39 protein-coding genes and 1 rRNA gene (1 of these 40 running past the window's edge) are annotated in these 57671 nt (G+C 34.3%); 14 read left to right on the top strand and 26 right to left on the bottom strand.

Translation table 11 applies throughout. The features are described from left to right. From rpoC to B0A64_RS21420, 3 genes are all read left to right on the top strand, one after another. Positions 1 to 3376, top strand: the 3' portion of a protein-coding gene (rpoC, locus tag B0A64_RS21430; protein WP_089481521.1) for a DNA-directed RNA polymerase subunit beta'. Its footprint begins 935 nt before the window's first position; the window shows 3376 of its 4311 coding nt (coding positions 936–4311); its start codon lies off the left edge, out of view; it ends in the stop codon at positions 3374 to 3376. 10 nt (positions 3377 to 3386) lie between these two features. After that, positions 3387 to 3698 carry a DUF3467 domain-containing protein gene (locus tag B0A64_RS21425; protein ID WP_017496730.1) on the top strand — a complete coding sequence of 104 codons (312 nt, stop codon included), beginning with the start codon at positions 3387 to 3389 and terminating at the stop codon, positions 3696 to 3698. A 379-nt stretch (positions 3699 to 4077) separates the two neighbouring features. Continuing rightward, positions 4078 to 4818 (top strand): hypothetical protein, encoded by a 741-nt coding sequence (locus tag B0A64_RS21420; protein WP_089481520.1) that lies wholly within the window; start codon positions 4078 to 4080, stop codon positions 4816 to 4818. A 79-nt stretch (positions 4819 to 4897) separates the two neighbouring features. Here B0A64_RS21420 and B0A64_RS21415 read toward each other — a convergent pair whose 3' ends face one another. Both B0A64_RS21415 and B0A64_RS21410 read right to left on the bottom strand, forming a co-directional pair. After that, on the bottom strand, positions 4898 to 6487 hold the full coding sequence (locus tag B0A64_RS21415) for a peptide chain release factor 3 (RefSeq protein ID WP_089481519.1): 1590 nt from the start codon (positions 6485 to 6487) through the stop codon (positions 4898 to 4900). Positions 6488 to 6827: 340 nt separating this feature from the next. Further along, positions 6828 to 8270 (bottom strand): alpha-amylase, encoded by a 1443-nt coding sequence (locus tag B0A64_RS21410; RefSeq protein WP_089481518.1) that lies wholly within the window; start codon positions 8268 to 8270, stop codon positions 6828 to 6830. 550 nt (positions 8271 to 8820) lie between these two features. On the opposite strand from B0A64_RS21410, the gene B0A64_RS21405 reads away from it, so the two are divergent. The 5 genes from B0A64_RS21405 (at position 8821) to B0A64_RS21385 (ending at position 18382) form a co-directional block, all read left to right on the top strand. Beyond that, positions 8821 to 10254: a peptidylprolyl isomerase gene (locus B0A64_RS21405; protein ID WP_089481517.1), complete on the top strand. Its 1434-nt coding sequence runs from the start codon at positions 8821 to 8823 to the stop codon at positions 10252 to 10254. Between the two features lie 78 nt (positions 10255 to 10332). Continuing rightward, positions 10333 to 11286: an AAA family ATPase gene (locus tag B0A64_RS21400; protein ID WP_089481516.1), complete on the top strand. Its 954-nt coding sequence runs from the start codon at positions 10333 to 10335 to the stop codon at positions 11284 to 11286. Positions 11287 to 11685: 399 nt separating this feature from the next. Further along, positions 11686 to 14457, top strand: coding sequence for a bifunctional aconitate hydratase 2/2-methylisocitrate dehydratase (locus B0A64_RS21395; protein ID WP_089481515.1), 2772 nt, complete (start codon positions 11686 to 11688; stop codon positions 14455 to 14457). Between the two features lie 132 nt (positions 14458 to 14589). Next, complete coding sequence (locus B0A64_RS21390) at positions 14590 to 16854, top strand: aconitate hydratase (RefSeq protein WP_089481514.1); 2265 nt, start codon at positions 14590 to 14592, stop codon at positions 16852 to 16854. A 364-nt stretch (positions 16855 to 17218) separates the two neighbouring features. Beyond that, the gene (locus B0A64_RS21385) at positions 17219 to 18382 is read left to right on the top strand and encodes a C40 family peptidase (protein WP_089481513.1); all 1164 of its coding nucleotides are present in this window, start codon (positions 17219 to 17221) and stop codon (positions 18380 to 18382) included. A 2-nt stretch (positions 18383 to 18384) separates the two neighbouring features. Here the strand turns inward: B0A64_RS21385 and B0A64_RS21380 are convergent, their stop codons facing one another. From B0A64_RS21380 to B0A64_RS21370, 3 genes are all read right to left on the bottom strand, one after another. Beyond that, positions 18385 to 18777, bottom strand: coding sequence for a response regulator (locus B0A64_RS21380; protein WP_089481512.1), 393 nt, complete (start codon positions 18775 to 18777; stop codon positions 18385 to 18387). Between the two features lies 1 nt (position 18778). Next, the gene (locus B0A64_RS21375) at positions 18779 to 20191 is read right to left on the bottom strand and encodes a sensor histidine kinase (RefSeq protein ID WP_089481511.1); all 1413 of its coding nucleotides are present in this window, start codon (positions 20189 to 20191) and stop codon (positions 18779 to 18781) included. Positions 20192 to 20699: 508 nt separating this feature from the next. Then, positions 20700 to 21101, bottom strand: a complete 402-nt coding sequence (locus B0A64_RS21370; protein WP_089481510.1) for a DUF5958 family protein — start codon at positions 21099 to 21101, stop codon at positions 20700 to 20702. Positions 21102 to 22077: 976 nt separating this feature from the next. Here B0A64_RS21370 and B0A64_RS21360 point away from each other — a divergent pair. After that, a complete protein-coding gene (locus B0A64_RS21360; protein ID WP_089481508.1) occupies positions 22078 to 23490 on the top strand; it encodes an APC family permease in 1413 nt (470 codons plus the stop codon). Between the two features lie 317 nt (positions 23491 to 23807). Here the strand turns inward: B0A64_RS21360 and B0A64_RS21355 are convergent, their stop codons facing one another. The 5 genes from B0A64_RS21355 to B0A64_RS21335 form a co-directional block, all read right to left on the bottom strand. Next, on the bottom strand, positions 23808 to 24269 hold the full coding sequence (locus tag B0A64_RS21355) for a DUF1810 domain-containing protein (protein WP_089481507.1): 462 nt from the start codon (positions 24267 to 24269) through the stop codon (positions 23808 to 23810). Between the two features lie 156 nt (positions 24270 to 24425). Then, on the bottom strand, positions 24426 to 25052 hold the full coding sequence (locus tag B0A64_RS21350; RefSeq protein WP_089481506.1) for an alpha-ketoglutarate-dependent dioxygenase AlkB family protein: 627 nt from the start codon (positions 25050 to 25052) through the stop codon (positions 24426 to 24428). A gap of 57 nt (positions 25053 to 25109) precedes the next feature. After that, positions 25110 to 26489, bottom strand: coding sequence for an exonuclease domain-containing protein (locus B0A64_RS21345; RefSeq protein WP_089481505.1), 1380 nt, complete (start codon positions 26487 to 26489; stop codon positions 25110 to 25112). Positions 26490 to 26573: 84 nt separating this feature from the next. Next, the gene (locus B0A64_RS21340; RefSeq protein ID WP_089481504.1) at positions 26574 to 27833 is read right to left on the bottom strand and encodes a Y-family DNA polymerase; all 1260 of its coding nucleotides are present in this window, start codon (positions 27831 to 27833) and stop codon (positions 26574 to 26576) included. Positions 27834 to 27854: 21 nt separating this feature from the next. Beyond that, complete coding sequence (locus B0A64_RS21335) at positions 27855 to 28304, bottom strand: LexA family protein (protein WP_089481503.1); 450 nt, start codon at positions 28302 to 28304, stop codon at positions 27855 to 27857. A gap of 98 nt (positions 28305 to 28402) precedes the next feature. On the opposite strand from B0A64_RS21335, the gene B0A64_RS21330 reads away from it, so the two are divergent. After that, positions 28403 to 29176 (top strand): XRE family transcriptional regulator, encoded by a 774-nt coding sequence (locus B0A64_RS21330; protein WP_089481502.1) that lies wholly within the window; start codon positions 28403 to 28405, stop codon positions 29174 to 29176. A gap of 209 nt (positions 29177 to 29385) precedes the next feature. Here B0A64_RS21330 and B0A64_RS21325 read toward each other — a convergent pair whose 3' ends face one another. The 11 genes from B0A64_RS21325 to B0A64_RS21275 all read right to left on the bottom strand — a co-directional run bounded on the left by B0A64_RS21325 (position 29386) and on the right by B0A64_RS21275 (position 45103). Beyond that, entirely contained in the window at positions 29386 to 30147 is a 762-nt protein-coding gene (locus tag B0A64_RS21325) for a phosphatase PAP2 family protein (protein WP_089481501.1), read from the bottom strand. Between the two features lie 759 nt (positions 30148 to 30906). Continuing rightward, a complete protein-coding gene (locus B0A64_RS21320; protein ID WP_089481500.1) occupies positions 30907 to 32628 on the bottom strand; it encodes a HAMP domain-containing sensor histidine kinase in 1722 nt (573 codons plus the stop codon). Positions 32629 to 32832: 204 nt separating this feature from the next. Beyond that, positions 32833 to 33960 (bottom strand): sensor protein KdpD, encoded by a 1128-nt coding sequence (locus tag B0A64_RS21315; protein WP_089481499.1) that lies wholly within the window; start codon positions 33958 to 33960, stop codon positions 32833 to 32835. 232 nt (positions 33961 to 34192) lie between these two features. Further along, positions 34193 to 35281, bottom strand: a complete 1089-nt coding sequence (locus B0A64_RS21310; protein ID WP_089481529.1) for a porin — start codon at positions 35279 to 35281, stop codon at positions 34193 to 34195. Positions 35282 to 35583: 302 nt separating this feature from the next. Beyond that, on the bottom strand, positions 35584 to 36150 hold the full coding sequence (locus B0A64_RS21305) for a K(+)-transporting ATPase subunit C (RefSeq protein ID WP_089481498.1): 567 nt from the start codon (positions 36148 to 36150) through the stop codon (positions 35584 to 35586). 164 nt (positions 36151 to 36314) lie between these two features. Next, entirely contained in the window at positions 36315 to 38348 is a 2034-nt protein-coding gene (kdpB, locus tag B0A64_RS21300; RefSeq protein WP_089481497.1) for a potassium-transporting ATPase subunit KdpB, read from the bottom strand. Between the two features lie 236 nt (positions 38349 to 38584). Beyond that, entirely contained in the window at positions 38585 to 40306 is a 1722-nt protein-coding gene (gene kdpA, locus B0A64_RS21295; protein ID WP_089481496.1) for a potassium-transporting ATPase subunit KdpA, read from the bottom strand. Positions 40307 to 40406: 100 nt separating this feature from the next. Further along, complete coding sequence (gene kdpF / locus B0A64_RS21290; RefSeq protein WP_073075461.1) at positions 40407 to 40484, bottom strand: K(+)-transporting ATPase subunit F; 78 nt, start codon at positions 40482 to 40484, stop codon at positions 40407 to 40409. 164 nt (positions 40485 to 40648) lie between these two features. Further along, entirely contained in the window at positions 40649 to 40930 is a 282-nt protein-coding gene (locus B0A64_RS21285) for a DUF7674 family protein (protein WP_089481495.1), read from the bottom strand. Between the two features lie 333 nt (positions 40931 to 41263). Further along, positions 41264 to 42607 (bottom strand): sigma-54-dependent transcriptional regulator, encoded by a 1344-nt coding sequence (locus tag B0A64_RS21280; protein WP_089481494.1) that lies wholly within the window; start codon positions 42605 to 42607, stop codon positions 41264 to 41266. Between the two features lie 51 nt (positions 42608 to 42658). Beyond that, positions 42659 to 45103 carry a sensor histidine kinase gene (locus B0A64_RS21275; protein WP_089481493.1) on the bottom strand — a complete coding sequence of 815 codons (2445 nt, stop codon included), beginning with the start codon at positions 45101 to 45103 and terminating at the stop codon, positions 42659 to 42661. 210 nt (positions 45104 to 45313) lie between these two features. Between B0A64_RS21275 and B0A64_RS21270 the strand changes: the two genes are divergently transcribed. Next, positions 45314 to 47296, top strand: a complete 1983-nt coding sequence (locus B0A64_RS21270) for a sigma 54-interacting response regulator (protein WP_089481492.1) — start codon at positions 45314 to 45316, stop codon at positions 47294 to 47296. A gap of 202 nt (positions 47297 to 47498) precedes the next feature. Here the strand turns inward: B0A64_RS21270 and B0A64_RS21265 are convergent, their stop codons facing one another. The 5 genes from B0A64_RS21265 to B0A64_RS21245 form a co-directional block, all read right to left on the bottom strand. Beyond that, positions 47499 to 48284, bottom strand: a complete 786-nt coding sequence (locus B0A64_RS21265) for an alpha/beta hydrolase (RefSeq protein WP_089481491.1) — start codon at positions 48282 to 48284, stop codon at positions 47499 to 47501. Positions 48285 to 48334: 50 nt separating this feature from the next. Then, a complete protein-coding gene (locus B0A64_RS21260; RefSeq protein ID WP_089481490.1) occupies positions 48335 to 49708 on the bottom strand; it encodes an alginate export family protein in 1374 nt (457 codons plus the stop codon). 185 nt (positions 49709 to 49893) lie between these two features. Continuing rightward, a complete protein-coding gene (locus B0A64_RS21255; RefSeq protein WP_089481489.1) occupies positions 49894 to 50913 on the bottom strand; it encodes an MBL fold metallo-hydrolase in 1020 nt (339 codons plus the stop codon). A gap of 232 nt (positions 50914 to 51145) precedes the next feature. After that, positions 51146 to 52915: an amidohydrolase gene (locus B0A64_RS21250; protein WP_089481488.1), complete on the bottom strand. Its 1770-nt coding sequence runs from the start codon at positions 52913 to 52915 to the stop codon at positions 51146 to 51148. A gap of 40 nt (positions 52916 to 52955) precedes the next feature. Next, positions 52956 to 53969, bottom strand: a complete 1014-nt coding sequence (locus tag B0A64_RS21245; RefSeq protein ID WP_089481487.1) for an alpha/beta fold hydrolase — start codon at positions 53967 to 53969, stop codon at positions 52956 to 52958. Between the two features lie 224 nt (positions 53970 to 54193). Here B0A64_RS21245 and B0A64_RS21240 point away from each other — a divergent pair, with 224 nt between their 5' ends. The 3 genes from B0A64_RS21240 to B0A64_RS21230 form a co-directional block, all read left to right on the top strand. After that, positions 54194 to 55429 carry a polysaccharide deacetylase family protein gene (locus B0A64_RS21240; RefSeq protein ID WP_089481486.1) on the top strand — a complete coding sequence of 412 codons (1236 nt, stop codon included), beginning with the start codon at positions 54194 to 54196 and terminating at the stop codon, positions 55427 to 55429. 93 nt (positions 55430 to 55522) lie between these two features. Then, positions 55523 to 56530: an LLM class flavin-dependent oxidoreductase gene (locus tag B0A64_RS21235; protein WP_089481485.1), complete on the top strand. Its 1008-nt coding sequence runs from the start codon at positions 55523 to 55525 to the stop codon at positions 56528 to 56530. Positions 56531 to 57568: 1038 nt separating this feature from the next. Continuing rightward, positions 57569 to 57671 (top strand): 16S ribosomal RNA (locus B0A64_RS21230); the annotation flags it as partial.

The following is a 57671-nucleotide window of genomic DNA, read 5'->3' as shown; positions in this document are numbered from 1 at the left end:
CTTAAGAAACGAGAAACGTATGTTGCAGGAATCTGTAGATTCATTATTTGACAACACGCGTAAAGCTTCTGCTGTTAAAACAGAATCTAACAGACCATTAAAATCATTATCAGATTCCTTAAAAGGTAAGCAAGGACGTTTCCGTCAAAACTTACTTGGAAAACGTGTGGATTATTCTGCTCGTTCGGTAATTGTTGTTGGTCCTGAATTAAAATTATTCGAATGTGGATTGCCAAAAGATATGGCATCTGAATTATACAAACCTTTTGTTATCCGTAAATTGATCGAAAGAGGTATTGTTAAAACAGTAAAATCTGCAAAGAAAATTATAGACAAAAAAGAGCCTGTAGTTTGGGATATCCTTGAAAATGTAATTAAAGGACACCCAGTATTACTTAACCGTGCTCCTACGTTACACAGACTTGGTATTCAGGCTTTCCAGCCAAAATTAATTGAAGGAAAAGCGATCCAATTGCACCCATTAGTATGTACGGCTTTCAACGCCGATTTTGATGGGGATCAGATGGCAGTTCACTTGCCATTAGGACCAGAAGCTATTTTAGAGGCACAATTATTAATGTTGGCTTCTCACAATATTCTGAATCCTGCAAATGGTGCTCCAATTACTGTACCTTCTCAGGATATGGTCTTGGGTCTATATTATATGACCAAAGAACGTATCTCTACACCAGAACACATAATTTTAGGTCAAGACTTAACATTTTATTCTGCTGAAGAAGTAAATATTGCATTAAACGAAGGAAGATTAGAATTGAATGCTCGTGTAAGAATCAGAGCAAAAGATTTTAACGAAGCTGGAGAGTTAGTGTATAAAATCATTCAAACAACTGCAGGACGTGTATTATTTAACGAAGTAGTACCTGAAGCAGCTGGATATATCAATGATGTATTGACTAAGAAAAACCTTAGAGATATTATTGGACACATTTTAAGTGTGACTAATGTACCTACTACTGCTGCTTTCTTGGACAATATGAAAGATATGGGGTATAAATTCGCATTTAGAGGAGGTTTATCATTCTCTCTTGGTGATATTAGAATTCCAGAGCAAAAAACAAAATTAATTGCAGATGCCAGAGAGCAAGTTGAAGGTATTTCTGTGAATTATAATATGGGTCTTATTACCAATAACGAACGTTACAACCAGGTTATTGACGTATGGACTTCAGCAAATGCGCAGTTGACAGAATTAGCAATGAAAAATATTAGAGAAGACCAACAAGGTTTCAACTCTGTATATATGATGCTTGACTCTGGGGCGAGGGGTTCTAAGGAACAGATTCGTCAGTTAACTGGTATGCGTGGTTTGATGGCTAAGCCTAAAAAATCTACTGCCGGTGGTGGTGAGATTATTGAAAACCCGATTCTTTCTAACTTTAAGGAAGGACTTTCGATCCTTGAGTACTTTATTTCTACTCACGGTGCTCGTAAAGGACTTGCGGATACGGCTCTTAAAACTGCCGATGCCGGATACTTAACAAGAAGGCTTCATGACGTATCGCAAGATGTTATTGTAAACATTGAAGATTGTGGTACTCTTAGAGGTGTTGAAGTTTCTGCTTTGAAGAAAAATGAGGAAATTGTTGAATCTTTAGGAGAAAGAATTTTAGGACGTGTTGCATTGCAAGATGTTATTAATCCTCTTACTAATGAAGTTTTAGTTCAGTCAGGTCACCAAATTACAGAAGCAATCATGAGAGTTATCGAAGCTTCTCCGATTGAAAGAGTAGAAGTTAGATCTCCATTAACTTGTGAAGCTTTAAAAGGTATTTGTGCTAAATGTTACGGTAGAAACTTAGCTACTGGTAAGATGACACAAAGAGGTGAAGCAGTAGGAGTTATTGCAGCTCAATCTATTGGAGAACCAGGTACACAGTTAACACTTCGTACGTTCCACGTTGGAGGGGTTGCCGGAGGTATTTCTGAAGAATCTAGTATTGTTACAAGATTCAACGGTAGACTTGAGATTGAAGATTTAAAAACTGTAAAAGGTGAAGATAGTGAAGGTAATGCGGTAGATATCGTAGTATCACGTTCAACTGAATTAAAATTAGTTGATGAGAAAACTGGAATCGTCTTAAATACACACAATATTCCTTACGGATCTAGTATTTTCGTTAAGGATGGTGAAGTAGTTACTAAAGGATCTGTGATCTGTAAGTGGGATCCATATAATGGTGTAATTGTTTCTGAATTTACTGGTAAGATTGCTTACGAGGATTTAGAGCAAGGACAATCGTTCATGGTTGAAATCGATGAGCAAACAGGATTCCAGGAAAAAGTAATTTCTGAAGCTAGAAATAAAAAATTAATTCCAACTTTATTGGTTTACGGTAAAGAAGGTGAATTGATTCGTTCGTATAACTTACCAGTAGGAGCCCACCTTATGGTTGAGAACGGTGAGAAAATTAAAGCAGGTAAAGTATTAGTAAAAATTCCACGTCGTTCTTCTAAAGCAGGAGATATTACAGGAGGTTTACCAAGAATTACTGAGTTGCTTGAGGCTCGTAACCCTTCTAACCCGGCGGTTGTTTCTGAAATTGACGGTGTTGTTTCTTTTGGAAAAATCAAAAGAGGTAACCGTGAAATTGTTATCGAATCTAAATTTGGTGAGATTAAAAAGTATTTAGTTAAACTTTCTAGCCAAATCTTAGTACAGGAAAATGACTTCGTAAGAGCAGGAGTACCATTGTCTGACGGTGCAATTACACCAGATGACATCTTAAGAATTCAAGGACCAGCAGCTGTTCAACAGTACTTGGTAAATGAAATTCAAGAGGTATACCGTTTACAAGGGGTAAAAATTAATGACAAGCACTTTGAGGTAGTTATTCGTCAAATGATGCGTAAAGTAAGAGTTCAGGATCCGGGAGATACATTATTCCTGGAAGATCAATTAATTCACACTAAAGACTTTATCGTTCAAAATGACAAATTATACGGTATGAAAGTAGTTGAAGACGCTGGAGATTCTGCCGTATTGAAACCAGGTCAGATTATTTCGCCTCGTGATTTACGTGATGAAAACTCATTGCTTAAACGAAATGATAAAAATCTAGTTGTAGCCAGAGAGGTAATTACTGCAACTGCAACGCCAGTTTTACAAGGTATTACAAGAGCTTCGCTACAAACTAAATCATTCATCTCTGCTGCTTCTTTCCAGGAAACAACAAAAGTACTTAACGAAGCTGCTGTAGCTGGTAAAGTAGATGATTTAGAAGGATTGAAAGAAAATGTAATTGTTGGACACAGAATTCCTGCGGGAACTGGTATGAGAGAATATGATAACACTATCGTAGGATCTAAAGACGATTACAATGAAATGATGGCTAATAAAGAAGAATATATCTATTAATTAGGGAACTATGAGTAATCCGAACCAACAACAAGAGCAAATTAATATTGAGTTAGACGAAACTATTGCAGAAGGAATTTATTCTAATCTTGCGATTATTAACCACTCATCATCAGAATTTGTTTTAGATTTTGTGAGTATTATGCCTGGTATTCCTAAAGCCAAAGTAAAGTCAAGAATTGTCTTGACACCACAACATGCTAAAAGATTATTGAAAGCAATTGGAGAAAATATTCATCGTTTTGAAGTCGCTCACGGCGAAATCAAAGAGACAGAACAAGCACCAATACCGCTTAATTTTGGTCCGGCAGGACAAGCATAAAGTATTAAAGCCCCATTTTTTTAAATGGGGCTTTTTTATTACCAACAGAAATGCATCTAAAATGTAGTTTAACCGATTTAGTTAACTTTCATCGACTAAATTTTTTGCTTTCAATCTGTTATTCTAATTTAGTTTCTCCTAATAAAAAGGGGTTAATTTTTGGAATATAATAACTGATTAAGGTTGGGTTAATTCAAATTAAAAAAAAGCGCTAATTATAAATTAGCGCTTTTTTTATGGTAATATGTGTGGTTTTAAAATGACAATTAAATCCTGAAATAAAAATTAATTTTAGGCTCGTCCCAACCTTTTTACAAAAAATGTACTCTATATAAGTAATACGTATCTGCAAAAGATTTTAACTTTAAAAAAGTACCAAATGAAAAAGAAATTCACCTTAGAAATAGCAAGTCCATGCTCTGAAAATTTTAATAAAATGATTCCTAATGCAAACGGTTCATTTTGTAATTCATGTGCAAAAAATGTCATTGATTTAAGTAAAAAATCGAATTCTGAAGTAGCTAAATTTATTGCAGAAACTAAGGATACAACTATTTGTGCGCGACTGAGAGTAACACAATTAGAGCAGGAATTTGAGTATAATGAAATTTCTAAAATCAATAGTCTGAAATACGCAGCGGTTGCGGCATCAATTCTATTGGCATCAAATGTTGTTGCACAAGAAAAAACAGTAGTTAAAACAGAAATAAGTTATCCAAAACCAAATGCGCATAAGATGGGTAAAGTTGCTTATAACCAAGTTGTTGAAGAAGAATTGTTGATAACAATAAAAGGAAAGCTATTAGACGCTAAAACAAATCAACCCATTACTCATAAAATGTATTCAAACCTGATGCTTTCAATTATGGGTTCTGAAAGCACGTTTAGAATAAATTCTAAAACAGGAGCATTTTCTATTCCTGTAAAAGTTTTAAAAAACAGTAAAAGTCTTTTAGTTACGATTACCGGAGATGACTATTACCTTTCAAAAGAAATACCTTTTAGTATAGAATCAGTTAAAAATAATATCCTGGTGCAAAATATAAGTATTGCCGAGGGAGAACTTACTAAAGTTATGATTGCCGGAGGATTAGGGATTAACTATATTAAAGACAAATAATATTTGGGAATTTCATAAAGAATAAAGGCTGTCTAAGTAAATTTAGACAGCCTTTTTATGTTTTTCTTTTCAGGAGAAATTAATCAAATTCTGAAGTAAAAAATAACTTCACACTTGGATATTTGTTTTGAGTCATCTGAATTGTAAAGTCAGAATCTGCTAAGAATACCAATTGACCATATTTATCATGCGCTAAGAATTTTTGCTTAATGCGTTTGAATTCTTTGAATTCGTTATTTTTTGCATCATCAGGTTTTACCCAACAAGCTTTATGAACCGGGAAATTCTCATAAGTACATTTAGCACCATATTCATGCTCTAAACGATACTGAATAACCTCATATTGAAGTGCTCCAACAGTCCCGATCACTTTTCGATTGTTCATTTCTAAAGTAAACAATTGAGCAACACCTTCATCCATTAACTGATCGATACCTTTATCCAATTGTTTGGCCTTCATAGGATCAGCATTATTGATGTATCTAAAGTGTTCCGGAGAAAAACTCGGAATTCCTTTGAAACTCATAATTTCACCTTCGGTTAAAGTATCACCAATTTTAAAGTTTCCGGTATCATGCAAACCTACAATATCACCGGGATACGAAATGTCGACAATTTCTTTTTTCTCAGCAAAAAAGGCATTTGGACTCGAGAATTTTAAATTTTTCTTTTGACGAACGTGATAATAAGGTTTATTTCTTTCAAAAGTACCTGAAACAATTTTAATAAAAGCTAGACGGTCTCGGTGTTTAGGATCCATATTAGCGTGGATTTTGAAAACAAAACCACTCATTTTTTCTTCAGTGGGATCTACTAAACGAGTTTCAGAATCTTTTGCTCTGGGAGACGGAGCGATCGTTACAAAACAATCTAATAATTCGCGTACTCCAAAATTATTTAAAGCCGAACCAAAGAATACAGGTTGTAATTTTCCGTCTAAATAATCCTGACGATCAAATTTTGGATAAACTTCGTCGATTAATTCTAATTCCTCACGCAATCTATCAGCAGGTTTTGGACCAATAATTTTTTCTAATTCAGGACTTTGAACATCAGAGAAAGCGATCGTTTCTTCAATATTTTTACGACTGTCGCCACTAAAAATATTGATGTTTTGTTCCCATAAATTATAAATTCCCTGAAAGTCATAACCCATACCAATCGGGAAACTTAGAGGAGTAACTTTTAATCCCAATTTTTGTTCCACTTCGTCCATTAAGTCAAAAGCATCTTTTCCTTCACGGTCCAATTTGTTGATAAAAACAATCATCGGAATGTTACGCATTCTACAAACGGCAACTAATTTTTCCGTTTGTTCCTCGACTCCTTTTGCAACGTCAATTACTACAATAACGCTATCAACAGCTGTTAAAGTTCTAAAAGTATCTTCGGCAAAATCCTTGTGTCCCGGAGTATCAAGAATATTGATTTTTTTTTCTTTATAATTAAAAGCAAGTACAGAGGTTGAAACCGAAATACCTCTTTGGCGTTCGATTTCCATGAAATCACTCGTTGCTCCTTTTTTTATTTTATTGTTTTTTACCGCACCTGCTTCCTGAATAGCACCACCAAACAACAATAACTTCTCTGTCAAAGTTGTTTTACCGGCATCAGGATGCGATATAATTCCAAAAGTTCTTCTGCGTTGTATTTCTTTTAAAAAGCTCATATTTCGTATAAATAGGTTGCAAAAGTACTATTAATTACCGCTTAATAAAAATATTCACTTCTTAAATTAGGAACTCTTTTATTTTATTAAAGTAACTCGTTGGGTGTAATTAATAAATTTCATTTAGCACATAGAAACATAGATTTTGGATCTGTAAAAGAGCGTAAAAAGAAACATGTTTCTTGCACATAACTGAACTCTGTGACTTTTAAAGAAGTGAAACGTCTTTTTTGAGCGTACAGAATCTATGTTTCTATGTGTTAAAATTGATTACACTCAAAATATCGGCAAAAAAATAAGGCTGTTTTATGAGAACAGCCTTAGAATTACTAATTTTAGATTATTGGTTAACGGACCAAACTGAATATCCTTTAGGCGGACATTGAATTTTTACCCATTTGTCTGCTTGTGTGGTAGGAAACCAGGTTGAATTTCCTGTAAAATCCTTAATTTGAGTACTTGCCCAATTCGTCTGAATCCATCTTTCTTGCCAGGAATCAGAGTTGTTAATGTAAACAACCAATCCTGGATTTCCATTATAGCCGTTTCTTCTTGCCACATATTCATCATTATCCGAATATAAAATTGATGTTGTACCCGTAGCTTTATTGTTATGAATCCAGATCAGATTGTTTAATTTGTTTTTATCCAGCCATTCTTCATAATCTCTGTAAAATATGGTTGGATATCCTTCATGAGTTAAAATATAAGAATAAGCTAATAATTTATTCGAAATTTCGTCCGTATCATGGTTCGTTACAAAAGTCACCGCTTTATACGGATTTCTCTTCCACATCATGTCGTCGTTTAGTAAGGCAAGGTTATTTCCGTCAAAGGCATCGTTCATTTTATAATAACACGCAAAATCAAAAACAGAGCTATTGGCATTATTAGCCCAGTCGTTTAATACGTTTACATTCGAGTCCCATAATTCACCAACCGAAAAGCCGCCTACATTTGCATTCCAGGAATTTACCACCCAGGCACCAAATCCTTTTACGTAATCAAATCTCCAACCATCGAATTTCATGGTATTTTTGTAATATTTACCAACTCCGTCTGCTCTTAGCCACAACCAATTTTGAACATTAGGAGCTGCATGGCATAAGTCCGGAAATCCTCCAAAAGCACCTTCGTCATTGTTGCCATAACTGTTTTTGTAAAAGTCATTGTAAGAACGCGGGAATTTTCCTGAAGCTACCCCGGTAAAGTTTGTCCAGGTATTGGTTCCGGTAAACGGATTTGCTTCAGATTGTCCGCCACTATTATGATTGATTACAATGTCGGCATATACTTTTACGTTCTCGGCATGTGCTTTTGTGATCAGGCTTACCAATTCGGTTTTAGAACCAAAACGAGTTTCTACAGAACCGTTCTGATTGTAATCTCCAAAATCGAAATAATCTGTAGGATCGTATCCCATTGATAAAGCTCCGTTTTGAGCCTTAGAAGCAGGAGGTAACCATATAGATCCAATTCCGGCATTCGACCAATCCGTTACTTTCGTACTAATCGTATTCCACCAGTTTCCACCAGAGGGAACATCCCAATAAAAAGCCTGCATCATAACGCCACCACCGGGATTGTCAACATATTTTCCGGTTTGAGATGTATTAGGAATTCCTGTACTAAAAGGTTTTCCATCATGATGTGTTACATTAATGATCTCAAATTGCTGACTTTCAGCTTTTAAATCTGGTTCATTTGGTTCATTTTGCGAGCATGAATACAAGAAGGTTGTAATTGCTGCCAGTAAATAAATCTTTACAATAGGTTTTTTCATAATGTAGATTTGGTTAAGGTTAGAGTAATAAAGTTTTTAATTTGATATTAATTAAAGTTAAAAAAGAACTATTCGTAATTTTAGCACCTATTAATTATTAATTATCAATTATTCATCTAAAGTAGCGGTTTTTTGATTCGATCTAATTTTATAAGAAAATAGTTATACTACGAAAACGTTGTAGTATTGATAACTTTTTTTATTAGCTATAAATATGAGGTTTGATTTTTTCTAAAAGTATTTGCCTAAATGTCGCTTAATCACCAATTTTAAGACTGGTTTTTTAGGTTTGGATACAAGTTAATCCCTTAAGACCATACTGTTTTTACGAAATTTAAGGATCATCTCTATAATTTTTTGTTAATAGTATAGACGATAGTTGTATTATGTAATTGAATTGTTATTTTTGTTCGTTATAAGTTAAAAAGAACTAGATCTTAATTATTTAGTATTTTCAAGTTAATTCATTGGCAATACATTTTAAAATGATTTTAGTTTAAAACAAAATTTCTAAAAGCAAGATCTTTACATTCAAATTAAATTTAAAATAATGTTATTAAAAAAATTACTGCTAAAAACAATTGATTACAAATTAGTGTTGACAATGTGTTTTTTATTTTTTTTCAACTCAATCATTTCTGCTCAGGAAATTATTAAAGATACTGTGATTAAAAAGCCTGTTACAGTGGTTCCTTCCGGACAAAAGCAAAAAATTGATGGTATTATTGCTACAGTTGGAGATTATATTGTTTTAGATTCGGATATTGATAAAGGATATTTAGAAATTTCGGCTCAGGGAGGTTCTACCAAAGACATTACAAGATGCCAAATGCTTGGTAAACTTTTAGAAGATAAATTATATGCACATCAGGCGATTCAGGATAGTATTGTCGTTAGTGATGCCGAGGTAAGAAGTATGATGGACGAACGATTGAATTATATGGTTCAACAAGTTGGAGATATCAATAAAGTAGTCGCTTATTACAAAAAGAATTCAGTAGAAGAGTTTAAAACGTATTTTGCAGACATCTTAAAAGAGCAGAAATTAGCGTCAGAAATGACCAAGAAAATTGTAGACGCAGTAGAAATTACTCCGGAAGAAGTTCGTAATTTCTTCAAAAAAATACCAAAGGATGAATTGCCAACTTTTGGTGCAGAGATGGAAGTAGCGCAAATTGTTGTAGAACCTAAAGTTTCTAAAGACGATGAGCAAAGAGTAATTGACAGATTAAATTCGATTAGAAAAGACGTTCTCGAAGGTTCAAGTTTTGCTACAAAAGCAGTTTTGTACTCACAAGATCCGGGATCAGCACCCAACGGAGGTTTTTATAAAATGACAAGAAAAACACCATTTGTAAAAGAGTTCAAAGATGTGGCTTTTAGTTTGGGTGAAGGGGAAGTATCAGAACCTTTTAAAACTACTTTTGGTTATCATATTATTATGGTCGAAAAAATAAAAGGTCAGGAAGTAGAATTGCGTCATATTTTAATTGCGCCAACAGTTTCTGAAGATGCTTTGAAAGACGCTAAAGAAAGAATTACTAACGTTAGAAATAAAATAGTAAACAAAGAAATTACTTTTGCAGAAGCCGCCAGAACAGAATCTGACGAGAAAGAAACAAGAGCAAACGGAGGAACTTTAGTGAATCCTAATACACAAGATACCCGTTTTGAGTTGACCAAAATGGATCCGACTTTATACAGTCAGGTTTCTAATCTGAAAGATAATGAAGTTTCGCAACCTATCTTAAATACAGATGATAAAGGTAAAAAAACGTATAAGCTAATAACGATTACCAATAGAATTGATGCACATACGGCAGATTATGCTAAAGATTATACTAAGATTAAAGAATTAGCCTTGAAAGAAAAACAAATCACAACAATTTCGAAGTGGTTTGATACAAAAATAAAAGATACATACATTAAGATTATTGGAGAATACAGAGATTGTAATTTTGTATACAATTGGTTGAAAAAATAATTTTTATTAAATAAATAAAAAGGGTTAGTTTTATGAATTCATAATGCTAACTCTTTTCAATTTTAAAAACATATCTAAATGTCTGACGTAGCAGCAATTCACAATTTAGTTCAAAAAAGAAATGAACTAAAAAAAGAAATAGCAAAAATCATTGTAGGCCAGGATGCAGTTGTAGATCAAATTTTACTTTGTATATTTTCTGGAGGACATGCACTTTTAATAGGTGTTCCCGGTTTGGCAAAAACATTAATGATAAATACTTTGGCGCAGGCATTAGGCCTGGATTTTAAAAGAATTCAGTTTACGCCGGATTTAATGCCATCTGATATTTTAGGAAGTGAGATTTTGGATGAAAACAGGCAGTTTAAATTTATCAAAGGGCCTATTTTTTCGAATATCATTTTGGCTGATGAGATTAATAGAACGCCACCCAAAACACAGGCAGCTTTGCTGGAAGCGATGCAGGAACGTTCCGTTACAATTGCAGGGCAAAATTATAAATTAGATTTACCTTATTTTGTATTAGCCACTCAAAACCCAATTGAGCAGGAAGGGACTTATCCTTTGCCGGAAGCACAATTAGACCGTTTTATGTTTGCTGTAAAATTAGAATATCCAACTTTTGAAGAAGAAGTTCAGGTCGTTAAGCGTACAACTTCAGATGCCAAAACTACCATTAACCCGTTGTTTACAGCAGAGGAAATTATAGATTTTCAACATTTGATTCGCAGAATTCCTGTCGCTGATAATGTGATCGAATATGCAGTGACTCTGGTCAGTAAAACGCGTCCTGATAATGCTTTGTCAAATGATTTTGTAAAAAATTATCTGGATTGGGGAGCAGGACCAAGAGCTTCTCAAAATTTAATTTTGGCAGCAAAAGCACATGCAGCTTTCAATGGTAAATTTTCGCCGGATATTGAAGATGTAAAAGCAGTTGCAACCGGAATATTACGCCACAGAATTATTAAAAACTATAAAGCAGATGCAGAAGGTATAACCGAAGAGATTATTATCCAGAAGCTGATGTAAGAAATATAAATAATGTTTTAAAAGCCGGACAAATTTTGAATTTGTCCGGCTTTTTTATTTCTTCTTAAGAATATAATTTATAGAACTCGAAAAGTAGGGGAAATAGCGATTAAAAGGACAACTATAACGTTATAATTGCTTATTTAGAAAGATTCTTAGCTAAAAACGAGGTAAAATCTGACTTCGTTTACAATATCAAATTCCGACTTTGTTAAAGAAAAGATCTTAAAATATCAATAATTCATTTTTTTAATACAAAATTGATATTTTGACAAAAACGAGCAGTCAAAATCGTTTTTTAACAATAATAATTTTTGAAAAGCCGACTTCTATTATATTATTTTTAATTATCGGCATTAATGTTTAAATTTGCGTAAAAAAAATAAATCTGCCTTAATTATGAATATTTATAAGGATTATATCCAAGAGATTGAAGAAAGAAAAAATCTGGGACTTCACCCAAAACCAATTGATGGCGCTGAATTATTAAGCGAAATTATTGCACAAATTAAAGATTTAGATAACGAATATCGAGAAGATTCGATTAAGTACTTTATTTATAATACTATACCGGGAACTACAAGTGCTGCTGGAGAAAAAGCTAAGTTTCTTAAGGAGATCATTCTTGGAGAATCTGTGGTAAAAGAGATAACTCCTGCTTTTGCATTTGAGTTATTATCACACATGAAAGGTGGGCCTTCTATCGAAGTTTTGTTAGATTTAGCCTTAGGTGATGCTGCTGCTATCGCACAAGAAGCTGCAAATGTACTTAAAACACAAGTTTATCTTTACGAAGCAGATACAGATCGTTTAAAAGAAGCATTTAAAAATGGTAACCCATTCGCTATAGAAATTATTAAAAGTTATGCGCAGGCAGAATTTTTCACAAAACTACCAGAAGTAGTTGAAGAAATTAAAGTTGTTACTTATATTGCCGGAGAAGGAGATATCTCGACAGATTTATTGTCTCCGGGTAATCAGGCTCACTCCCGTTCTGATCGTGAACTTCATGGTCAATGTATGATTACGCCTCAGGCACAAGACGAAATCAAAATGCTGCAAGCACAACATCCTGACAAAAGCGTGATGTTGATCGCAGAAAAAGGTACAATGGGTGTAGGTTCTTCAAGAATGTCAGGTGTAAACAACGTGGCACTTTGGAGTGGTAAACAAGCAAGTCCATACATTCCGTTCGTTAATATTGCTCCAATTGTAGGAGGTACAAATGGTATTTCTCCAATCTTCCTGACAACTGTTGATGTTACAGGTGGTATTGGTTTAGACCTTAAAAACTGGGTTAAAAAACTGGATGCGGATGGTAACATTATTCGTAACGAAAGTGGTGATCCTGTTCTTGAGGAAACATATTCTGTTGCTACTGGTACTGTGCTTACTATAAATACAAAGACTAAGAAACTTTACAATGGCGACAAAGAATTAATTGACATTTCGAAGGCATTTACGCCTCAAAAAATGGAATTTATAAAAGCTGGAGGATCTTATGCAATTGTATTTGGTAAAAAGCTTCAAACATTAGCAGCAAAAATTCTTGATATCGAAGCTCCTCTTGTATTTGCTCCGTCAAAAGAAATTTCTCTTGAAGGACAAGGACTTACAGCAGTAGAAAAAATCTTCAACAAAAACGCTGTTGGAATCACTCCGGGTAAAGTTTTACACGCAGGTTCAGATGTTCGTGTAGAAGTAAACATTGTAGGTTCTCAGGATACGACTGGTCTTATGACTGCGCAGGAATTAGAATCTATGGCAGCTACAGTTATTTCGCCAATTGTTGATGGTGCTTACCAATCTGGTTGTCACACTGCTTCGGTATGGGATAAAAAAGCTCAGGCAAATATTCCAAAATTAATGAAATTTATGAACGATTTTGGTCTAATCACAGCTCGTGACCCGAAAGGAGTTTATCATGCAATGACAGATGTAATTCATAAAGTTCTTAACGATATTACTATTGACGAGTGGGCTATCATTATTGGTGGAGACTCTCATACAAGAATGTCTAAAGGGGTTGCTTTTGGTGCTGACTCAGGAACAGTTGCGCTTGCTCTTGCTACAGGAGAGGCTTCAATGCCAATTCCGGAATCTGTAAAAGTGACGTTTAAGGGAGAAATGAAAGATTACATGGACTTCCGTGATGTAGTTCACTCAACACAAGCTCAAATGCTTAAAAAGTTTGGTGGAGAAAACGTATTCCAAGGTAGAATTATTGAGGTTCATCTAGGGACTCTTACTGCTGATCAGGCATTTACATTTACAGACTGGACTGCAGAGATGAAAGCAAAAGCTTCTATCTGTATTTCTGAAGATGATACTTTAATTGAATCTCTTGAGATTGCAAAAGGTAGAATCCAGATCATGATCGACAAAGGAATGGATAATCATAAACAAGTTCTTCAGGGATTAATCAATAAAGCAGATAAGAGAATTACAGAGATTAAATCAGCTGAAAAACCAGCGTTGACACCAGATGCAAATGCGAAGTATTATGCTGAAGTTGTGGTAGATCTTGATCAAATTATCGAGCCTATGATCGCCGATCCGGATGTAAATAATGCTGATGTTTCTAAAAGATATACGCATGATACCATTAGACCTCTTTCTTTTTATGGAGGAGAGAAAAAAGTAGATCTTGGATTTATCGGTTCTTGTATGGTTCACAAAGGCGATATGAAGATTTTGGCTCAAATGCTTAAAAATATAGAAGAGCAGCACGGTAAAGTTGAGTTCAAAGCGCCGCTTGTAGTAGCGCCGCCTACTTACAATATCGTAGACGAACTTAAAGCTGAAGGAGATTGGGAAGTTTTGCAAAAATATTCTGGTTTCGAATTTAACGACAATGCACCAAAAGGAGCAGCACGTACAGAATACGAAAACATGTTGTACTTAGAGCGTCCTGGATGTAATCTTTGTATGGGTAACCAGGAAAAAGCTGCAAAAGGAGATACTGTAATGGCAACTTCTACCCGTCTTTTCCAGGGAAGAGTTGTAGAAGATACAGAAGGTAAAAAAGGAGAGTCATTACTTTCTTCTACACCGGTTGTAGTTTTGTCTACAATTTTGGGTAGAACTCCTACACTTGCTGAATATACAGCTGCAGTAGATGGTATTAGTTTGACCAGATTTGCGCCTTCACATAAACTGTTGGTGATGTAATCGTACTATTAGTTATAATCATTATATATAAAAAGCCTGAGTCGATAAACTCAGGCTTTTTCTTTTATAGCTTTTCTATTTTTTGTATCTTGTCGTGTTCAAAATAAAAAAAACAAAAACAATTATAAACTTATGGCTTTTGATATTGAAATGATTAAAAAAGTGTATGAGAACATGCCGGGTCGTGTTGATAAAGCACGCGAGATTGTTGGTCGTCCACTTACTTTAACGGAGAAAATTTTATACAATCACCTTTGGGATGGAAATCCAACTCAGGCGTTTGGAAGAGGTGTTGATTATGTTGATTTTGCACCCGATCGTGTAGCATGTCAGGATGCAACTGCTCAAATGGCGTTATTGCAATTTATGCACGCCGGAAAACCTAAAGTGGCTGTACCTACAACGGTTCACTGTGATCACCTGATTCAGGCAAAAGTAGATGCTGCAACCGATTTGGCAAGAGCAAAAACACAAAGTAACGAAGTTTTCGACTTCCTGTCGTCAGTTTCTAATAAATACGGAATTGGTTTCTGGAAACCGGGAGCGGGAATTATTCACCAGGTAGTACTTGAAAATTATGCTTTCCCGGGTGGAATGATGATTGGTACCGATTCTCACACTGTAAATGCAGGTGGTTTAGGGATGGTAGCTATTGGTGTTGGTGGAGCAGATGCTGTAGACGTTATGTCCGGTATGGCTTGGGAATTAAAATTTCCTAAATTAATTGGAGTTAAATTGACTGGTAAATTATCAGGTTGGACGGCTCCTAAAGATGTTATCCTTAAAGTTGCCGGTATTCTTACTGTAAAAGGTGGTACAGGTGCTATCGTTGAATATTTTGGAGAAGGCGCAACTTCTATGTCTTGTACAGGAAAAGGTACTATTTGTAACATGGGAGCAGAAATTGGAGCTACAACTTCAACTTTTGGATATGATGATTCTATGAGTCGTTACCTGCGTTCTACAAACAGAGCCGATGTTGCTGATGCAGCAGACAAAGTAGCTTCTTACTTAACCGGAGATCCGGAAGTTTACGCTAATCCTGAACAATATTTTGATCAGGTTATCGAAATTAACCTGACTGAATTAGAGCCACACTTAAACGGACCTTTTACGCCGGATTTAGCGACTCCAATTTCTAAAATGAAAGAAACAGCAATCAAAAACAACTGGCCATTACAAATTCAGGTTGGTTTAATTGGTTCCTGTACAAACTCATCTTACGAAGATATTTCGCGTGCAGCATCTTTGGCAAGACAAGTAAGTGCTAAAAATTTAAAAACGAAATCTCAGTTTACCATTACTCCAGGTTCTGAAGTTGTTCGTTATACTATTGAAAGAGACGGATTTATTGATACTTTCGAAAAAATTGGAGCAACTGTTTTTGCTAATGCCTGCGGACCATGTATTGGTATGTGGGACAGAGATGGAGCAGAAAAGGAAGAAAGAAATACTATCGTTCACTCTTTCAACCGTAACTTCTCTAAACGTGCAGATGGTAACCCAAATACTTTAGCTTTTGTAGGTTCGCCGGAATTGGTAACCGCAATGGCTATTGCAGGAGATCTTGGTTTTAATCCTTTAACAGATACGTTGATCAACGAAGATGGAGAAGAAGTAAGACTTGAAGCACCAACAGGAGACGAATTGCCTCCTAGAGGATTTGATGTAAAAGATCCGGGATTCCAGGTTCCCGCTTTAGACGGTTCAGGAGTTCAGGTTGTGGTAAGCCCAACATCAGAGCGTTTGCAATTATTAGCTCCGTTTGATGCCTGGGATGGTAAAAATATTACAGATGCTAAATTATTGATCAAAGCATTCGGAAAATGTACTACAGATCATATCTCTATGGCTGGACCATGGTTGCGTTTTCGTGGACACTTAGATAATATTTCGAACAATATGCTGATTGGTGCAGTAAATGCATTCAACCAAAAAACAAACTCAGTTAAAAATCAATTAACAGGAGATTACGATGCAGTTCCTGCTGTAGCTCGTGCTTATAAAGCTGCCGGAGTTCCATCTATCGTTGTGGGAGATCACAACTATGGTGAAGGTTCATCTCGTGAGCATGCTGCAATGGAGCCACGTTTCTTAGGTGTTAAAGCGGTATTGGTAAAATCTTTTGCCCGTATTCACGAAACAAACCTTAAAAAACAAGGTCTTTTAGGATTGACATTCGCTAACGAAGCTGATTATGATAAAATTCAGGAGAACGACACCATTAACTTTACTGATTTGACAGAGTTCGCTCCGGGTAAACCATTAACGTTAGAGTTCGTTCATGCAGATGGTACAAAAGATATTATCCTGGCAAATCATACTTACAACGCAGGTCAGATTGGTTGGTTCGTTGCAGGTTCAGCATTAAATTTAATCGCTGCCGGAAAAGCTTAATCTGGAAGATTTAATTATAACAAGAACGCTCTGTGAAAACAGGGCGTTTTTTATGTAGTAAATATAATTTTATGTCATTGAGAATAAAGGACAGAAAACTAAAATTAAGATTAATTTTTTCATACAGTTTCCTGTTTAAGGTTGGTTTTTGTTTAAAAAACGCCTTTTTTGTGTAAAAAGCATATTTTCAGAGTGTTGACTCAGTTTCGTCACCGAGGCTGTTAATTTGAAGTAAATTAGTTGTTAAAAAACGTGCATCTTTTAGTTTAAAAAGTTAAATTCGCTTTTTAGGTAATATATTTGCTTTTTTTGAGTTTAAAATATTGTCTTAACTTAAAAAAGTATTCATTAAACTTTAATAGGTATGGTTGTTAGATTAATTATAGTATTGTTTTTTTTTAGTGTTGGTGTATTTTCTCAGGAAAAATTTATCAAGCACAAAATCTCAAAAGGAGACAACCTTACTGTAATTGCTAAAAAATATGGAGTGAAGGCTAAAGATATTCAGGAAGCCAATCCTGATGCTCCAAAAATTTTAAAATTAAATTCGGTTTTGTTAATTCCGAATAAGAATAAAACGGTTGCAACAAAATCTACTGAAACCGTTGCAAATGTAACTCCCTCCCAAATTATTACTCCAGGTGCACATGAAGTTTTAGCTAAAGAAACGCTTTGGGGAATATCAAAAAAATACAATGTATCTGTTGACGATTTAAAAAAGGCTAATCCGCTTTTAGAAACCGAAGGGTTAAAAATAGGACAGCAAATTAATATTCCGTCAAATACAATTGCAAGTTCTGCAACAGTAACAGAAAAAGTTCCTGCACCAGTAATAGAAAATGAAGAAACTCCAACAGATGTTGAAGTTGTAGTTGAGGTTTTGCCAAAAGAAACAAAATACTCAATTGCTAAAAAATACGGAATAACGGTTAAAGAGCTTGAAAAACAAAATCCGTTTATAAAAGGTAAATTGCCGGTGGGTTATGTTTTAAAAATTCATACTACAAAAGAAAAAGCTGATGCAATAGCGGCTTTAAAAGTAACTCCTGAAACAAATGACATTTTAGCAACACCATCTCAGGTTGTAGAAAATTCAGAAATTAAAAAAGATTCAACCTCAGTATTCCGAGTAAGCAATCATTCAGATTTAGTCAATCAATTAATTATGAATGCAACTGATAATATTGGCACTCGCTATCGATCAGGCGGAACCACAAAAGCTGGTTTTGATTGCTCCGGATTAATGATTTGTACGTTTAATAATTTCGATATTAAATTACCAAGAAGCTCTATCGAGCAATCTCGTATTGGAACAAAAGTAGATACTGAGGAAGCTCAAAAAGGAGATTTGATTTTCTTTAAAACCAATGGGCGACGTCAGATCAATCACGTTGGGATGGTTGTTGAAGTGGTTGGCGGAGAAATTAAATTTGTTCATTCCTCAACTCACGGAGGTGTAATGATATCTTCGACCAAAGAACCATATTATCAAAGAACCTTTTCGCAGGTAAATCGTATTTTACAATAGTTCTAAACCATTAATTGTAATTTGTTTTTGAATTCTTCAATAGGAAAAGGTTTGTTTAGAAAACCGGTCACGTAGTCATTATTATTGATATGCTCAATTTCTTCCGAGTCCAGAGTTGATGAAAGCATATAAATCTGAATTTCTTTTTTGATTGCTTTATCCAGATTATGAAATTCGCCTAAAAATTGAAAACCATTCATTACAGGCATTTGAACATCTAATAAAATAATTACCGATTGAATATTTTTTTGGGTGCTAAGCCATTGTATTGCTTCTTTGCCATTGTTGGTAATAACAATTTGATCTGTATCAAGTATTTTCTTTAGTAGTTGTTTTGTAACAAGCTGGTCAATTAAATTGTCTTCAATGATCAGAAATACAGGTTTCGTTTCCATGTTAGTTAGGTATTGTTACAATAAATTTACTTCCGATATTAGTTTCAGAAAACACAGAAATGTTTCCCTGAATATTTTCAACTGCTTCTTTTACAATATAAAGTCCCAATCCGGATCCTTTGTTTTTGTTTGTTCCAAAATACATTTCAAAAATATTGTCTTTAAATTCCTCTTTAATTCCAATTCCGTTATCGCTTACCTCTATTTTATTATAGCCGTCATCAAAGTAGGTTTTAACAGTGATAAACATTTCTTGTTTCGTAACATCGGCATATTTAATAGCGTTAGAGAGTAAATTAGAAATAATAATTTTCAGTCGTAAGCTGTCACTCTGGATTTGGTCGACTAATAATTCTTGTTTAAAAATTATTCGGTTAGCATTTTCAATATGCATTAATTGAGAGATCGATTCATCTAGTAATTCCTGTAGGCTAACAGGTTCCATAATAACCTGTTTTCGCTTGTTTTTAGAGTAATCTATGATGTCTATGATAAATTGATCCTGTTTGATTAAACTTTGGTGCATCAGTTTTAAATAATCTTTTATCTGATCGATATCATCTTCCAGTTGCGTAATTTCAATTAAGCCTTTTAAGGATGTTATAGGCGACCTCAGATCATGTGATGCACTATAAACAAAACGATCTAATTCGCGATTAACAATCACCAGATTTTCATTTTTAACTTCAATTTCTTTCTTAGAAACCAGTAATCGTTTTACCATTATCGAATAGTAGGAGCAGACGCTTAGTACAATAATTAAGATAAAAACAATATTGGTAATAATTAATAGGTTTTTAATTTTTCGTGTCCCTTCGCCTAAAGTATTCGAAAAATTGCGTTCGTTAATAGTGAGTTTATCGCTGATTGTACTAATTTGTTTTAAAAAACTTTGCTGACTGGCGGGTGTTAGAACATTGTGTTTTATTTCGGCATTAATTTTTTCTCCAACAACAAATAATTTAAATATTAATTCGTCGCCTTGTCCCCATTCATGAATTGCTTTAGCTAAAAAAGATACTTGTTGAAAATTTACAAACAACCAGACAAGATCGTCTAAATCGTCTTTGTGATTTCGGCCAATTAAAAACCCCCTACGGGCAACCTCATTGTCGCCGGCTTTTAAAAGTGTTTTTCGGGCGATACCATCACCTTGAGGAACTTTTAGTTCTTCGAGATACAAGTTCCATTGGTTGGGGTCTTTTGTGTATAGATAGGTTATAAGGTGTCTCGAAGCATCTTTTTGTCCTTTAGAGTAATGAGATTCTCCATTGACATAAGCCCGGTTGGCAGATAAGATTTTAATCGTAAAAAAATTGATGCAAATTAATAAGGCACATGAAATAAATACAATTAACAAAAGAATGAAAACATTAGGTAGACGTATGTTTCTAAAAAACGGACTCTTAAACATAATTTTCAAATTTGTAGGTTAATAGTTTAGTGCTCTGCCTTATAAAGTCCTTTTTTAAGTTAATACGTGGTAGTGATAATCGTTTGGGATCGATTATTTTATTGATCTGAAAAAATAAACAGTTGTTAATGTATTTCTTGAGTTTTATGACTAATTATCAACTCTATCAAATTTAATAAAAAAACGACAGAGTTTTACAAATCATTTATTTTTTCTTGTTAAAATTGTTTTTAATTATAGTGTGTGCTTTAAATATATTGATTTTGTTGAGTTTTTTTATTTTCTTTTCAAATGCTGACTTTCGTTTGTTAAATTAATTCGAAACACAATTAATCAGGAGAATACAGATTTGAAGGATTCTGTTTTATTAAAAAAAATCTTAGGATTGTCTTTTTTTGTTTAACAATTTTTAATGTGTCTAAAAAGAAAAACATTATAATTGGACATAAAAAAACTACAACATTTTAGGGTTGTAGTTTTTACTATTTTCAAAAAAAAGCAGGTGATCTTATTTAAACTCATGCCAAAAATGTCCGCACCCATTTTTACATTCGGTATTTCTTCTTTCGGTATCCGTCACTTTAAAAATCCAAAGCAATGAGGATATTATTTTTGTCTGTTCATTTTCAGGAAGGTCAGCTAATTTATTAAATGCAATTTTTGCAGAAAATGTTTTAAGAAGCGTAACTGGAGTATATGACGGTTTTAAAGGAATTGTATTAATCGCATTTTGATAAGCAGCTGTATTATAATCAGTTTTTTCAGGAATAGAATTAAATATGTAATTCTGTAATGTCATAAAAAGTTCGTGAAAATTGTATTCAGCATGCTCTAATAAAATTTGTAAGCCAAGATTAAAGTCTATTTTATCTTGTGCAACTCGATTGATTATTTCTTCCTGTTGAGACATTTGGTAAATAAAGCTATTTTTGGTTGTTGCTCCATAATAGATGCCATAGTATATCTGGCAACATCTTCAAAAGTAAAGATTTTTAGAATACTCTCATCAACTTTATTTCTTTCTTGAATTTGGTTTAATGTTTGTTCTTCGTTTTGTCTACAACTTAGTGAGAGAAGTAGAAGGAAAAAAAGCATATTTGATTTTATTTCTTTTAGATTTAGAATATAAGATTTTTGAATTATTTTCTTCTCGGTGCACTTCGCGTATGTGGTTGGACGTATGTACCATTTTTTCTAGTATGGTTAAGAGAATATACTTACTAGAAATATGAACAAGAAAACAACTCCAATTGTGACCACAAAAAACATGCATCCAAAATTTAATGTTTGAAGAAAACAACCTTCATTATTTTTGGACGTAATTTCATTATTTGATTTAATGGGATAAGCACATTGTGGACATTTGTTAGCTTGATCTGATACTTTTGTATTACATTCAGGACAGTTAATAAGTGGCATAATAATGTTTGTTTTAAATTGTTTTTATTATTACTAGTAATGGTGTGTTTTATTTGGAACGAGCTTGATTAGTATTATATATAATGGGATAAACAGTAAAGAAAGTTTTTATTTACTTAGATAAATAGTCTTATTGTATGCAAATGTATATAGATGAAAAAGTATTATTCTATGGAAATCCGTAAATATAATTGTTAGCTGAAACTTCTTATGAAATTGTGATTTGCGTGAGAGATAGAGGCGGTATCCTTTTGTGAAGAGAAACGAAACAAAAGATATAGCCGAAAGCCCGACCCGAAGGGACACGCCATAGTACTTGAAATTTATATTCTGAATTGGAATTTTAGTTTAAAAAAGGCCTCATCTTGTCTGAATTTGAGGGATATAAATAAGAATCTAAAATCAACAATCTAAAATCTAAAATTTGAGAAAAAAGTATATCTTTAGCCAACCCAAAAAACAAAACCATGGAAGAAAACGACCAAGAACATTTTAAAAGAGAACTCGGATTATTAGACGGAACCATGCTTGTGGTTGGTTCTATGATTGGATCGGGAATATTTATCGTAAGCGCCGATATCGCCAGACAAGTAGGTTCAGCCGGATGGCTAACATTGATTTGGCTTATCTCAGGATTAATTACAATTATCGCTGCTGTAAGTTATGGCGAGTTGAGTGCAATGTTCCCAAAAGCAGGAGGACAATATGTATATCTAAAAGAGGCGTACAATAAATTAATTGCCTTTTTGTATGGCTGGAGTTTTTTTGCTGTAATTCAGACCGGAACGATTGCTGCCGTTGGTGTAGCTTTCTCAAAATTTGCAGCTTATTTGTATGAGCCTTTAAGCGACGAAAATATATTGTATGAGTTAGGTTCGTTTAAACTCAATGCAGCACAGATTGTTTCGATTCTAACAATTGTTTTGCTTACGTTCATTAACAGCCGGGGTGTCAAAAACGGAAAAATTTTGCAAACGGTTCTTACGATTATCAAAATTTTATCATTGTTGGGCTTAATTGTTTTTGGATTGACATTGGCTGCAAAAGCTTCTGTTTGGGATGCAAACTGGACAGATGCCTGGACAACGCGTTCTTTTAATAAAGATACAGGTTCATGGTTGCCTATTAGCGGGACGGCATTGATTACCGGAATTTCGGCCGCAATGGTTGGATCTTTATTTTCCAGTGATGCCTGGAACGGGGTTACTTTTATTGCAGGAGAAATTAAAAATCCAAAACGAAATGTAGGTTTCAGTTTGTTTTTAGGGACGTTTATTGTAACGATTATTTATGTCCTGACCAATTTGATGTATTTGGCGGTTATTCCGCTAGACGAAATTGCAACAGCAAAATCAGATAGGGTAGCGGTAGTCGCTTCGCAATATATTTTTGGGAATATCGGAACGTTGATTATTGCAATCATGATTATGATTTCGACTTTTGCCTGCAACAATGGTTTAATCATGGCAGGAGCCAGGGTATATTATACAATGGCTACAGATGGTTTATTCTTTAAAAAAGCAGCTGTTTTAAACAAATCCAGTGTTCCTGCATGGGCTTTATGGGCACAATGTATTTGGGCTTCGGCTTTATGTTTGACAGGAAAATATGGTGATTTATTAGATTTTGTAATCATAATTGTTTTGATTTTCTACATTTTAACAATCTATGGAATTTTTATTTTACGAAAAAAAATGCCGGATGCAGAGCGACCTTATAAGGCTTTTGGATATCCGTTTTTACCAATGTTATATATTGTAATTGCTGCAGCAGTTTGTATTTCGTTATTACTGACAAAATTCTCAACTTGTGGTTGGGGAGTTTTGATTATGCTAACGGGAATTCCGGTATATTACTTAACGAAACCTAAAGAGTCTTAATGGAAAGGTGCTAAGTTGCTGAGATACTAAGTTTCTAAGTTTTTAAATGTGATAAAAATTTGTCCTCGGGTTTTACGGATTAAACAGATGAATGCTGATTTTTTATTACTCAATAATTGAATACAAAAAATGCCTTGTTTTTAACAAGGCATTTTTTTATATATAAGAAGAAACAAAAATATAAAGTTTAAAAATAAATCTGTGTAAACCCGTTTAATCCGTAAACCCCGCGGGCAAAAAAAAACACTACCAATTTGCAAAAGCAAAAAACGTAGTGTCTTTTTAATTTAAATAATCTGTAAAACTGTTAGTGTAAATTACACCATTTCAGTCTCAACAGAAGATTTTATAGATGAATTAATAATAGACAAGGTTAAGGGATCTGATTCTCCGGAGAAAAAAGCGTCTAACACTTCCTGGAAAATGGGATTTGTATTTTCGATTAAAGAAAATAGTGTCATAGAGGAACGTAATTTACGAGCATCCAGATCACCTAAAATTCCGTCTGCTGATTTTCTCTTAAAAGTCAAAAATAGTTCAGAAATTTCTATAAGATGTTTTCCTAAAATAGGATGCTCCAGAAATTCGGTAGCTTCTTTGAGATCGTTAATGGCGTAATAATTTGCAGTATCGCTTGTACCCAATCCTTTAATCTGAGGAAAAATGAACCACATCCAGTGTGTCTCTTTTTTTCCTTTTTTGATTTCAGAAAAGGCAGTAAGATAAAGTTTGTTTTGCGCATCTAAAAAACGCAATAAATCATTGTTTGAATAAGCCATTGTGGTAATGTATATATAAAAAAAGGTTGCAAAAGTAGTAAAAAAGATAGGGTCTGCCTAATAAAAGGTTCATGTACTGAGTATTTTAACTTTTAGAGGAGGAATTTTCCTCATCGTTATCGGGTCAAAAAAATCTCATTTAGAGTTGTTTATAAATTATTCGCTTCTTTTAGTTCTTCTAAAAGTCAAATTGATTCTTGGCAATACATTTCGGCTTGTCTTAGGAACCTGATGTTGCCAGAAACTATTGGTTGTTCCTGCCATTAATAAAAAAGATCCATGGTGTAAAGGAATTTCTACTTGCGGAATTTCTTTGCGAAATTTATGGCGAAGCCTGAACATTCTGGTTTCTCCAAAAGTGACAGAAGCAATAATTGGGTTGGGTCCGGAATTATGTTCTTTATCGCTGTGCCAGGAAACACCATCATTGCCGTTTCGATATAAATTGAGCAACAGACTATTAAAATCAAGCTGAGTTTCTCTTTCAACCCGACCTCTAATAGTTAATAATTCATAAGTCCAGTCAGGCCCATTTTGATCTGCTCCGGTATTATCTTTGTCTTCATACCAGGAAATCATTCGGGGAGCTGTAACAATTTTATCATACATTTCCATTTCATATTCCCTCCATTTAGTTTGATGAAGTAATTTTTCATAAAAACGATCAGATTCTTCTTTGGTAAAGAAGTTATCGATCAAAATAAGTTCTGCATCAGGGAGGTCAAATATTTTTTTTCCTTTTAAACCCGTTGCAAATAATTCGGTATCGCTAAAGAGTGTCATAAGTCAATACTTTAAGTTTATAGCTCTATTTTTAAAAATTAGATTAATTTCATATCCTTATTTTAAAAAGGTTTTATTGAAAAAAACTTTTCGGGGATTTTTCTCTGCATAAGCAAAAATCAATTGCACAATGTATTGATTGCTTTTATAAGGCGTAGCATAATTTTTTATTTCTAAAGGATCAGTAATCGAGACATCTGTTGGAATATATCCCATACCATAAAAATGACCATTTTCTATCCAGATGCAACTTCGTTCTTGCGCTGTTCTCCCTTTTTCTATAATCGCAAAAGTGGGTCTGTTGTTTAATAAAAAAGCAATAGCATTGTCTACCTGTTCATTGTGGAGCAAAACATCCGGCAAATCTTTTATATCGTTATTTTGAAATATTTCTCCTTCTTCAGGTCTTGAATATTTGCAATATCTATAATCAATTTCAAATTGTTCTGCCAAACTCCGTAGTATATTTGTTGCTTCGTGTATACTGCTGAAATGCTCAATGCACGACTGAAATTTATTGAGTTTACCGATTGCCAGATATTTATATCCGTTCCGGGCTTCATATTGATACAATCCAAATTTTGGTTCAAATCGTTTTAATGCTCTGTTATAGGTTGGCCAAAGGTGCTTGATTTCGGTACATTCTAATAGAAGAGCCATTAACTCGTTGCCACAAACTTCAAAAGAAATCGAGTAAATATCCCGCAAGAAGTGTTGCCTTTGTGGATTGATTTTATGTCCGCTAAAATGAGAAGCAACGCGTTTTTTTATATTAACCGCTTTTCCCACATAGATTACTTTTTTTACCTCATTATAAAAATAATATACACCTGGTTTTTCGGGTAAATTATTAAAATCTTCTGGCGGAAGGTTAGGTGGTAAACGCTGATCTTGTGCCGTATTTTTGATCATTTGTTCAATATGACCTTCATCGTCCCAGTTTAGTAATTTCGAAAATAATAGAGCGGTAGCATCTGCATCTCCGCCGGCACGATGTCTGTTTTCTAAAGATATATCTAATGAATTGCAAAGATTTCCTAAACTGTAAGATCCTAAACCGGGTCTGATTTTTCTTGTTGCCCGAACCGTACACAATTTTCTGGCTGTCCATTTAAAACCTGCTTGTTCGAGTTGGTGACGTACAAATGAATAATCGAAATTAACATTATGAGCAACGAAAATTCGATCCGTAAGCATTTCTAAAACCTTTTCTGAGATGTCGTCAAAAATGGGTGCATCACGAACCATTTCGTTATTAATACCGGTCAGGGCAAAAATAGAAACAGGTATTTCTTTTTCCGGATTTACAAGCGTTTCATAACGATCAATCACGTTTTCTCCGTCATGAATGATGATCGCAATTTCGGTAATGCGGCTGCCACTGGCGTTACCACCGGTGGTTTCTATATCTACTATGGCATATTCTTGCTTTTTCATCTTTCTTTATGTAACGTAATTTCGATTGTTTTTCATTTGGTTTATTAAAATTTAAATCTGTAATAGTTTCTTATCTAAGAACATTTAAACTTTAATTGTAATAACATCTTTGAGTACAGTAGAAAACTTGGGAGATAATCTATTCTGTCTCATTTTCCATTGCCGTCCCAAAGACTGTACGCCGAATTTAATTTTATTATTTCCATAACTCCGATTCATTTTATCAATCGCAATCATTAAAGGTTGATGTTTAGGATTTGAAGTTTCGAATAAACTAAGCTGCGTTTCATTATTTGGTGTCAATCCCATTACAATTACACCTGCTTTTTTATAACGATACCCTTTTTTAAAAATAGCTTGAAATCCTTTTTGTGCGGCCTCATTAAGCTCTATTGTCGAATTGGTGGGAAAATCAGTAGTTATTGTAATGCTTCGCGAATAATGCGATTTCTCCTCCTTTAAAAAACTAGTTTGAATAAAAACCGTTACCATATTACAATGACAATCCTGACGTCTTAATTTCTCAGCACAAGAAGCTGTAAACGTGCTGATTCGTTCTGATATTTCTTCATAAGTGGTATATCTTTTTTCAAAAGATCTCGTAGTAGCAATCATTTTCCGGTCTGCTACTTCTTCTAATTCCAAAGTTGGTTTCCCTTCTAATTCATGTTTTAACCGAAGTCCTACGACAGACATTTCTTTTCTGACCCAAGCATCCGGAAGCTCCGTAAATTCATAAGCTGTGTTGATTTTTTTTAATTTAAGCCGTTTGGCATGTTTTCTTCCAATTCCCCAAACATCTTCAATTTTAGTCCACTTTAAGGCTTTAATTCTTTTTTCTTCAGAGTCAATACAATAGACACCCTGAGTACGATCTGCAAATTTTCGAGCAATTTTATTCGCCATTTTAGATAAAGCTTTGGTGGGAGCAAAACCTATACTGACAGGAATACCCGTTCCTTGTGTCACTTCTTTTCGCATTTTTAACCCCAGCGTATTCAGATCAAATAAGTCGTAACCTGAAAATTTCAGGAAAGCTTCATCAATACTGTAAATTTCGATTTCGGGAGTATAAGTTCGAAGCAGGTTCATTACCCGATTACTCATATCGCCATATAGCGGGTAATTAGAAGAATAGACAAAAATGTTTTTTTCTTTAAAAATAGATTCATACTTAAAAGCAGGAATAGCCATTGGTATACCCAAAGCTTTCGCTTCATCAGAACGCGAAATTACACAACCATCATTGTTAGAGAGGATAACGATAGGTTTTTCTCTTAAACGTGGATCAAATACTCTTTGACAAGAAGCGTAAAAATTGTTACAATCGACTAAAGCAAACATTTCTAAACGTATTTTTTGTTTCTAAAAAGATTTGATACTATGAATTACAATTCCCCAAATCACAAAATTATTTTCTGCAGTTACTTTTAGAGGTTGATAATCTTCATTTTCGGCAATAAGCCATATTGTGTCTTTTTCTATTCTGATACGCTTTACAGTAAATTCGCCATCAATTTGACAAACAGCAATTTTGTTGTTTTGCGGTTCCAGACTTTTATCAATAATCAATAAATCACCATCATTGATTCCGGCATTTTTCATAGAATGCCCTTTTACTCTGGCAAAATAAGTAGTATATTTATGTTTGATGAATTCTTTGTTGAGATCAATCGATAATTCGATAAAATCATCAGCAGGCGAAGGAAAGCCAGCGCTGATACCAACATCAAAAAAAGGTAGTTTTATTTCTGAACCTATATCAGGAATATATAATTCTATTGATTTGGTGGTATTTATATTCCTCAATTTCATAATCACTTCAAAATTTTGTTTTTTGTATATTACAAAATTAGTACAGATGATAACATTTTTTTGTATATTTGTTGTTCCAAATTATAACAAATTAAATTATGTCCTTATTTTCAGATAATATCAGAGCATTGAGGGTTAAGCATAAAATATCTCAGGAGAAATTAGCTGAAAACCTTAGAATTACCCGAGGAAGATACGTTAAATACGAAGATGGAACCTCCGAAGCGCCGTATGATATTTTAAAGCAGATTGCTTTATATTTTCATATGAGTATCGATTTATTATTGTCTGTCGATATACGAAAGATACACATTGAAAACTTGATAAAATTAGAAGGTAACCGACTTATTTTACCTATTCAGGTAGATAGTTTTGGGGAGAATTATATCGAAATTGTATCTCAAAAAGCAAAGGCAGGTTACTTAAACGGATACGCCGATCCGGAATATATTGAAAGTCTGCAACAAGTTTCTCTTCCGTTTTTAGGACCTGGAAAACACCGCGGATTTCCTGTAGAAGGCGATTCAATGCCACCACACGAAGACGGTTCTATTATTATTGGTCGTTATGTAGAAAGGCTGGGAGAGGTGATGGATGGTAAGACGTATATCCTGATTACCAAAAATGAAGGAATGGTGTACAAACGTCTCAACAAGAACAAAAAAAATGCCTTAGTTCTGGAATCAGACAATCGTTTTTATCCCAATTATGAGGTCAAAGCCTCAGATATTTTAGAAATCTGGGAATATGAATGCAGCATTGGGCGAAGCGACAAACGACACGAAGTGACAGAATCTCAAAGTATGAAAGATTTGCTTCTGGAGGTAAAAAGAGAGGTAATGGAGATTAAGAATAATACTTCGAATACGTAAAAAGTTTTTTGCCACAGATTAAAAGGATTTTTTCTTTGCCACGAATTACACAAATTTGCACAAATTATTTTGATTATATTTTGAATGGAATTTGTGTAAATTTGTGTAATTCGTGGCAGAAAAACTTGGCAAAGCCATTCAAGAAAAATCCTTTTAATCTGTGGCTATAAATAAACTTTGCGCCTTAGTGCCTTTATGGCAAAAGAAATCTAAAAAACCTTCACAAATCCCACTCCATATTGTTGCCCATTATAGAAAGGCATTATCATAGAAGTTGATTTACTTTCAGATGATGATTTGAATATTTTTCTGCTGATATATGGATTCATCCAATACGCCAGTTTCGTGCTTAAAATTCCAATACCTGCTCCGGCGGCAACATCTGTTAACCAATGGCGATTGTTGTAAATTCTAAACAATCCCGTTCCGGTTGCTACGGCATAACCGGCAATTCCGTACCAAATCGATTTGTCTTTGTATTCCTGCCATAAAAACTCAGCTCCGGCAAAAGCAGTTGCGGTATGTCCTGAAGGAAAAGAGTTATTCGAACTTCCGTCTGGGCGCTCTTCATGAACAAGCGATTTTAAACCCAAAACGGTGGTAGCCATAATAGCATACGAAGTCACAAATATTACAGATCGATCCTGCATATTATTTTTACCTTTTACACCAAAAGCATTCAAAGCATAAACAGATGCTGCAGGTGCATATTGAGAGAAGTCATCAATGGTGATTTTATTATCGATATCTTCAGTAACCTCATTCTTGATTTGATGGTTAAAACTTAAGAGTTGATCATTTCCAATTCCAATTGCACCATAACCAATCAATACACCTGGAATAATTAACTGTTTGTAATTGAACTTTAATTGTTGTGAAGTACTATCAATTTTAGTTATAGAATCGTTCTGTTGCGCATTTGCACCCAAAAAACCGAATAAAAACATCAGAGAAATCGTTTTGTAAAACATCTTTCGTTATCGTTATAAGTTGCAATAATAACGAATGTACGATCAAAGTATTTTTGACTTAATTGAACCTTAAGTCAATATTAATTTGTTGGTTTTAAATGGGATAGTTGTATTAAGATTGGCTAAATATTAGAGGGCAAAAGATTCAATAACAATTGCAATATCAATGACAATTTCAATATTAAAAAATAAAAAAATTAAAGAAAAGTGTAGTCCCTATGGGCAATGTCATTAAGTTAAGCTTAGAAAATAAAAATTATTGCAAATAAAAACAGATTTTTCTAATTACTTTCTTAATTAAACTGTTCAGTAATTTTATAGATTTCCTCTTAACTTAATGACATTGCCCTAGGGGACATTTTTACCCGTGTATAATTTTTTTCTACCAACATATAATCTCTCCGAGATATTTATAGAAATTAAATATTGATACCCCGCTAGGGGCTAAATGTCGGTAGAAAAAGAACCAAGGTCAGTAAAAATGTCCTGTAGGGACTACACATTTTTGCTTTATTCTAACGGACAATCGAATTTCAATATTGAATGCTTTATGTGGTAACAACGGATTAAAATCCGTTTTTACAACATTTTAAAGTCCCGTAGGGACGATTTATATTGTAGGGCCGGATTTTAATCCGGTTAAAAAATGTATTCACAATGCAAAAGTCCCGAAGGGACGATCCATATTATTGATTTTGCATTATAACGTAACTGGATTAAAATCAAGCCCTACAATATGGGCTAGCCTACGGCTTTTTTTTATACTTTTAACGAAAACCAGAAAGTACTTCCTAAACCTAAATTGCTTTCAACACCAATAATTCCGTTTTGTGCTTCAATAAATTCTTTACTGATTGCCAATCCCAATCCGGTTCCTGATTTTTGACTTCCCGGAATCTGAAAATATTTATCAAAAACCTTGTCTTTATATCTTGCATCAATTCCTTTTCCGGTATCGATCACCTCAAAAACAATCTGATCTTTTTCTTCTTTTAATTTAATGACAATTGTACTTTTTTCAGAAGAATAGGTAATGGCATTCGATAAATAATTAATCAAAACCCAGCCTGTTTTTTCGCTGTCGGCTTTTACGTTTTGAAGATTTTCATCGGCATCAATGACCAATTTAATTTGTTTTTGATCTGCCTGGACTTTTACAGCTTCGGTAGCATAATTGACAATAGCATACGGATTACTTTTTTCGATATTCAATTGAATATTTCCGGTTTCTAATTGGGATAAATTGAGCAATTCGCCTGTGATCTTCAATAACCGCTGACTATCTTCTTTAATGCTTTCTACCAATTGTTTTTGGTCGTCGTTCATATCACCGGTTTTGGCATTTTGAAGCAATTGCAAACTAAGTTTTATAGACGCAATGGGGGTTTTTAATTCGTGCGAAACGGTAGCAATAAAATTGGTTTTTGCAAAATCAAGTTCTTTAAACAAGGTAATATTTCGCAAAATAATAACATCACCAATATTAATTGCCTTTTCTTCTCCTGTTGGTGTTATAGTAATATTGATGGTTTCTTTATCAAAATAACTTTCTTTTCCGTGGGCAAAAATCTTCATTGGTTGTTTTTTCTGAGAATCAGTTGCTAATTCTTTCAAAATCAGCGACCGAATTAAATCATTGGATAGCGCCAATGTCGAAGCCGATTGACCAATAACATCTTCAGACTTCATTCCTATGATTTTTAAGGCTTCATCATTCACAAACAAAATCATCCCTTCGTTGTCCAATCCAATAATAGGGTCGTGCATATTATTGATTAGGGTTTCCAGTCGTTTTTTCTCAAAGAACAGCTTGTACAAATTACTATTGTTATATTCCTGAAGTTTCTGTGCCATTGTATTAAACGATTTAGCGAGATCTCCATATTCGTTATGATTCGTAAAATGTACCCGTTCTGAATAATTTTTATTGGCAATCTCCTTAATACTCTGCGTTAATTCCTTAATTGGGTTCGCAATATTATTGGGTAAATTCACCAGTAAATTAAAGGCGATTAAAAAGCATAAAGTACCCACAATGGCAATCCATAAATTAGCCGTTTCGGCGGTATGTCTGGCAATATCGCTTTTTTGTTTAATAGCATCAAGATTAAGCTTCATGATTGCAAAAATATCCTGTCTGATTTGCATTTTTACAGCTTCATTAGAACCATTTTTTTCTAAAAGAGCAAAACTTTTTTCAAGATTAGCAGTTGCTTCTTTTTCGCCTGGTTCCGTAACATTTTGCGTTTGTTTCTCCAGATATTCTTTAAAAACATGAATCTTATTGTCATCACTCATTTTAATTTCATCCAATGACAAAATCATATTTCTGGAATATTCAAGCGTATTATAATTCGCTTTTAAAATATTCTCGGTATCTGCTTTTATCAAAAAAACAGAATATCCACTTACTAATGAAAGTATGATAATCATTAAAAATAATAATCCAACTCCCAGATTCAATTTAGTTTTAATTCTCATGATGTTTGTTTTAAAACATTTTATGTTTTTTGAACCATATCAGTACTATAAGAAAATATCAGAATTACTTTTTTTAACCGCAAAGAGCGCTAAGATTATATTAAAATATATCCCAACGAAAAAATCTTTGTGTCTTAGTGCCTTCGTGGCAGACCAAAAAAACTAATTTAGATGAACTTATATAACTTATATGGTTTAGAAAATTTACGACAAAATAACAAGGTCTACATTCGATAAAGACAAGCTATTTAGTAACCGTCTGAAAATCGTTGTAGACAAAATTACTTTAAATAAATTCAAATGTGGTTTTCCGATGCAAACAGTTGTAATATGTTTTTCTTCAACCGCAATCAAAATTGCATCGGCAATATTTCTATTTTCTAATTTAATGACTTCTGCGCCTAACTGAACCGCCAGTTTAAAATTATTAATCAAATGGCGTTGTTTGTCCAATGCAATTTTAGTGCTGCTCTCTTTGGGTGTTTCTACATACAAAACATACCACGATCCGTTATAATAACTTGCCAGACGAGCTGCTTTTCTAATTACAATTTTGGCTGTTTTATCGTTACTGCTAATACAGGCCAACAATTTTTCGTGTCTTAAAGCATTAAGATGAGGTACCTCGCTTTCTACTTTTCGAACTACCTGACTTGCTACTTCTTTCAACGCCAATTCACGCAATTGTAAAATCTGATCAGACTTAAAAAAATTCGTTAAAGCGGTTTGAATTTTATCCGGCGTATAAATTTTCCCTTCCTTCAAACGTGCAATCAAATCCTCAGCCGTCAAATCGATATTTACGACTTCGTCTGCCAATCGCAAAACATTATCCGGAATTCGTTCCTGAACATCAATTCCGGTAATCCGTTTTACATCTTCATTCAGACTCTCAATATGCTGAATATTGACTGCCGAAATCACATTGATTCCCGCTTCGAGAATTTCCAGAACATCCTGCCAGCGTTTTTCGTTTTTGCTTCCTTCAACATTCGTGTGCGCCAATTCATCGACAATTACAACTTCAGGTCTAAGGTTGATAATCGCCTGAACATCGAGTTCTTCCAGCTCTTTGCCTTTATAGAAAATGGTTCGCCGCGGAATTACGGGCAAACCAGATAAAAGCTCATGCGTTTCTTTTCGCATGTGTGTTTCGATGTAACCAATTTTTACATCAATTCCGTTTTTCAACAACGAATGTGCTTCTTGCAGCATCCGGTACGTTTTTCCCACACCGGCGCTCATCCCAATGTAGACTTTAAACTTTCCTTTTCGTGATTTCTGAATTAAATCAAGAAAGTGCTGTGCGTTATTTTCTTTTTCCTGTTCCATATGTTTGCCGTGAAGGTGCTAAGTCACAATTTTTTTTTAGCCACAGATTGCACAGATTAAAATGATTATTGAATGGCTTTGTGTTGATTTATTTGCCACGAATTACACTAATTTACACTAATTTTATTTTAAAAAAATGACATTAATTTGACTACTCTAATTTGTGATAATTTGTGTAATTCGTGGCGAAAAAAAATCCTTTTAATCTGTGCAATCTGTGGCTGATATTCTTCTAGAAACTAATCGCCAGCGAAGTTGTTATAAACGCATTCGTATTCGTTGGGAGATTGTCTTTTGTAAATATTTCATCTTTACTAGAAAGATTTCTTGCTTCTAATCTAAACATTACATTATCAGTAACTAAGTAATCAAAGTTAGCTGAAAATCCGTAAGTTTTAAAACCATTTGGAGTTTCCGTCCCGATAGCTATCGGGATGATAACTCCCTTTTCATCACTATAATATTCGCCACGGGCTGCAAGCTGAATTTTATCAGTTGGTTTGTATTGCAGAATCAAAACTGGCGAAAACCAAGTGTCGTATTTGTTACTGTTTTTAGCCGCTTGCTGTGATCCAATATCAAAACCAGCCGTAACATTTGTTTTATCCGTTACTTTAAACTGTCCGTAAAAGTTATTAAAATAACGCCATTTCTTGTCAATATCCGGTTGTTCATTTCCAACATAAGTACTCCAGTTCAAAACCACTTTGTCTGATGGTTTGTAGGTAATCTGCGTTCCAAAAGCAGGTGTTTGATTCCCTTTAACCTTCTCGATACGCTGCCATCCATTTAGATACATTCCGGCCAAATACCATTTTCCGGACTCAGATGTATAACCAATTTTAACTCCCGTTTCATAATAAGGAGAGTTTTCGGCCAAAATGCTTCGGGTCAAAGTCTGGCAATCTTTTCCAATTGCACTTTCAAAACCTATATGTGCCGGCATAATTCCCGCATCGATCCATAAATTATGGCTTTGCGAAATCTTCACACCAACATTTGCTTCGTAAATATTTTTCAATAAACCTTGTTCAGCCGCCATGTTATATTCGGCGTAAGTTCCGGCCATCAAAGCAAAATTTCCACGAATATTATCTTTCGAATAATTCACTTTTGCCAACCCTAAATTAATATTCACTTCATTACTTTTATTATAATTGTAAAAAAAGCTCGGACGTGTATGATCTTGCGGTTTCCCAAAATCATAACTGTAATAAGTATCTATATATCCCGAAAACGTAAACGGGCTTTTTGTTTCTTCCTGAGCATGTAAATTCGTAAAACCAAAGGCAATTAAAGCGGTAAGTATTATTTTTTTCATTTTGTTAGTCATTGCGAGGAGAGACCTGTTCGCCGTGGCGAAAGCAATCTCATCCTCATTAGGTTATTTATTTTAGTAGATTTTTTAGGAGCTATTTCCCGCACCCGAGCCTGAAAGTGCGAACTGGCGAAGCAATCCGTTTCAATCTTTTGTGTCCGCCGCGGCGGACGCAAAAGGATTTCCACTACTATCGGGGCTAGGACATTTGGGGTAAAAAAGGGCGTTCATTATCCTAACAGGTTTTTAAAACCTGTTAGGATAAAAACTTAGTCCCGATAGCTATCGGGATAGTGACTCAGTAACTAAGAACCTTTTTTAGAAAGCTCATCCAAAGCCACATTCAATTCCAACACATTCACTGTTGGAGTTCCCATAACTTTTGGAGTATTAATTTTAGATTCAACCAAAGCCTTTACTTTATCTTCAGATAATTTTCTTTCTTTGGCAACACGTTTTACCTGAATCAAAGCACCTTGTGGAGAAATGTTAGGATCTAAACCACTTCCTGAAGCCGTAACCATATCCGATGGGATTTCTGATTTTCTTAAATAAGGATGAACGATTAAAAACGTATCAATTCTTTTTTGAACCAAAGCCAGATATTCAGCATTGCTTGGTCCTTTGTTACTTCCCGCACTTCCGGCAGCATTATAATCAACAGCCGAAGGTCGTCCCCAGAAATAATTCGACTTATCGAATTTCTGACCAATTTTTTGGTAACCAACTACTTTTCCGTTGACCAAAATAGTTTCTCCTTTTCCGTGGTTAGGAGCAAATTGTGCAATTCCGTAAATCGCAAGAGGATAAATAACTGCAAATAATATTACGGTAAGCAGCGTAAGTTTTAATAATGAGAATATAGTTTTCATTTCTTTTGAGATTCTAAGGGACTAAGTTGCTAAGGTTCTAAGTTTTTTTTCTAGAAGCTTAGTAAGTCGAAGTCATGTTTTTAATTTGAGTTTTTAAAGTTTTCTGGATTTTACGATTCTAAGAGAAAAACCTTAGCACCTTAGAATCTTAGCATCTCAGAACCTTACATAAATAAAGCAACAACCAAATCAATTAATTTAATTCCGATAAAAGGGACAATCAATCCGCCTAAACCATAAATCAAAAGATTTCTTTTTAGGATTGCACTCGCACCAATAGGTTTATAATCAACACCTCTCAATGCTAATGGAATCAATATTGGAATAATGATCGCATTAAAGATTACTGCTGATAAAATAGCACTTTCAGGACTATGCAAACGCATGATATTTAAGCCTTCAAGCGCAGGAATCGCAGTAATAAAAAGAGCAGGAACAATAGCAAAATATTTCGCAACGTCATTTGCAATAGAAAAAGTAGTTAAAGTTCCTCGAGTCATTAAAAGTTGTTTACCAATTTCGATAATCTCGATTAATTTAGTTGGGTCATTGTCAAGATCGACCATGTTTCCGGCTTCTTTTGCAGCTTGCGTTCCGCTGTTCATCGCAACACCCACATTCGCTTGTGCTAGGGCAGGGGCATCGTTCGTTCCGTCACCCATCATGGCAACAAGTTTACCCAGGTTTTGTTCGTTTTTGATGTAGTTCATTTTATCCTCAGGTTTCGCTTCGGCAATAAAATCATCAACACCGGCAGCTTCCGCAATAAATTTCGCCGTAAGCGGATTATCTCCGGTAACCATCACCGTTTTTACACCCATTTTTCTCAATCGGTCAAAACGTTCTTTCATTCCGGTTTTAATGATATCCTGCAATTCGATAACCCCTTGAACCTGATCATTTTTTATTACAACCAACGGCGTTCCTCCTTTAGACGAAATATCGATTACTTTTTGAGCAGTATCTTCAGGGAAACTATTTCCGGCTTGTTTTGCAATATTTTTTGCAGCATCCTGTGCCCCTTTTCTAATATTGGTTCCATCTCTTAAAACAACTCCGGAAGTTCTGGTTTCAGCGGTAAATTTGATTAAAGTAGCACCTTCAATTGATAATTTATTGGCAGTTTCGGCTCCTGCCAGTTCCACGATACTTTTCCCTTCCGGAGTGTCATCTGCCAATGAACTTAACACAGCAGACTTTATAAAATCTTCTTCAGTAACACCTTTTGCAGGATAAAAATTTGTTGCTTTTCTGTTTCCAATCGTGATTGTTCCGGTTTTATCCAAAAGCAATACATCAATATCTCCGGCAGTTTCTACCGCTTTTCCGGATTTTGTAATTACGTTCGCACGCAATGCTCTGTCCATTCCCGCAATACCAATTGCTGATAACAAACCTCCAATTGTGGTTGGAATCAAACAAACGAATAGTGCAATAAAAGCCGCAATCGTGATGGGTGCATTTGCATAGTCGGCAAACGGTTTTAGCGTAACGCACACAATCACGAAGATTAAAGTAAATGCAGCTAATAGAATCGTTAAAGCAATTTCGTTTGGTGTTTTCTGACGGCTTGCACCTTCAACCAAGGCAATCATTTTATCCAGAAAGCTTTCGCCAGGTTCAGAGGTTACGATTACTTTAATTTTATCAGATAATACTTTTGTTCCTCCGGTTACGGATGATTTATCACCACCGGCTTCGCGAATTACAGGAGCGCTTTCTCCTGTAATAGCACTTTCGTCGATAGTTGCCAGACCTTCGATGATTTCACCATCGGTTGCAATTAAATCACCTGATTCGCAAACGAAAATATCTCCTTTTTTCAATTCAGATGAACTGATGTTTTTAATTTCTCCGTTAGGCAAAATTTGTCTTGCAGGAGTTTCTTCACGTGTTTTTCTTAAACTATCCGCTTGTGCTTTTCCTCTGGCTTCGGCAATAGCCTCTGCAAAATTGGCAAACAAAAGCGTTGCCAGTAAAATTAAGAACACAATTAAATTATAAGTAAAACTACCCTGATCTGTTGCGCCCATTAAAATGGAAACACAAACGGCGAACATAATAGCAGTTCCTATTTCTACGGTAAACATTACCGGATTTTTGATCATCATTTTTGGATTCAGCTTCACAAAAGATTGCACTAAGGCTTCTTTTACTTGCTTACTTTCAAACAACGATGTGGATTTATTAGTTGTCATTTTTTGAATTTTATTTATTAAGCTGATAATTTTTTTAAACACATAGAGACATAGATTGCAATTATTATTTAGACATTGCCCGTGGTTTCAACCATGGGAGCGTAATATATTAACACAATCCCTATCGTTTCCCATGGTTGAAACCACGGGCTATATTGAAATACGATATTCTTTCTGTATATTTTATTTCTATGTTCCTATGTGTTTAAAAATGTTCAGCATTAGAAAATGAATTGTTATTTTAATGTGAAGTACTCCGCTAAAGGTCCAAGGGCCAACGCTGGGAAGAATGATAAAGCGGCAATAATTGCGATTACGGCAAAAACCATTATCCCAAAAATAGAAGTATCGGTTTTTAAAGTTCCGGCACTTTCCGGGATGTATTTTTTATTCGCCAATAATCCTGCAATTGCCAATGGACCAACGATAGGAATGAAACGACTCAATAGCAACACAATTCCTGTAGTAATATTCCAGAATGGGTTGTTATCGCCTAAACCTTCAAAACCTGAACCATTGTTGGCAGCACTAGAAGTATATTCGTATAACATTTCAGAGAATCCGTGATGTCCCGGATTGTTCAACCAGCCTGTTGCATTACCATTAAACCAATATCCCATTGCAGTATCATGTGCTGCAAAATAAGAAGCCAAAGCAGTACCTGATAATATTAATAAAGGGTGAAGAATTGCAATAAAAGCAGCAATTTTAACTTCCCGTGCTTCGATTTTCTTTCCTAAAAATTCAGGAGTTCGACCCACCATTAATCCGGAAATAAATACAGCCAGAATTATGAAAATATAGAAGTTTAGAATCCCAACACCACAACCACCGTAAAACGCATTGACCATCATGGCAAGCAATTCCATAGCTCCGGAAACCGGCATTGAACTATCGTGCATACTATTTACAGAACCTGTAGAAATTACGGTTGTTGCAATACTCCAGAAACCTGAAATAGCAGGACCAAACCGAACTTCTTTTCCTTCCATCGCTCCGGTTGCTTGCGAGATTCCCATTTTTTCGATAGCAGGATTCCCGTTGATTTCACTGACAACCGTTGGGATAACGAGTAATAAGAATCCAACAGTCATAACACCAAAAATTACGTAGGATAATTTCTTTTTCTTTAGATAAAAACCTAAAGCAAAAATCATGGCAAACGGAATAATTAATTGTGACCACAATTCGACAGCATTGGTAAAATAAGTTGGATTCTCTAAAGGATGCGCCGAGTTGGCTCCAAAAAATCCACCACCGTTTGTACCTAAATGTTTAATGGCAATAAAAGCAGCAGCAGGGCCACGGGAAACTTCTACGTGATCGCCTTGTAAAGTTGTAATGGCATCTTTGCTGTCAAAATCCATTGGTGTACCGCTAAAAGCTAAAATAGTAGCTACAATAACGGATAGTGGCAATAAAATTCGTGTACAGCTTTTGATGAAATAATCGTAAAAATTACCCAGTTTATCTGTAGTTCTTTCTTTCATTGCAGTAAAAATCATTGCTGCAGCGGCCATACCAACACCAGCAGAAACAAATTGCAAGAACATCAAAAACATTTGTGATAGGTACGAAACTCCACTTTCGCCTGAATAATGCTGTAAATTACAGTTTACGACAAACGAAATGGCGGTATTAAAAGCCAAATCAGGGCTCATCGATGGATTATGATCAGGATTTAAAAATAAAGAGCCCTGATACAATAAAATAAAAAAGCAAAGAAAGAACCAGATCATATTGATACTTAAAAGTGCTTTTAAGTGTTGCTTCCAGTTCATTTGTTCAGAAGAATTGATACCGCTGATTTTAAAAATAAATTTTTCAATTGGATTGAAAATCGGGTCAAGCAATGTTTTATCTCCCAAATAAACTTTAGCAATATATTTTCCTAATGGAATAGCTAAAACTATCGAAATGATAAAAATACTGATGACGCCAAGTAATTCTGTGTTCATAATATGTGATTTGTTAATTGTAAAATGTGAGAGGTAAAAGAAATTGATGTTTAGTATTTGTCTTTTATATTTTACTTCTCACTTAAAACATTTTACGTTGCTAAAATTTTTCAGGTTTAATTAATACATAAACCAAATAGCCAAAAACGGCGATGGAAACAATAAATAGTGCAGTCATGATTTAGATTTTTTCAAAAAATTCAACTGATTTAAAACAGATAGCAAATAGCAGTACGCCCAATGCGAGTAAAAGAAAAGTGATCATAAGATTATTTTAGATTTAAGATTGTAGAATTTAGATTATGTTTGAGCGATTAAACAGTTAACCAATTCAACATATTTTTATACGCCAGAAGTATTAACTTGTTTGATATATTCAGCTTTAAGCGTTTGAGGAAAAAGATGTGAAATGTTGCAGTGACGAACTTCCATAAAAGAAGAAACCGAGAAAATGTATACATTAGAAATAGCATTTTTAGTTTCGATACTTCCTGTAATAAAAAGGCGTTCAGCAAGTGCCAGACATTTTTTTGCACGGACGATGTTACCAGAAACAATAGATTTTTTGGTGATATCGGCAAAACGTTCCGCTTGTTTGTAGATTGAAGTGACTTGATTTTTCATGAGAATGAATTTTTATGTTCTTCCCACTTATGCCAAAAGCTGTTCCGAAAAAGTTAGGTTATTGCTAAAGTATTGTCAATAAAAGGAATGCCGTTGCGTGCCAAAAATAGGGCATAAAAAAAGCCTATCAAAATGATAAGCTTTTATTAAAATGAAAGGAATAATTATATTGAGTTAAAATTATTTAAACACATAGAAACATAGCTCAAAATGTGAATAAAGGCATTTCATTTAAAATAAAACACATAGCTATGGGAAAAAACTAGTTTTCTAAAAACTACTTTCAGATTGAAATTTTAAACCTATGTTTCTATGTGTTTAAATAATTTAGCACTACTGAATACTATATTCTTCTAGTTTTCGATACAAAGTCGCAATTCCAATTTCTAGTAAACGAGCAGTTTCGGCTTTATTACCTTTTGTATAATTTAAAACTTTCTGAATATGTAGTTTCTCGACACTTTGCATCGAGAAAGCCGACATTGATTTTGTAGCTTTTTCCGGTTGATGCTGCATTTCGTAAGGCAGAACATCAGCCGTCAAAATATCGCCGTTGCTTAAAATAACCGATCTTTCGATAACATTTTTAAGTTCACGAATATTTCCCGGCCAGGAATAATTTTCTAGTTTCTGAAGAAAATCATCTGAAATAGTCAAGTTTTTTTTATTCGTTTTTTCAGAGAATTGCTGGACAAAATAATGAGTAATTGGTGCAATATCTTTTATTCTTTCTCTTAACGGAGGAAGTTTTATTTCGAAAATATTCAAACGAAAATATAAGTCAGAACGAAAACGGTGTTCATCACTTTCGGTTTTTAAATCTCTGTTTGTTGCAGCGATTAACCTGAAATTTGATTTTTTGGGAGTTGTATCTCCAACCGGAATATATTCGCTGGTTTCTAAAACACGTAATAATTTGGCTTGAAGTTCTATTGGCATTTCTCCAATTTCATCCAGGAATAAAGTTCCGCCGTTGGCTTCTTCTATAAAACCTTTTTTATCTTTTAGAGCTCCCGTAAAAGCTCCTTGCTTGTGACCAAAAAGTTCACTTTCCAGAATTTCTTTGCTAAACGTACTACAGTTTAATGCCACAAAAGATTTACCAACACGATTGCTGTTCTCGTGGATTGCTTGTGCAAAAACTTCTTTACCGGTCCCGGTTTCGCCCGTAAGTAAAACAGTAGAATCAGTTTTGGCTACTCTTTTGGCAAGATCAATAACTTGCTCAATTCCTTTTGATTTTCCAATGATGGTATTAAAAGAATATTTGTCTCCAATACGTTTCTCGAGTTGTTTTACCTTTTTCTGCAAATGCGCTTTTTCGACGGCTTTGTATAAAAGCGGAATAATTTTGTCGTTATCATCCCCTTTTACAATATAATCAAAAGCACCATTTTTCATGGCCTGAATGCCATCAGGAATATTTCCGAAAGCGGTTAATAGAATAACTTCAATCAAAGGAAAACTTCCTTTTATATTTTGAAGAAAATCAACACCATTTCCGTCAGGTAATTTTACATCACATAAAACAACATCAATATCAGTTTGTTCCAGTTTCTTAAAACCTGATTTTAAATCCTTGGCTTCGATAACTTCAAATCCTTCAGATTTTATAATACGTGCCAACAGACTTCTAAGTTTTTCTTCGTCGTCTATAATTAAAATTTTATGTGTCATTTGAGGAAAAGTCTAGAATCGGAATTTATTTTTGAGATACAAATTTAGGTTTTAAATTAGTTCTCTTTTTTGATTCAAAGGAAATTCTTGCGAAAATTCGATTTTCAAAATTGTTCCCTTATTGTTTTCTATAGCAAATTTAGCATCCAAATCATCACTTAAACCTTTTATTAAACTCATCCCAAAGGAATTAATTCTTTTAGCACTAAAATCCATATCAATTCCAATTCCGTTATCTGAAATCGTTAATAAGTACTTGTTTTCTGAAATCTTTTCGAGAGTTACATAAATCATTCCGGTTCGATCATCTGGAAAAGCATATTTGATCGAATTCGTAATGGCTTCATTTAAAATGAGTCCAAGCGGAACTGCCTGAGCAACATCTAATTCTAATGGAGCTACTTTTATTTCAAATCGAATTCTTTGTCCCAGCGAAAAAGAATCTCTAAGATATTCGACCAGTTCCTTGATATAATTAGGCATATTAATTGTCGAAATATTTTCAGAACTATACAGTTTTTGATGAATCAAAGACATCGAGTGAATCCTGTGCTGACTATTTTTTATGGCAGATAAAGCCATATCATTATCCAGATAAGCAGATTGCGAATTGAGCAGGCTTATTACGGTTTGAAGATTGTTTTTTACACGATGGTGAATCTCTTTCAGCAACCATTCTTTTTCATCCAGTAAATGTTTTAGATTACTATTTTTCTGGTTGATTTCTTTTTCTTTAAGCTCTAATTTAGCATGATTTCGTTGTTTTAAACGGTATCGATTATACAATAATCCAATCGTTATCAAAAGTAAAATCAAACTCACAATCGAAACATTATTCAGTAAATGCGATTTTTGCAACTCGCTTTCCTGAAGTTTCGAATGATCATTTAAGAACTTGATTTTTTGTTCTTTACTAAGCGTTTCATATTTAATTTTAAGTTCTTCGATTTGTTTGCTTTTTGAATAATCAATCAGAGAATCATTCATCTTTTTATACATTTGGTAATGTTTTAATGCCAATAGATAATTGCCATTTAGGGAATCAGTTATTGATCGCGAAATTTCAAGCTCTTTAGAATTATAATGTTGATTATTTGCTTTTGATAGCGCCAAAATTTTATCAGAATAAAGCTTTGCTTTGATTGCCTGATGTCTGCGGGCATAAAAATAAGACATTGCCGAATAGCTATTAGATACATCTAGTAATGTTTCAGATCCTGTTAGTTGTGAGGCATAAAGATCCATTTCTTTAAAATATTTTTCGGCCAATGCATAATTTTTTAATTGATCATAGCAATTTGCTTTGGTATAATTCAGAATCATTTTGTCATAAACATTAAGTGGCGGATATTTTGCAGTTACAGAATTGATATAATCAATAGCTTCCTGATTTTTCCCTTTGGAGGCTATTGCCACAACAAGGCTCATAAAACTTTTATACCAACTTCCCGCACTGATGTAATGTTGCCCATATTGTACGCTTTTTTCATACATTTCTGCCGCTTCTTCATAATGCCCCAAAACAAGATAAACGTTTCCAAAGCGCAGATAAAAAGTATCAGCAAAATTATAATCATGAAGCATTTGTATGGTTTGTATCGTTTTTTGAGCATAATACAAAGAATTTTTCATATTGTGCAGGTTAAGCTCAATGTATGAAATTGCCGATTCTGTAAACTGTGTATGTTTAAATCCAATTTTTCTTTGATCAGATAAATTTTGATAAAATTCTTTATTGGCCAAAACAATATTTCCGCTGAAGTAATGTATTAAAATAAGCTTTAGGTGTATCTCTATCGCTTTTTCTTCTAATCCTAATGTCTTATAAAGTTCTATGGCTTCGTTTAATGCTTGTTCTTTTTCAGGGTCTGAAAAAGGTAACGCAGAACCCTGATTTCCTAAAGCATCAGCAAGTGCTTTTTTGTCGTTTTGTTTTCGGCATTCGTTTATAACTTTAGAAAAACAGTTTTTACTTTCAATAAAATTATGTACCTGACTATAATATTTCCCGAGTAATAATAAACTTTGATGTTGCCACTGTACAATTTTGATCTGATTGCTTATTTGTAATGCATCATTAATATTGGCAAAAGCATTTTGAAGATCTTCCGGTTTTGTTCCCGGTTTAAAAAGGTAAAAACTTCCCAGTTGAAGTAACAATTTTATTTTATCTGTACCTTTTGATTGTGGTAAAAGTTTTTTGGCAGCATTGATATTTCCTTTTTCTATAAGATCGCTACCTGTTATCGCACTTGCATTGAGATTATAGCCTTCATCATAACTTAGCGAAAGAGGTAAATTGTAAGCTTTTGTTGTTAATACAGCCGAACTGTCTTCATCAATTTTTCCTTGATTTGTTGCATACAAAAAAGTAGTACAGAATTGAAATAATAAACGCTTCTTTTTTAAATCATAATTTGCAGTTGAAGCAGGAGTTTGAGCAAAAATTTGAAGAGAAATAAAAAGCAGAAAGTAAAAACAAAAATGTTGTTTCATAACAGATTTATTAGGAGATTTTGGGTAGGTTTTATGGTTAAACAAATATAGAAATAAACCAATCACCTTTTTTAGAATAATGTCAGTAAAATTCCCGGAAAAGATGTTTTTTATGCTTTAAATTTTGAATAATTGCTGCTTTAATTAGAATAATTAACTAATTTTATACCAATCAATTAACCATATTATAATACAAAAAATACCACATTTATGAAAACGGAGACTGGTGATATAGATAATTCATCTTCAAATACATTAAAAAAGAGAATTTTAGTTGTTGAAGATCAGTTTATTGAAGCACATGACTTGCAATTAATCCTTGAAAAAGCAAATTATGAGGTAATCGCTATTGCCCGTTCTGTAGATCAGGCATTAGAACAAATTGAACTTGAAAAACCGGATTTGGTTTTTGTAGATATCTTTTTGAAAGGAAGTAAAAACGGAATAGATCTGGCTAAAATTTTAAAAGAAAATCATATTGGATTTATATTTATTTCGGCAAATTCAAGCAAAAGTATTTTAGATCAGGCAAAAACCACTCAGCCTTACGGATTTATAGTAAAACCTTTTAGGGAACAAGATGTTTTAACCACACTCGAAATCGCATTTTATCGTCAGGAATATAGCTTAGAGTCACAATTAGTGCAACAATTGCAATTAAAAAAAGATATTGAAACCCTTATAAATTCAAATTTAAAAAGAGATGAGGTTTTGTTAGAATTTGCAAAAATGATACAAACATTAATCTCGTTTGATTATTTAGAAATAGGATTTACAACCAAAACGCATTATGATAATTTAGGCATTATGCGTAAAAATATAGATCATTATCAGGTTATTGCTCCCGAGAAATTATCTAAAATATCAGATATTTCACCAGAGGAATTAAATGAAACTTATAAAAAATCAAAATTAGACTTAGAACCTGTTATTTATAGCGAAGAGTCTCTAATTATTAATTTTCAGGTTGCTCCTATAAAAGGTCTGATAGCACATAATTTCGGGATTAAATCCTATTTGGTTTTTCCTATTTCAATGGCAACTATTCAGACCTATCATTTTACTTTTTACAGTAGAAGTTTTAATGTTTATACGGCGGAGCATTTAAATTTGCTTTCGATTTTAGAAAATAATCTAATCCAGTTTATAAATAAGACATATAGAGAAGAAGGTTTTATTACAGATAAAAAAGAAATAAAAGAAACTATAAAAAAGAATTTACCCATCGAAAATTCTGCTTTTGGGTTTGAAGGAATTATAGGCAATAGTAATCAAATGATTACTGTTTTTGATTACATAAGAAAAGTTGCTCCATCAGATACTTCTGTATTGATACTGGGAGAAAGTGGTACCGGAAAAGAAAAAATTGCGCAAAGTATTCATGCTTTATCACCCAGAAAAGAGAAACCGCTCATCATTATAAATTGTGGGGCTATTCCTGAAAATCTGGCAGAATCTTTACTTTTTGGGCACGAAAAGGGTGCTTTTACAGGAGCTTTGGATAAACGCATAGGGAAGTTTGAATTGGCCAATGGCGGAACTATTTTTTTAGATGAAATAGGAGAGATGCCATTAGAACTTCAGGTAAAATTATTACGGGTTTTGCAGGAGCGTGAAATTGAGCGTATTGGTGGAACGTCTCCTATAAAAATTGATGTGAGAATTGTAGCAGCAACCAATAAAAATTTAGAAGAAGAAGTCGCAGCAGGAAGATTCAGAATGGATTTATATTATCGTTTGCATGTTTTTCCGATAATGGTTCCGTCACTGAAAAAACGAAAAGAAGATATTCCGGAATTGGCGAACCATTTTATAAAAGTCTATAGTGAAAAAATGGGACGAAAAGCACCAACGCTTTCTGATTATGTCTTGCAGCAGATAATGAATTACAATTGGCCTGGAAATATCAGGGAATTAGAACATTGTATGCAACGTGCTATTTTGTTAACGGACGGAAATACCATCAGGGATATAGAAATATCACCCTCTTCAAAAATGCATCCTGAGCAAGTAAGTGAATCTTTTTCGATCAAAACTATTTTAGAGAACGAACGTGATTATATTTTATATATTCTGAAAAAATGCAACGGAAAAATATCCGGAATTGGCGGTGCTGCTGAAATTCTGGATATTCATCCATCCACATTAAATTCGAAAATCAAGAAATTAGAAATTAAACGTGAACTAAATTAAATTAGTTGATCATAATTATTTTAACACATAGAGAGATAGTTTTTTGTTTACTTAAAAAAGACGTTTCATTTATCTAAATTCACATAAGCTCGCTATGTGTTAGAAATTTATTTCTTTAAAATAATCTTTGTTTTTACAAGAAAAACCTACTTTTCTATGTGTTAAAATATCCTTTTTACGAGTCACAGCATAAGAAGTTTAATTAACCAATTTTCTCTAACCAATCTGTAGCAAAAGCGGCAACCTCTTTCCAGTTGGATTGTCCCAAAACATAATGGTTGCGACCTCTAAATTCTTTGAATACCGTTATAGATTTAAAGTTTTTGTATTTTTTAAAATTAAGATAGTTTAAAGAAGCCGGCACAATATGATCCTCAGAACCTGCAATAATTAGCAGTGGAGGATGTGGTTTACTAAAATCGATTTTAGCAAGTTTTGTCAAACCATCTCTCAGGGCTAATTTAGATTCCGGAACAACTAGTTTTTCATACGCTTCCTTTTGTTCCTCAAATAACATTCCGTTCGTAAAGGCATATTGCCATTGTTTAAAAGGCATTAAAAAAGTCTTTTTTAGAGAAGTAAAAAAGCCTAAAGCGCCCCATGTTCCTTTATAAAACGAAAACTTAAAGGTTATTAATCCTTGCGGTGCTACAGAATGTATGGCAATCCCGGCAACAGCAAGATCTTTTTGAAGCAACAATTGTGTTAAAAGTCCTCCATACGAATGCCCGATCAGAATTGGTTTATTGGGAAGTTTCTCGATTATTTCAGTATAATAATCAATTAAATGCTGCAATCTTATGGAAGCTATTTTTTCATCCGGATGCCTGCTTCTTAACACTTCTGCCAATTCGTTTTTGTACAACCAGGGTGGGGCAACCGTTTTATATCCTTTACTTTCAAAAAAAACGATCCATTCATCCCAGCAGGAATGACTAACAAATGCTCCCGTAATAAACACAATTGTTTTAGTATTTGATAGACTCATAATGTTGTATTTTTTAAATTATTTTCTAACGTTTTGTTTAATCCCTTTTTCTAAAAATTAAGTTGCATCGTGATGCCGGTAAAAAATATATTCTTGCCTGCACCGGACGCTTTTATATAATCTCCGGCCTTAAACCAAGTCGATTCCAGACGAAAATAAAGATATTGATTGGGTTGCCAGACGATTTCGCTTTCGAGCTGATTTCCAATTTTCTTTTCAGTAGTTGTATTTCCCGGATAAATTAACGTAGTATTTGGCGCATAAATTCCGTCATTACTGCTGTATCTCCAAAACATATCATAGTCAATAACCCAATCAACTTGCTTAGTTATCTCAAAACTTACAGAAGGATGAAAATCAATAAGATTAGAAGGTCCAATAACAGATGCCAGCCCAAAGTAAGCACCTCTTGGAAAAAGCGGATTAAAAGTTTGCAATTTAGTATCGCCTACTTTATCATCTCCACTAATTACTTCGGCCTTAAAACCAATTTCAGGACGAAATCTGATGGTATTTATACGATATCCCATATTTAGAGAAGCAGTCCAGGCACTGATGTTTTTAGATGCAAAGGTGCCAAACTGAAAAAGTGTTTCACCATCATAACGCCAGTTCCCGGATTTCCCCCAAATCCGGGTTCCTACTGAATGGCGGTTTTCTTTTCCCGAGCCGTCATTAAATGTCGCTTTCGACCTTGAATACCCTAAATAATAAAAATCAATATTCTTGATAAATGAGACTTTATTAAAAACAAAATAGCTACCCCAAAATTGTTTGTCTTTATTAGAATCATCATCAAAAATTCCGTCATGCGATACCACATATTGGCTGTAGAAAAAATCTGCCGAAATATTATCTGTAGAAGTTATAAGTTTAATGCCATCAAAGGACTGCCTATTGTTTGGTCCGTCCCGTACGGCAACCAAACGTTGCGATCCGTATGACAGTTCTTGCCTTCCTGCCCGTAAAATAAGTTTTTTACCCGCTTTGTTTAGGATATTAAAATCGACAAAAGCCTGATGAACTTCAAGAGGGTTTTGATCTACCGGACTTGGATCAATTCTGCCGTCTGCCAGACTACTCTGTGTTTGTATAAAGGCTCTCAAATATTTACCCGCATGAAAATCTGCATGAAACAAATACCGGCTCAAGATATATCCATCGTTATCCTGCGGACCATCGCCCCAGTTTTCGTTTCTGGCATAAAAATATTGATATCGAACACTTCCCCCAAAACTCAAATAAGTATTTCCAGAAGGAGAAAGTGGTAGAAATTTAATTGTTTTATACCAATTATTTTTTACAGTATCATTTTTTAAGACACTGTAATTTTCATCAAACCGAAGTGATTTAAATTCCGGATATTGCTGTGCCATACCCGATAATGAAAGTAATAAAACCAGTAAAAAGATTTTGTTTTTCATAATTCAATTTAATTATTGCCGATTCGTAGTGTTATGAAAAAAAAAATTAACACATAGAAACATAGATTTTCATTTAAAAAAAGAATACAAAAAGAAACTAGTTTCTAACATATAGCTATGTTTATTAATGCAAGTGAAACACCTGTTTCAGTGCACAGAATCTATGTTTCTATGTGTTTAAATAATTACTTGGTACCATTTTGTTTGATGTCCTTATAAGCATTGGGAACATTAAAATTGAAATGCAACCAATTAAAAAGTTCATACCCTTTATCAAATTCTTTCATAGTTACCGTTTTTTTTGTTTCTTCTAATGTGAGCCCCTTTTTTACAGCATTTTCTACATTCGTTTTCAGAGCTTCGACATAATCTATAGTGTATTTTATACCGGCTTTATTCGTTATACGACCGTGCCCGGGAACAACAACATCTTTATCTCCAATCATATTATAGATTTTATTAAGATTGTTAACAGGCTCCAAAAAATATCCGTCAAATAACCACGGAATTGTTGGACTTTCGGCAATAAAAGGATTTCCTGCCCATAAAACATTTCCGGAAGCAGATCTTAAATAAACAAAAAGATCTGCCGGTGATTGTGCCGTTCCAACATTTAAGATTTCAACAATATTACCACCTCCCATATCAATTTTCAGATTTTGATTAATGGCAATCGTAAGGTCAGCCGGACGATAAACACTCTCTTCTATTCCCCTTCCTTTACCAAAAAGCATAATCATAAACTGTTTGATATTGTCATAATTTTTAGAAAGGTTTTCTTTGCAAAATTCGTTCTGAATAATGATAGTTTCTTTTGGCAATAAGTAATTTCCAAAACAATGATCACCGTGATCACTTGTATTTATAGCATAAACAATTGGTTTTTGCGTTACAGATCGTATCAGTTTATAAAGCTGATCATATAATCCTTTACTTAACATGGTTTCGATCAGCAAAACACCTTTGTCCCCAATAATAAATCCTGCAGATGTAGCTTGTGCAATACCTTTTGTAGTCTCGGTTTCTGTAGTACTTGGAGAAACAGCATAGACATTATCAGCAATTTTGTGCAATTTTAAAGTTACTTTGTTTGCATCCCAGATTGGTACATGATCCGGCATAGGAAACTGAGCATAAACAGCGGTATTTGTGAGTAAACACAAAGCTAATACCGCAATTCCGGAAATAATTTTTTTAATTTTCATGATCTGAATTTTATAGATTTTGTTTGATTTAATCTGTTGGATGTAATTGATTTAAGCATATCGCTATGTAGAACATAATGTTTCTTTTTTGCTACCAATTGCACCAATTTTCTTTAATTTTTTTCTTAGACGATAAAAAAAATAATTCGTGGACATTCGTGAAATTCGTGGCGACTTTCTAATCATTGCTATGTGTTTGAAAAAATTATCGCCCATTGAATTTTATTTATTCTTAAAGTTTTTTAGTATAACCACCAAAGTATTTTACAGGAGACCATTCCGGAATTACAGGAGCGATTGCAGGATCGAGCGCTTTAAAATCTCTGGCACCATAAACAATTTTTCCATTTACAATCGTTAGATCCGATTCTATGTTTCGAACTTTATCATCAGAAATTGTAAAATAATCTTCAGATAAAATCGACATATCGGCATACATTCCTTTTATTAATTTTCCTTTTTCTTTTTCTTCACCAGAAAACCAGGCACTTCCTGAAGTATATAATTGAAGCGCTGTAAATCGGTCTAAAACCTGATCCTTTGGCCAGAATTGCATTCCACCCAAAGTTTTTCCTGTAATAAGCCAATGCAATGCCATCCAGGGATTATAAGTTGAAATACGTGTAGCATCTGTTCCCATCCCAACAGGAATACCCATTTCCAGCATTTTTTTAATAGGGGGCAATTGTGTTTTTGGAGTTCCGTACATTTTTTGATACAATTCTCCCTGAAAATACATTCTGAATTGAACCGCAATTCCACCGTTTAGTTTTTTAACCCTTTCTAATTCCTGAGGCGTAATAGTTTCGGCATGGTCAAAAAACCATCGTAAACCATTAAAGGAGATTTCTTTGTTTACTTTTTCAAAAACATTCAGCATTCTGTCTATCGATTCGCCATAAGTAGCATGCAATCGAAACGGCCATTTGTTTTTAGCAAGCAAACGAATAATAGGTTCCAGGTCTTTTTCCATTTCATCAGAAAGTACAATTCTGGGTTCTAAGAAGTTTTCAAAATCTGCTGCCGAAGCCACAATATTTTCTCCTGCGCCTTCTTCTGTATAACCATTTGCGACCAAAAGATTATCATTTTTGTTTACAACAGTTTCAGCAACCCATTTTTCATAATCCTGAAGTTCTCGTCCTTTTTGTTGCGCAAAGAGGTAATAAGAAATTCTAAGATTTAGTTTACCCTGTTTCGCTAATTCCATAGAGGCAGCATAATCTGCAGGAAAGTTTTGGGATCCTCCCGCTGCATCAACGACAGAAGTTAAACCAAATCGATTGAGCTCACGATTGAACTGAAGCGAGCTATTGATTCTTTCCTCAGAAGTAAGTTTTGTCGTTAATCCTAAAGTAGTATAAATGGCTTTTGGAGTTTCTTTGGCAAACATTAATCCGGTTAAATTTCCGCTTTTATCTTGTTCCAGAACACTTCCTTCATAATGTGTATCTTTAGTATACCCTAAAACTTCGATTCCTTTTTTGTTTAAAAAAGCTTTACCATATAAATAAGTTATAAAAACAGGTTTATCAGGAACTGCCGCGTTTATTTCGTCAATGGTAGGTTGTCTTTTTTCCTCAAATCCAAATTCATTCCAACCACCAATTACTTTGATCCAAACCCCGGGAGGTGTTCTGGCAGCTTGTTCCTTCAGCATTGCCATTGCTTTTTTCAAAGTCTTTACACCATCCCAACGCAATTCAGAATTGTAATTTAACCCTTCACGAATCACATGAATATGGCTGTCGTTTAATCCCGGAACAACAGTTTTTCCTTTTGCATCAATAACTTTAGTCGCTGCCGTTTTGTAGGTTTCTAAAATGCTTTTAGAAGTTCCGGTTGCCAGAATAATTCCGTCTTTTTGTGCCAGAGCCTGAACAAATTCACCTGATTTTTGCATGGTCGCAATTTTACCATTGTAAATAATTAAGTCGGCTTTTTCCTGAGACTGCATCAACAGACCAAAGAAAAATAGTAGTATTACAAATATTCGTTTCATTTTTTAAAATTTAATGGGTCTGTTTCTTTATACTACTGTTTTATTTTGCGAGAAAAAATGCCAGTAAGTCTTTTTGAACCTGAGCCGTATTTTCCTGAACCAACCAGTGGCCTGAACCTGCAATTTTTGATTCGGTTACATTTTCAGCAACTAATTTTGAATGCTCTTTAAGGAATGCCGCAGCAAAATATTCTCCGCCCATTGCCAGTAAAGGCATTTTAAGTTTTGTTTTTGCAAAAACAAGATTGTCTTTTCCGTCCTGAGGAAAATTCCCAAACCATTTAAAACTTGATTTCGCAGCATCTTTAACGGAGTAGGCCCTCACAAATTCGGCTGTTTCTTCGGCTGTAAAAGGATCTTTTACATGTCCTACCATTGGCCAGAAATTGGTTAAAAATTCCTTCTCTTTTCCTTTAACAATATCCCCGGAAGCTGGCCATGCAAAGAAACCAAACCACCATGCAGATGCAGAAACTTGTGACCAAACTGGTTCAATACCCGGAAGTAGGGCATCCATCAAAGCCAATTTTTTGACCTCAGTTCCGTATTGAGCCGCATAAGCATACGCTACCATAAGTCCAATATCATGTCCCGCAAGATTAACATTGTTATAGCCTAATTTTTTGACCAACTCATGAATGTCTGTGGCCATAGTTTTTTTGTCGTAGCCAGATTCCGGTTTGTCAGATTCTCCAACACCTCTTAAATCGGGTGCGATAACAGTAAAGTGTTTAGAAAGTTCTGGCAATAAACGATTCCACATATACCAGTTTTGGCCAAAACCGTGTACTAATACAAGAGGTTCGCCTTTTCCGCCAATTACATAATGAATGTTTACACCATTAACAAAAGCAGTTTGATGTTTAAAATTAGCAGGCGGATTTGCAGGTTTTACTACTGATGAGTCTTTTATTCCAGTTACTTCCGGAGAAGTAGTTTTTGCAGTTTCATCTTTTTTATTACAGCCTGTAAGTGTCAAAGAAGTGATTGCTAGAAGGCAAAAAAAGACTCTTGTGATTTTTGGCCAAACATTTTGGTTGGTAGTTGATTTCATAATTTTAGGTGTTTGATAATTTAATTAATTGAATGAGTTCAATCTATAACCAAAACCAATGCCTGGATGTTATTGTGTTGATAGTCAATAATTTGATTTATTTTTTAAGAAAAGGATTATTCTTATTTCGTTAAAAAGAAAAGTATAGTATCGAAATATCATTTTTTTTAAATAGATGTTTTCAAAGAGATGTATCTTTAGGAATTCTAAATCTGTTATTTCAAATGAAAATAATACAACCTCCGATAAAATCTATTTTATTCACAATACTGCTCATGATAAATGGAGTAACTCTGTGTTCATCAAATACTTTAAAAAGAATAATAGATCCTCCAAATCTGAAAACGATTTCTTTTAAAATAAAATTAAAAACTGCCGAAAAAGTGAAGATTCATGCAGCAGCTTTAAAATTCAATAAACATTTAGCCTACAGTTTTACACTTGATGATGGATATAGATCTGCTTATTTAACTGCGTTTCCCTTGTTGAACGGAGGGAAAGTAAGTCCTAAAATGATAAACGAATGGAAAAATGATCAGGGCGGCGACGGATCACACTCAAATGGACTTTTTTATTCTGACGGATTAGGTAATAAAATTCCGTTTAAGTTGGGTTTAGCAATTAACGGAGGAGCAATTGGAGATTTTTCGGCTTATCGTGGGCATCTTTCATGGGCTGAGGTAAAAGATATGTATGATGCAGGTTGGGATATTTTGAATCACGGTTTTCATCATGCTACCAAACACGAAACTGATTTTTTGACCGAAGTAACAGAAAATACAAGTTCAATTAAACAAAATCTCGGATTTACCATGTCGCAGTTTGTCGTTCCTGGTGGCGAAAGCGATCCGGGATATCAATTAGAATATGAAAGAGATGCACTTGCCAATGGTTCTTTTTCTGTAGCTTCTTATGCAGGGGCGGGACCTGTCATTAAAGTAGATCAAAAAGTAAATCTGGACAAAATGATTTATGCAAGAACTTTTGTGCAAAGCTCCAAAGATACAATTGGTTTTAAAACCATGGATCGGTTTTTGGCAACGTTTGATTCAGTAGCAAAATTATCCGATCCAATTTGGTACAACGAATTTACACATGGAGTAGGAAACGGAAACTTATGGTCGTTGAGTATGCGCTTCCCGGACTTTAAATATTATATGACAGCTATCTCGAATAAATACGGTTCAAAAGGAAATGATTCAATCTGGATGGCACCATGGCAAGAAGTCTACGAATATATATGGTTGCGGGATCGAATTAAAATAAACTACGAACAAAAAGATAAAGAAGTGTTGGTTACAATTGAACTTCCTGAAATTCCGGAAACATTTAGATATCGGGCCATTTCATTAAAAATTGATACACTTTCAAAATTCGAAATCGAATCAAATTCAAATGACTTTAGCATCTATAATGATGGAAAAGTAAAACACAGCTTAATTAATCTTCAGTTGAAATAATATTTGTACCTACAAATATTATAATTCTATTAACACCAAAGAATTTAAGCTTTGTGTCAAATGAATTAATTTTGCATAAAAGCTACATTATATATGAAAGACCCAATTTCAATCTCAATATTAGAATTAGCTATCATCGCACAAGATAGCAATGCACCCGAAACCTTTCAAAAAACAAAAGAAATAGCGCAACTGGCAGATACTTTAGGATACAAGCGTTTTTGGCTTGCTGAACATCACAATATGGCACATGTTGCAAGTTCAGCTACAGTAGTATTAATTGGTTACATCGCTGGTCAAACTCAAAATATCAGGGTGGGATCAGGAGGAATCATGCTACCCAATCACTCTCCCTTAATAGTGGCCGAGCAATTTGGAACATTAGAAACACTTTATCCAAACAGAATTGATTTAGGATTAGGAAGAGCGCCGGGAACAGATCAGCTAACAGCCGAAGCCATCCGAAAAGACTTTTTTGAACAGGCACAACGCTTTCCTCAAAACGTAACCAAACTTCAGGATTACTTTTCAACCGAAAATGCAACCGCAAAAGTTCGTGCTTTTCCTGCCGAAGGAACAAATGTTCCAATCTGGATTTTGGGCTCAAGCACAGAAAGTGCCGCCCTTGCTGCTGCTTACGGATTACCGTATGCATTTGCCGGACATTTTGCACCACGCCAAATGATTCAGGCTTTTGAGTTTTACAGGGAGAATTTCCAGCCTTCAGAATTTTTAGATAAGCCTAAAACAATGGCATGTGTAAATATTGTTGCAGCCGATACAAATGAAGAAGCCGAAAAATTATCTACAAGCCTGTATCAAATGTTTCTTAATTTAATTAGAAACGATCGTAAAGGTTTGCAACCACCGGTAGATTCTCTGGATGATATTATGAGCGAAGAAGAACGGTTTCATGTTAATCAAATGACCGCATGTACCTTTACAGGAAACAAAGAGCAACTAATTACCGATCTTAAAAAGTTCATCGACTATGCACGCGTAGACGAGCTAATGGCAACAAGCCCAATTTTCGATCATCAAGCCAAACTAAAAAGCATCCACATTACAAAAGAAGTAATAGATAATATAAACAATATATAAGGACAGTTTTCTCTCTCCTATATATAAGGTAAGATTTCGTATCACAACCCGACAGTTTTTCAAAACCTGTCGGGTTTGTTTTTGTGAACCTATATAAGAGTGACTATGTCTGGCTGAGCGAATTTGAAGCCTGCCTTGGAATTTGGAATTTCAGATTTGGAATTTAATTAAGTATTAGGAGCTGTTTCCCGCTATGCGTTCCAATCTTTTGCGTCCGCGGCGGCGGACACAAAAGGATTTCCACTACTATCGGGGCTAGGGCAGCAGTTTTCAAAAGAAGTTTGTAGTAATAAAAGACTATTACAGAAGAAAACCATTCCTAAAATCAAAACTTAGCGCCTTTGCGCGAAATTATAAACCCCATCTTTGTGTCTTAATATAATATTCAGTACAAACCACAAAAAGCAAGAAAAAAAACCTTGGTGTCTTAGTGCCTTGGTGGCAAAACCACCCAAAACAGCCAAAAATCATAGCAAACCACCCAAATTCCCATAAACCCATAAAAAAGTAAAAATATAAACCTCATGCAACCAGTATTTTAAGAAAAACATTGAAAAAATGTAAAATAAAAGCTTGTAAATGTAAATAAAGGGGCTATTTTTGCACCCGCAACAACGATAGACGATCACTGAAATACTGACAAGCACACAAATCAAAATAGAAATTTATTTCTAAAAAAAGATTTAAAAAAGCTTGTGAGAATTGAAAGAAAGTTTTAAGTTTGCACCCCGCAAAACAAGGGAAGTTCATTGAGATATTGGTTAGGAGATTAGAGGAAAACGGAAATAAAAATTTCTAAAAAAAACTTCAAAATTTACTTGCCAGTTGAAAATAAAATTTCTACTTTTGCACCCGCTTTGAGAAACAAGCGATATACAAAATAAGAAGACACGTTCGTAGACATATTGAATTGACAGCCGTTTCGATGAAAATCGGAACAAAAGAATAAGAGTAATAGAATTGAGAGATTCGAATTAAGAAACGATAGAGAAAGCATCGCATAATACTTAGTTCTGATTTAATTAGAACAAACAATATACGATGAAGAGTTTGATCCTGGCTCAGGATGAACGCTAGCGGCAGGCTTAACACATGCAAGTCGAGGGGTATAGTTCTTCGGGACTAGAGACCGGCGCACGGG

Source organism: Flavobacterium araucananum (assembly GCF_002222055.1).
In the GTDB taxonomy this organism is placed as follows: domain Bacteria; phylum Bacteroidota; class Bacteroidia; order Flavobacteriales; family Flavobacteriaceae; genus Flavobacterium; species Flavobacterium araucananum.
This window is presented reverse-complemented; position numbering and strand designations above follow the sequence as displayed.

Bases quoted from the DNA above. Each gene is read 5' to 3' on its own strand.
- B0A64_RS21425 (WP_017496730.1), top strand. From the start codon at position 3,387: ATGAGTAATCCGAACCAACAACAAGAGCAAATTAATATTGAGTTAGAC.
- B0A64_RS21420 (WP_089481520.1), top strand. From the start codon at position 4,078: ATGAAAAAGAAATTCACCTTAGAAATAGCAAGTCCATGCTCTGAAAAT.
- B0A64_RS21415 (WP_089481519.1), bottom strand. From the start codon at position 6,487: ATGAGCTTTTTAAAAGAAATACAACGCAGAAGAACTTTTGGAATTATA.
- B0A64_RS21410 (WP_089481518.1), bottom strand. From the start codon at position 8,270: ATGAAAAAACCTATTGTAAAGATTTATTTACTGGCAGCAATTACAACC.
- B0A64_RS21405 (WP_089481517.1), top strand. From the start codon at position 8,821: ATGTTATTAAAAAAATTACTGCTAAAAACAATTGATTACAAATTAGTG.
- B0A64_RS21400 (WP_089481516.1), top strand. From the start codon at position 10,333: ATGTCTGACGTAGCAGCAATTCACAATTTAGTTCAAAAAAGAAATGAA.
- B0A64_RS21395 (WP_089481515.1), top strand. From the start codon at position 11,686: ATGAATATTTATAAGGATTATATCCAAGAGATTGAAGAAAGAAAAAAT.
- B0A64_RS21390 (WP_089481514.1), top strand. From the start codon at position 14,590: ATGGCTTTTGATATTGAAATGATTAAAAAAGTGTATGAGAACATGCCG.
- B0A64_RS21385 (WP_089481513.1), top strand. From the start codon at position 17,219: ATGGTTGTTAGATTAATTATAGTATTGTTTTTTTTTAGTGTTGGTGTA.
- B0A64_RS21380 (WP_089481512.1), bottom strand. From the start codon at position 18,777: ATGGAAACGAAACCTGTATTTCTGATCATTGAAGACAATTTAATTGAC.
- B0A64_RS21375 (WP_089481511.1), bottom strand. From the start codon at position 20,191: ATGTTTAAGAGTCCGTTTTTTAGAAACATACGTCTACCTAATGTTTTC.
- B0A64_RS21370 (WP_089481510.1), bottom strand. From the start codon at position 21,101: ATGTCTCAACAGGAAGAAATAATCAATCGAGTTGCACAAGATAAAATA.
- B0A64_RS21360 (WP_089481508.1), top strand. From the start codon at position 22,078: ATGGAAGAAAACGACCAAGAACATTTTAAAAGAGAACTCGGATTATTA.
- B0A64_RS21355 (WP_089481507.1), bottom strand. From the start codon at position 24,269: ATGGCTTATTCAAACAATGATTTATTGCGTTTTTTAGATGCGCAAAAC.
- B0A64_RS21350 (WP_089481506.1), bottom strand. From the start codon at position 25,052: ATGACACTCTTTAGCGATACCGAATTATTTGCAACGGGTTTAAAAGGA.
- B0A64_RS21345 (WP_089481505.1), bottom strand. From the start codon at position 26,489: ATGAAAAAGCAAGAATATGCCATAGTAGATATAGAAACCACCGGTGGT.
- B0A64_RS21340 (WP_089481504.1), bottom strand. From the start codon at position 27,833: ATGTTTGCTTTAGTCGATTGTAACAATTTTTACGCTTCTTGTCAAAGA.
- B0A64_RS21335 (WP_089481503.1), bottom strand. From the start codon at position 28,304: ATGAAATTGAGGAATATAAATACCACCAAATCAATAGAATTATATATT.
- B0A64_RS21330 (WP_089481502.1), top strand. From the start codon at position 28,403: ATGTCCTTATTTTCAGATAATATCAGAGCATTGAGGGTTAAGCATAAA.
- B0A64_RS21325 (WP_089481501.1), bottom strand. From the start codon at position 30,147: ATGTTTTACAAAACGATTTCTCTGATGTTTTTATTCGGTTTTTTGGGT.
- B0A64_RS21320 (WP_089481500.1), bottom strand. From the start codon at position 32,628: ATGAGAATTAAAACTAAATTGAATCTGGGAGTTGGATTATTATTTTTA.
- B0A64_RS21315 (WP_089481499.1), bottom strand. From the start codon at position 33,960: ATGGAACAGGAAAAAGAAAATAACGCACAGCACTTTCTTGATTTAATT.
- B0A64_RS21310 (WP_089481529.1), bottom strand. From the start codon at position 35,281: ATGAAAAAAATAATACTTACCGCTTTAATTGCCTTTGGTTTTACGAAT.
- B0A64_RS21305 (WP_089481498.1), bottom strand. From the start codon at position 36,150: ATGAAAACTATATTCTCATTATTAAAACTTACGCTGCTTACCGTAATA.
- kdpB (WP_089481497.1), bottom strand. From the start codon at position 38,348: ATGACAACTAATAAATCCACATCGTTGTTTGAAAGTAAGCAAGTAAAA.
- kdpA (WP_089481496.1), bottom strand. From the start codon at position 40,306: ATGAACACAGAATTACTTGGCGTCATCAGTATTTTTATCATTTCGATA.
- kdpF (WP_073075461.1), bottom strand. From the start codon at position 40,484: ATGACTGCACTATTTATTGTTTCCATCGCCGTTTTTGGCTATTTGGTT.
- B0A64_RS21285 (WP_089481495.1), bottom strand. From the start codon at position 40,930: ATGAAAAATCAAGTCACTTCAATCTACAAACAAGCGGAACGTTTTGCC.
- B0A64_RS21280 (WP_089481494.1), bottom strand. From the start codon at position 42,607: ATGACACATAAAATTTTAATTATAGACGACGAAGAAAAACTTAGAAGT.
- B0A64_RS21275 (WP_089481493.1), bottom strand. From the start codon at position 45,103: ATGAAACAACATTTTTGTTTTTACTTTCTGCTTTTTATTTCTCTTCAA.
- B0A64_RS21270 (WP_089481492.1), top strand. From the start codon at position 45,314: ATGAAAACGGAGACTGGTGATATAGATAATTCATCTTCAAATACATTA.
- B0A64_RS21265 (WP_089481491.1), bottom strand. From the start codon at position 48,284: ATGAGTCTATCAAATACTAAAACAATTGTGTTTATTACGGGAGCATTT.
- B0A64_RS21260 (WP_089481490.1), bottom strand. From the start codon at position 49,708: ATGAAAAACAAAATCTTTTTACTGGTTTTATTACTTTCATTATCGGGT.
- B0A64_RS21255 (WP_089481489.1), bottom strand. From the start codon at position 50,913: ATGAAAATTAAAAAAATTATTTCCGGAATTGCGGTATTAGCTTTGTGT.
- B0A64_RS21250 (WP_089481488.1), bottom strand. From the start codon at position 52,915: ATGAAACGAATATTTGTAATACTACTATTTTTCTTTGGTCTGTTGATG.
- B0A64_RS21245 (WP_089481487.1), bottom strand. From the start codon at position 53,969: ATGAAATCAACTACCAACCAAAATGTTTGGCCAAAAATCACAAGAGTC.
- B0A64_RS21240 (WP_089481486.1), top strand. From the start codon at position 54,194: ATGAAAATAATACAACCTCCGATAAAATCTATTTTATTCACAATACTG.
- B0A64_RS21235 (WP_089481485.1), top strand. From the start codon at position 55,523: ATGAAAGACCCAATTTCAATCTCAATATTAGAATTAGCTATCATCGCA.